Annotated in this window: 42 protein-coding genes (1 of these 42 running past the window's edge); 24 read left to right on the forward strand and 18 right to left on the reverse strand. The window is 58.6% G+C overall.

The window, feature by feature from the left end; translation table 11 throughout:
* Nucleotides 1-197: 197 nt before the first annotated feature.
* Nucleotides 198-1,124: a ribonuclease Z gene (locus J3U88_RS31280; protein ID WP_207862960.1), complete on the forward strand. Its 927-nt coding sequence runs from the start codon at nt 198-200 to the stop codon at nt 1,122-1,124.
* 366 nt (nt 1,125-1,490) lie between these two features.
* On the opposite strand, the gene J3U88_RS31285 is transcribed toward J3U88_RS31280, so the two are convergent.
* Nucleotides 1,491-2,252, reverse strand: a complete 762-nt coding sequence (locus tag J3U88_RS31285) for a hypothetical protein (protein ID WP_207862961.1) — start codon at nt 2,250-2,252, stop codon at nt 1,491-1,493.
* A gap of 655 nt (nt 2,253-2,907) precedes the next feature.
* On the opposite strand from J3U88_RS31285, the gene J3U88_RS31290 reads away from it, so the two are divergent.
* Entirely contained in the window at nt 2,908-4,923 is a 2,016-nt protein-coding gene (locus tag J3U88_RS31290) for an FHA domain-containing protein (protein ID WP_207862962.1), read from the forward strand.
* Here the strand turns inward: J3U88_RS31290 and J3U88_RS31295 are convergent.
* The 8 genes from J3U88_RS31295 to J3U88_RS31330 all read right to left on the reverse strand — a co-directional run bounded on the left by J3U88_RS31295 (nt 4,916) and on the right by J3U88_RS31330 (nt 14,594).
* Nucleotides 4,916-5,893 carry an AAA family ATPase gene (locus tag J3U88_RS31295; RefSeq protein WP_207862963.1) on the reverse strand — a complete coding sequence of 326 codons (978 nt, stop codon included), beginning with the start codon at nt 5,891-5,893 and terminating at the stop codon, nt 4,916-4,918. The two genes, J3U88_RS31290 and J3U88_RS31295, sit on opposite strands and share 8 nt — an antisense overlap.
* The gene (locus J3U88_RS31300) at nt 5,890-8,787 is read right to left on the reverse strand and encodes a non-ribosomal peptide synthetase (protein ID WP_207862964.1); all 2,898 of its coding nucleotides are present in this window, start codon (nt 8,785-8,787) and stop codon (nt 5,890-5,892) included. Before J3U88_RS31300 ends, J3U88_RS31295 begins: the two co-directional genes overlap by 4 nt.
* Nucleotides 8,784-9,650: a hypothetical protein gene (locus J3U88_RS31305; protein WP_207862965.1), complete on the reverse strand. Its 867-nt coding sequence runs from the start codon at nt 9,648-9,650 to the stop codon at nt 8,784-8,786. Before J3U88_RS31305 ends, J3U88_RS31300 begins: the two co-directional genes overlap by 4 nt.
* Nucleotides 9,647-10,426, reverse strand: a complete 780-nt coding sequence (locus tag J3U88_RS31310; RefSeq protein WP_207862966.1) for a class I SAM-dependent methyltransferase — start codon at nt 10,424-10,426, stop codon at nt 9,647-9,649. Before J3U88_RS31310 ends, J3U88_RS31305 begins: the two co-directional genes overlap by 4 nt.
* The gene (asnB, locus tag J3U88_RS31315) at nt 10,426-12,321 is read right to left on the reverse strand and encodes an asparagine synthase (glutamine-hydrolyzing) (protein WP_207862967.1); all 1,896 of its coding nucleotides are present in this window, start codon (nt 12,319-12,321) and stop codon (nt 10,426-10,428) included. Before asnB ends, J3U88_RS31310 begins: the two co-directional genes overlap by 1 nt.
* Nucleotides 12,322-12,333: 12 nt before the next feature.
* A complete protein-coding gene (locus J3U88_RS31320; protein ID WP_207862968.1) occupies nt 12,334-13,314 on the reverse strand; it encodes an alcohol dehydrogenase catalytic domain-containing protein in 981 nt (326 codons plus the stop codon).
* A gap of 145 nt (nt 13,315-13,459) precedes the next feature.
* The gene (locus J3U88_RS31325; protein WP_207862969.1) at nt 13,460-14,083 is read right to left on the reverse strand and encodes a low molecular weight phosphatase family protein; all 624 of its coding nucleotides are present in this window, start codon (nt 14,081-14,083) and stop codon (nt 13,460-13,462) included.
* 136 nt (nt 14,084-14,219) lie between these two features.
* Nucleotides 14,220-14,594: a hypothetical protein gene (locus J3U88_RS31330; protein ID WP_207862970.1), complete on the reverse strand. Its 375-nt coding sequence runs from the start codon at nt 14,592-14,594 to the stop codon at nt 14,220-14,222.
* A gap of 156 nt (nt 14,595-14,750) precedes the next feature.
* Between J3U88_RS31330 and J3U88_RS31335 the strand changes: the two genes are divergently transcribed.
* Nucleotides 14,751-15,341: a uracil-DNA glycosylase family protein gene (locus tag J3U88_RS31335; RefSeq protein WP_207862971.1), complete on the forward strand. Its 591-nt coding sequence runs from the start codon at nt 14,751-14,753 to the stop codon at nt 15,339-15,341.
* Nucleotides 15,342-15,933: 592 nt separating this feature from the next.
* On the opposite strand, the gene J3U88_RS31340 is transcribed toward J3U88_RS31335, so the two are convergent.
* From J3U88_RS31340 to J3U88_RS31360, 5 genes are all read right to left on the reverse strand, one after another.
* Nucleotides 15,934-17,448 (reverse strand): right-handed parallel beta-helix repeat-containing protein, encoded by a 1,515-nt coding sequence (locus J3U88_RS31340; protein ID WP_207862972.1) that lies wholly within the window; start codon nt 17,446-17,448, stop codon nt 15,934-15,936.
* Between the two features lie 94 nt (nt 17,449-17,542).
* Complete coding sequence (locus J3U88_RS31345; RefSeq protein WP_207862973.1) at nt 17,543-18,460, reverse strand: LysR family transcriptional regulator; 918 nt, start codon at nt 18,458-18,460, stop codon at nt 17,543-17,545.
* 134 nt (nt 18,461-18,594) lie between these two features.
* On the reverse strand, nt 18,595-22,131 hold the full coding sequence (locus J3U88_RS31350) for a M48 family metallopeptidase (RefSeq protein ID WP_207862974.1): 3,537 nt from the start codon (nt 22,129-22,131) through the stop codon (nt 18,595-18,597).
* A gap of 476 nt (nt 22,132-22,607) precedes the next feature.
* A complete protein-coding gene (locus J3U88_RS31355; RefSeq protein WP_207862975.1) occupies nt 22,608-23,219 on the reverse strand; it encodes a PH domain-containing protein in 612 nt (203 codons plus the stop codon).
* Between the two features lie 298 nt (nt 23,220-23,517).
* On the reverse strand, nt 23,518-24,966 hold the full coding sequence (locus J3U88_RS31360; RefSeq protein WP_207862976.1) for a sodium:solute symporter family protein: 1,449 nt from the start codon (nt 24,964-24,966) through the stop codon (nt 23,518-23,520).
* 473 nt (nt 24,967-25,439) lie between these two features.
* Between J3U88_RS31360 and J3U88_RS31365 the strand changes: the two genes are divergently transcribed.
* Entirely contained in the window at nt 25,440-25,673 is a 234-nt protein-coding gene (locus J3U88_RS31365) for a hypothetical protein (protein ID WP_207862977.1), read from the forward strand.
* A gap of 260 nt (nt 25,674-25,933) precedes the next feature.
* Entirely contained in the window at nt 25,934-27,043 is a 1,110-nt protein-coding gene (locus tag J3U88_RS31370) for a C10 family peptidase (protein WP_207862978.1), read from the forward strand.
* An 85-nt stretch (nt 27,044-27,128) separates the two neighbouring features.
* Here J3U88_RS31370 and J3U88_RS31375 read toward each other — a convergent pair whose 3' ends face one another.
* The gene (locus tag J3U88_RS31375; protein WP_207862979.1) at nt 27,129-34,703 is read right to left on the reverse strand and encodes a condensation domain-containing protein; all 7,575 of its coding nucleotides are present in this window, start codon (nt 34,701-34,703) and stop codon (nt 27,129-27,131) included.
* A 170-nt stretch (nt 34,704-34,873) separates the two neighbouring features.
* Here J3U88_RS31375 and J3U88_RS31380 point away from each other — a divergent pair, with 170 nt between their 5' ends.
* The 5 genes from J3U88_RS31380 to rfaE1 all read left to right on the forward strand — a co-directional run bounded on the left by J3U88_RS31380 (nt 34,874) and on the right by rfaE1 (nt 37,875).
* A complete protein-coding gene (locus J3U88_RS31380; protein ID WP_207862980.1) occupies nt 34,874-35,212 on the forward strand; it encodes a hypothetical protein in 339 nt (112 codons plus the stop codon).
* A gap of 288 nt (nt 35,213-35,500) precedes the next feature.
* Nucleotides 35,501-35,830, forward strand: coding sequence for a twin-arginine translocase TatA/TatE family subunit (locus tag J3U88_RS34845; protein ID WP_207862981.1), 330 nt, complete (start codon nt 35,501-35,503; stop codon nt 35,828-35,830).
* A 1-nt stretch (nt 35,831) separates the two neighbouring features.
* The gene (gene tatC, locus J3U88_RS31390) at nt 35,832-36,644 is read left to right on the forward strand and encodes a twin-arginine translocase subunit TatC (RefSeq protein WP_207862982.1); all 813 of its coding nucleotides are present in this window, start codon (nt 35,832-35,834) and stop codon (nt 36,642-36,644) included.
* Nucleotides 36,645-36,659: 15 nt separating this feature from the next.
* Nucleotides 36,660-36,863, forward strand: coding sequence for a hypothetical protein (locus J3U88_RS31395; protein ID WP_207862983.1), 204 nt, complete (start codon nt 36,660-36,662; stop codon nt 36,861-36,863).
* A gap of 4 nt (nt 36,864-36,867) precedes the next feature.
* Complete coding sequence (gene rfaE1 / locus J3U88_RS31400; RefSeq protein ID WP_207862984.1) at nt 36,868-37,875, forward strand: D-glycero-beta-D-manno-heptose-7-phosphate kinase; 1,008 nt, start codon at nt 36,868-36,870, stop codon at nt 37,873-37,875.
* Between the two features lie 117 nt (nt 37,876-37,992).
* On the opposite strand, the gene J3U88_RS31405 is transcribed toward rfaE1, so the two are convergent.
* Complete coding sequence (locus tag J3U88_RS31405; RefSeq protein ID WP_207862985.1) at nt 37,993-38,457, reverse strand: hotdog fold domain-containing protein; 465 nt, start codon at nt 38,455-38,457, stop codon at nt 37,993-37,995.
* Between the two features lie 369 nt (nt 38,458-38,826).
* Between J3U88_RS31405 and J3U88_RS31410 the strand changes: the two genes are divergently transcribed.
* Nucleotides 38,827-39,108: a hypothetical protein gene (locus J3U88_RS31410; RefSeq protein WP_207862986.1), complete on the forward strand. Its 282-nt coding sequence runs from the start codon at nt 38,827-38,829 to the stop codon at nt 39,106-39,108.
* 767 nt (nt 39,109-39,875) lie between these two features.
* Complete coding sequence (locus J3U88_RS31415) at nt 39,876-42,311, forward strand: pre-peptidase C-terminal domain-containing protein (RefSeq protein WP_207862987.1); 2,436 nt, start codon at nt 39,876-39,878, stop codon at nt 42,309-42,311.
* 711 nt (nt 42,312-43,022) lie between these two features.
* On the opposite strand, the gene J3U88_RS31420 is transcribed toward J3U88_RS31415, so the two are convergent.
* On the reverse strand, nt 43,023-44,288 hold the full coding sequence (locus J3U88_RS31420; protein ID WP_207862988.1) for an MDR family MFS transporter: 1,266 nt from the start codon (nt 44,286-44,288) through the stop codon (nt 43,023-43,025).
* A gap of 622 nt (nt 44,289-44,910) precedes the next feature.
* On the opposite strand from J3U88_RS31420, the gene J3U88_RS31425 reads away from it, so the two are divergent.
* From J3U88_RS31425 to J3U88_RS31465, 9 genes are all read left to right on the forward strand, one after another.
* Entirely contained in the window at nt 44,911-46,305 is a 1,395-nt protein-coding gene (locus J3U88_RS31425) for a hypothetical protein (protein WP_207862989.1), read from the forward strand.
* Between the two features lie 61 nt (nt 46,306-46,366).
* Complete coding sequence (locus J3U88_RS31430) at nt 46,367-47,416, forward strand: ARPP-2 domain-containing protein (protein ID WP_207862990.1); 1,050 nt, start codon at nt 46,367-46,369, stop codon at nt 47,414-47,416.
* 919 nt (nt 47,417-48,335) lie between these two features.
* Entirely contained in the window at nt 48,336-48,779 is a 444-nt protein-coding gene (locus tag J3U88_RS31435) for a tellurite resistance TerB family protein (protein WP_207862991.1), read from the forward strand.
* A 254-nt stretch (nt 48,780-49,033) separates the two neighbouring features.
* On the forward strand, nt 49,034-49,435 hold the full coding sequence (locus J3U88_RS31440; RefSeq protein ID WP_207862992.1) for a hypothetical protein: 402 nt from the start codon (nt 49,034-49,036) through the stop codon (nt 49,433-49,435).
* A 52-nt stretch (nt 49,436-49,487) separates the two neighbouring features.
* Nucleotides 49,488-49,991, forward strand: coding sequence for a hypothetical protein (locus J3U88_RS31445; protein ID WP_207862993.1), 504 nt, complete (start codon nt 49,488-49,490; stop codon nt 49,989-49,991).
* A gap of 6 nt (nt 49,992-49,997) precedes the next feature.
* The gene (locus J3U88_RS31450) at nt 49,998-50,588 is read left to right on the forward strand and encodes a COG4648 family protein (protein ID WP_207862994.1); all 591 of its coding nucleotides are present in this window, start codon (nt 49,998-50,000) and stop codon (nt 50,586-50,588) included.
* Nucleotides 50,589-50,685: 97 nt separating this feature from the next.
* Complete coding sequence (locus J3U88_RS31455) at nt 50,686-51,363, forward strand: outer membrane lipoprotein carrier protein LolA (RefSeq protein ID WP_207862995.1); 678 nt, start codon at nt 50,686-50,688, stop codon at nt 51,361-51,363.
* The gene (locus J3U88_RS31460; RefSeq protein ID WP_207862996.1) at nt 51,360-53,753 is read left to right on the forward strand and encodes an MMPL family transporter; all 2,394 of its coding nucleotides are present in this window, start codon (nt 51,360-51,362) and stop codon (nt 53,751-53,753) included. The genes J3U88_RS31455 and J3U88_RS31460 overlap by 4 nt, the downstream gene beginning before the upstream one ends.
* The gene (locus tag J3U88_RS31465) at nt 53,753-54,346 is read left to right on the forward strand and encodes a DUF3261 domain-containing protein (RefSeq protein ID WP_207862997.1); all 594 of its coding nucleotides are present in this window, start codon (nt 53,753-53,755) and stop codon (nt 54,344-54,346) included. Before J3U88_RS31460 ends, J3U88_RS31465 begins: the two co-directional genes overlap by 1 nt.
* Before the next feature lie 47 nt (nt 54,347-54,393).
* Here the strand turns inward: J3U88_RS31465 and J3U88_RS31470 are convergent, their stop codons facing one another.
* Complete coding sequence (locus J3U88_RS31470) at nt 54,394-54,609, reverse strand: addiction module protein (protein ID WP_207862998.1); 216 nt, start codon at nt 54,607-54,609, stop codon at nt 54,394-54,396.
* 443 nt (nt 54,610-55,052) lie between these two features.
* Between J3U88_RS31470 and J3U88_RS31475 the strand changes: the two genes are divergently transcribed.
* The 3 genes in view from J3U88_RS31475 to J3U88_RS31485 are tightly spaced (at most 12 nt apart) and all read left to right on the forward strand, a layout consistent with a single transcriptional unit that may run on beyond the window.
* Nucleotides 55,053-55,445, forward strand: a complete 393-nt coding sequence (locus tag J3U88_RS31475) for a type IV pilin protein (protein WP_207862999.1) — start codon at nt 55,053-55,055, stop codon at nt 55,443-55,445.
* Nucleotides 55,442-56,830 carry a GspE/PulE family protein gene (locus J3U88_RS31480; protein ID WP_207863000.1) on the forward strand — a complete coding sequence of 463 codons (1,389 nt, stop codon included), beginning with the start codon at nt 55,442-55,444 and terminating at the stop codon, nt 56,828-56,830. Before J3U88_RS31475 ends, J3U88_RS31480 begins: the two co-directional genes overlap by 4 nt.
* Before the next feature lie 12 nt (nt 56,831-56,842).
* Nucleotides 56,843-57,671 carry the 5' portion of a type II secretion system protein GspD gene (locus tag J3U88_RS31485; RefSeq protein ID WP_207863001.1) on the forward strand. It continues 1,388 nt past the right edge of the window, so 829 of the gene's 2,217 nt are visible here — the first part of the coding sequence; the start codon lies at nt 56,843-56,845; its stop codon lies beyond the right edge, outside the window.

Here is a 57,671-nt window from a genome sequence, read left to right on the forward strand (position 1 = left end):
CCGGGGGTTTCCGCTAAGCTTCTGAGCATTAAACACATTAGCTTCAAAATCGAGCGGCTGGGACATCACATCACGCTATTTTTGGTTTCCGAGATGCGAGGTGCCCCGCTACACATAAGAGGTTTAGTCAAAACTGCCGCGAGTTATCGCGCTTCTTAGGTTAAAGTTTGCAGGCTGATGCGTTTGAGGAGGATGTTATGTCGGATCGTTTTTTTGTGGCCCTGGGTACCTCCAGTCAGGTGCCGACGCGACGACGCAACCACAACGGTTATTTGGTGCGCTGGAACGCCCACGGCTTCCTCTTCGACCCCGGCGAAGGCACCCAACGTCAGATGACGACCTTCGGTTTGGCCGCCTCGGAAGTGACCCATATCTTTATTACCCACTTCCACGGGGACCATTGTTTGGGGTTGCCCGGCATCATCCAGCGGTTGTCGCTCGACGGCGCCCGCCACGAGGTCAAGGTGTATTTTCCGGCGAGCGGCCAAAAGTACTTCGATAACCTGCTCAACGCCTCGATCTTCCATAATCGCGCCCATATCAAACCGGTCCCGATCACGGAGGGCGGCGTCATCGAACGGGGTGAAGGACTGGTGATTGAGGCCTATCCTTTGGAACACGGCGTCGACACCTACGGCTTCCGTTTCGTGGAGCCGGATAAAGTCACCATGGTGCCGGAGCGGTTAAAGGCCCATGGTTTGCGCGGTCCGCAAATCGGGGAGCTCAAACGCAACGGCTTTTTGGAAACGGAGCAAGGCCGCATCAACCTGGCGGATGTGAGCGTGGGTGGCTCGGGACAAAGTTTCGCCTTTGTGATGGATACCCGTGTGTGCGATAACGCGGTGCGTTTGGCCCAAGGCGTGGACGTGCTGATCTGCGAATCAACCTACCAGGACAGCGAAACCGAAGACGCCTACCAAAATTACCACCTAACCGCGCGACAGGCGGCGGGGATCGCGGCCAAAGCCGGCGCCGCCCAACTGGTGCTCACCCACTTCTCCCAGCGCTACCACGACCTCACCCCGTTCGAAACCCAGGCCCGCGAGGTCCATCCCGAGGTGGTCGCGGTACAGGACGGCCAACGGGTGGCTTTCCCAAAAATGAAACGGGCGATTGAGGGGTAAATGCGCCGGCGTTCGTCGGCCGGCTTTAGCCCGTATTTCTCACAAGGATTCGTCGCGAGAAGCAGAAAGCCTTGTGAGTACGAAGATTACGACGGAGAGACGGCACAGGGGTCCGACCTTTTGCGGGTCCGACCATTCGGGGTCCGACCTTTCGCGGGTCCGACCATTCGGGGTCCGACCATTCGGGGTCCGACCTTTCGCGGGTCCGACCATTCGGGGTCCGACCATTCGGGGTCCGACCTTTCGGGGTCCGACCATTCGGCGTAGCAGCTGAGGCGAAGGCGGCTCGACCGAGTAATGCGGAAGGCCGCCCCCTCGCAATCGCATGGGTTGCCCCGTAGCAGAATTCCTTGTGAGAAATGCGTGCTAGCCCAGCGAAACGGCGATGCCGGAATGGTGGTAGCGTTCCTCGAGCATGCGGCGATGTTCCGTCGACAACAGCTCGCGTTCGATTAATTGGTGCCAGGCTTGATGAATGCGGGCCGCATCAAACGAAAAGAGATGCCACAAATCGTTTTCGGGGATGTTGGCCAGGTAATCGATCACGATGATCGTTAACGCGCGCGGCCCCACTTCCAAGCGCCACACCCCTGGCAAAAGCGCCTGAAACGAGCCCTCGGGGAGCAGGGCCTGGTCGGCCTTGGCGGCGACCGCAAACAGCCCCATCGACACCGAACGCGCGGGCTGTTCCCATAAATCGCGGCCCTTCAGGTAGTCGTTGCCGTTGGCGGTGAGCTCGTGGAGTAAATCGCCCTTCAGTTCCGGCTCAAACATAAACAGGTTGTGGCGGCCGAGATGTTCGAAGCCGTCGGGGCGTCGGTCCCAGCGTTGCGGCGTTTGGCAAACGCTGAAGACCGCGCGGAGCGAACGCGGTTTCATTAAGAATGAAGTCAGGGATTGAGCAGCTGGGTTGCCGTCGAGCAGGGGGAGGCCGAGCGCCAGGTCGTCGGCCGCTTGGTCGTCCTCGGGTTCCGCTGCATCCAAGGGGCGCAAGGATTGGGCGCGCGGTGAATACAGGTAATCAATTTGGGTAAGGAAGCCGTGGACGGCCAAATAATCGGCGAGGATGCTGCCGAATACGTATTGCCAGGTGAGGTGAGGAGGAAGGGAATGGTTGTGTCCTGCCATGGTGTGACTCGCCGCGGTAAGGTTCTCGGTGACCACACTTTAGCCGATTCCCCAGGGTGATACTAGATCGAGATCATGGGGTTGGTGCGCCCCGTCACCCCGGGGCGTCGGCAAGGTGGTTTTGCGCACCCCGATGTTTGCTGTTGCGTGCCTTCATCATTTCGCCGAGAATAAGCCGTCTGCTGTTGTGTGTGTTTTTACGGGTGCAAGAGGTTCTCGACAAACGATCATTGTTTCCATCATTTGGGACAAAGGGAATTCTTGAGGCGCTCGCTTTTTTTCGCGTTCTGAAAAACCATGGTTCTTCTAAAAATGCAATTCTTATGCCTAAGAGGCGCGATGAGAGCGAGTGATTTTGGCTAAAGATCTGGAGCGAAATGACTTGGAAAAAGCGGACCGAGGTCGCGCACGACGCGCACCTATCGGGTGCGATGAGCATTTTTACATGTCGTTGCAGCCCAGAGGTTTAGCCAAAATCACCGCGAATCAGCGCTTCTTAGGTTATAACCGGCTAGGGGAAATCCCGGCGGCCCAACCGCTTGCTTTGATAATCTCCGGCGGTGGCTGATTCGGGGCTACCGTTTTGCGCCGGCTCGTGTAACATATCAACTTGAAACGCGCCGGATACGGCTTTCGGGTGAGGTAACAGGGAACAATGACAAAACTGGTTCAGGTGGTTTCCGGCCCACTCGAGGGCATTTCAAGTGTGATCGGGGAGGGGGAACCACTCTCGTTGGGCCGCAGTAGCCACAACCACATGGTTTTGGCGTACGATCCCTGGATTTCAAGCTCCCACGGCGTGCTGAAGCTGATCGGCGACAACGCCCATTACATGGACATGAACTCCTCCAACGGCTCCTTCGTCGCCGGCAAAAAAATCGCCGCCAACAAATACGTGGCCGTGAAGGATTTTCTCGTACTTGGTTCCACCGTGCTGCGTATCTCAAACGGGTCCAAGTGGCTCCAGGGAAGACCCCATCGCCTTGAGAGTACCGACCTGCGCGGCCTGGCCCAGCATCCGTTGATTAAATTGGCGGCCGAACAGGCCTTGTTCCGGCAATCACCCATCATCGGCACCATTCATCTTTTTTTGGCCTTGTTGGACAGTGATCGACCCGAGATTGTGCGTTTCTTAAAGTCGTTAAATTTTGACGTCGCGAAGCTGCGCCATCGCATTGAGAAACTCCTCATTTTCGAAGGGAAAAACCGTTGGATTAACGATTTCCTGGTTTACCAATACAAAATAAATAAGAACAGCGACACCCTGGTGACGCCGATGGTGCAGGACCTGATGGAACGCATCATGCGCATGGGTGAATCCGAATGGTTGCCGCATCTGAAGGTGATCCTCAGCGAAAACTTTAATCTGTTGTTCCCATTGATGGGCATCGACGACGAGGACGATCAGGAAGACGATCCCCTCGAGCTAACCGACAAAGTCACGCTCAATCCCTTTGATTCGGAACACAAAGAAATCATTTTGCCCGCGCGGTTTTGGCGCCATTTTGATGTGGCCTTGCACAAGTCGCGGGTGGTCATGATCACCGGCCGCCGCGGTTCCGGGAAAACCACCATTCTCAAACAGTGTTTCCACGCCTTGCCCAAGGTCGATATTGCGCTGTTTAAAAGTGGCGAGAAACGCATCTACGACCCCCGTTTATTTTCCTTGTTCAACAGCATGGAGGCCTTCGAGGGTTACTATCAGCAAATTGAGGCCGACCTCCACGGCGAAAAAACCATCGGCATCGATCACTTCGACCAGCTTTTAAAATTGATGGAAAGCGTCGGCATGGAAGTCGATCCCTTGATGACCTTAATCAAGCAACGGCCGGCGCCGACCATTTTGGCCTTGCACAGTAAGTTGCTTCCACCGCTCCAACATCTTTTCCAAAACATCACCTTAATTCATTTGGACGACTATCTGGGCAAGGTCAAACGCGACATCCTCTACAACCTCATCGAAATTTTTGAACGCGACACCAAGTATCGTCTTGACGATGAGGCGCGCAAGTTTTTACGCAACCAGCTCCTGCGGCGCAGTAACTTCATGGCCGTGGAGTCCTTTTTCGATTTCTGCCGCATTCGCCTCGAAAATCTCAGTTTCCTTTATTCAGAACTGAACTTAGCCGCGCAGCGGGGACGACGGACGATTTCGGTGCTGTTTTTCCAAGAGATGTTGGACGAATGGGAAAACGCCCGCTTTGGCGCGGAGCTGAATGTCACCCAAAGCGTCGATGTCAACGCCACCGGCAAACACCGTGCCGTGACCGAACGTTTCCCGTCCTACCGCAATGGGGAAGGTGGCCTGGTGCTGCGACTGGAGCGCGCGATGCGCAAGTTCCTCGAAAAACATTTCACCAAGGTGATGGTGACCACGACCTTTGACAGCATGAAAGAGTTGGAAGGCAGTGACCGTGAGTACGCGGTCAAGGAACGCATCCGCCTGCTGCTGGAGTGCATTGACGAGGCATTCGTGCATTGGCACCGCGGCTACAGCAAAGACATGAGCCCGGACAGCATCGCCAACTCGGTGGCGATTGAAGACGACGCCGAGGTGCTTTGGTCCGAGTACAGTTACCGTTTCCAGATGATGGACGAGGCGTTCCTCTCCGAGAAATTTTTCGACGAATTCGGCCGCGTCTTCCTGCACCGCCTCCAGGAGATCAATTAAAGAACCGCGCCAGTGCCGCGCTTGCCGCGCGGACCCGCGCCGGGTGCGAACCTTTTATTTCCACGAAAGGCAAACCTTGGCGGATGAGGAGGTCGCGGCAGCTTTGGTGGAACTGCTGCCGTTGCTCCGGCAGATAGCGCACGGGGTCGGCTTCGTAGGGAATGTCGGGGTCGGTGAGGAAGTAAAGGTCGGCCCGGTTCTCTTCGGCCCAGTCTGATATGTCGGGATCACAGCGCTGAAACAAGGCCTGGCTCCAAAGGGTGGTGGCCCAGAGGTCGGTATCGCTGAAGAGGTAGCGGCGCGCCGCGGCGGCCCGTGTTTCCGTTAACGCAAGATGGCCGGCGGCGATGGTGCGCATATCCGCGTAGCGGCAGGTGCCGCCCCGGGGTTCGAGGTACAGCCGCGCGTATTCCGGGACCCAGGCCGTGTTGAAGTGTTCGGCCAAGGCGCGGCACAGCGTGGTTTTACCGGTGGATTCCGCGCCGAAGATGCATATGCGTTTGAGGTAATGGGGTTTGCAGACATCGGCGAGGTTGTCCCAGTGTTGCGCCGGATCGGCACGGATTTGGGTGGCGCTGATGGGCGTGATGCCACGCGCGAGATCGTAGGGAATAAAGGCCGCGCCCAGTTCTTGCGCCAATCGGAAGCCGTAGGGCTCTGAGGCGAAGACCCAATCGATGTCGGTTTGGAGGACGTCGCACAAGGCCTCGCGCCATAGTCGCCAAAATTCGGGGTGCTCCTCCGGTTGTTGCGGCATGGCGCGGTGCAAGTGGCGCACCTCGGCGAAGGGGGCCAAGTCCTGCATCCATTTGAAGCGGAGAAAACCGTCGATGGGCTCATCCGGCATGGTGCCGACCACCACGAAAAGTTGTTCACAAAAGTTGCCGGCGAATTGGATGAGGTTTTGGTGGCCCCGGTGCGGTGGCATGAACTTGCCGAGCACCAGGCCTTTGCCCGAGCGTGGTGTCATTTTGAGGCCTCCTTGATATGAGGCACGATGCGTTGGTAAAGCGGTAGTAGCAAGCTTTCGGCGTCCCAGCGGATGCTGCCCGGCAGCCGGCTAAGCGTGGATTCAACCGCGTAATCCAGGCCGGTGCTGCAGAACAAGTGGTTTTCATGGTTGGGCCGTGCCTCGGCTAATTCGCGCAGAAGCGCGTCCGCGACAAGATGTTTTGGGTCGGCCGGGCTTTGGTTATCGCAACCACGCGGAAGGCTCCTATCCCGTTTTGCACGGTTCCCGTCGATCCCCTCAGAAATCCTGGCCAAGTATTCGCGTTTGGTGACGGCTTCGAATCGGTGGCCCCGTACTTTGAGAAACCGCACGAGTTGGGCCGCGGTGAGGGGTGTGTGGTTGGCAAGGTGGAGGATTTTTTCAAAACCTTCTGGTTGGGTTAAGCATGATCGGATAAGAAAGGTGGCCGCCGCGGTTGGCGTGAGGTCGAAGGCGAGATCGGGTAGGGGATCGGGGATCACGCCGAAGCGGATTAAGCCGGCCATGAGGCGACAGACCAAGTGGCTTGCATCGCCGGCGTCGAGCATGCCGAGGCGAAGATTGTGCACCGACGCGCCGGCGGCTAGGGCAACTGCTTCGCTCGCCCACTTGGTGGCCGCGTAGGCATTGGCAAATCTTGTTTCGTTGGCAAAAGCGTGATCCCGCGAGACACGGCCCTGTAACCCAGGTGTTGCGGTGAACAGGGCCAGCGTGCTTGCGTGAACGAGGCGCGCACCCGCGACAGCGCAGAACGCGGTGATCTGTTTGGTGCCTTCCACATGGTTTCGCCAAAGGGTTTCGTCGTCGAGGCTTTGGTGGGGTAGCGCGCCCAGGTGCACGACGGCCGTAACCCGTTCGGTCAGATCTTGATAGCTCACCTGGTCAAGGCCGAGGTAGGCTTGGGTGTAGTCGCCCTGAACCCGGGTGACCCGTTGGTCTGTCGGTCCGGCCGGGCGGCGGTGCTGGAGCAGCAGCAAATCGGCTTGGGTATGACGCAGCAGATCGGGAACCAGATGGGTGCCGAGTCGCCCGCTCGCGCCCGTGATCAGCCAGGCCGGTGCGCGATGGGTGCGGGGGGCGGCGTGATGAGGAACTGCTTGTCGGGGCAGTCTAGTGCGAAGCTGAGCCACGCTTAAACCGCCTGTCCGACGCGTGGGCTGGGTCAAGGCCGCCGCCAAACGTCGCGGGGTTGGATGTTCGTAAAGGGTTCGCAGCGGGAGGTGGGTTCCGCTCCTCGCCGCCTCGGCCTGAAGCCGCAAGGCGAGTAGGCTGCTACCACCTGTATTAAAGAAATGGGTGTCCGGTCCGATATCCTTCCGGTCCAAGACCAGACCCCACCAAGTGATCCACCGGTCGGTCGCGGTCATTGCATCTTTTGTGGGCGTTGATTCGGCCTTGGGTTCCCGGCAACGCCGGCGAAGTTTGTTGAAATCGGGTTTGCCGGTGGTGGTTCGGGGCAGATCGGCATGTTGAACGTACTTGATCGGCACCATCCATTCCGGCAAGTGATCGCGTAGCAGGCGTCGCAGGTTTTCACCGTCCAGGCGCTGCTCGGCCACAAACACCGCGCTTAAATGATCCCATTCATCCGCAAAAACCACGGCTTCGCGAACCTCGGCGAGATTCATTAAGGCTCGTTCGATCTCTTCCGGGGCGATCAGGCGCCCGCCCAATTTAAACTGGCGATCCAGGCGCCCAAGGAACACAAAACGCCCGTCTTTCTCGCGGCGAACGCGGTCCCCGGTGCGGTACCAGCGGGTTTGGTCTATGCAACGAAAACGTTGCGTCGTTTGGGTTTCATCACCTAAGTAACCAAGGGAAAGTTGATTTCCGCTAATCCATAGCTCGCCGGGTGTGCCCGCGGCGACCGGTGCCGCGTTTTCGTTGCAAACGCGGTAGCGAAGGTGTTGCAAGGGGCGACCGATGGATCCGGGCAGGACCTGATCCGGCTTAATATGCTCAAGGCTGGTGCAAATGGTGGCTTCGGTGGGGCCGTAAACCACCACCAAACGACACAGCGAAGCCCAGCGCCGCACCACGGATTCGCTGCAGGTCGCGCCGCCGTAAATGACCGTTTCCAGACATGCCGGTGCCGCCGCGGGATCCAGGTAAGGCAGGATGGCGGGTGGCAGATCGGCATGGGTTACAGCGCGTTTGTCGATCAGGGTCAGCAGTTCCCCATCGCGGGGTAGGGCGTCGGCGGGTTCCATCACCAGGGCCGCGCCCGCCAGCAGGGTGGCGCCGAGATCGGAAAGGGCGGCATCGAAACAAAGCGGCAGGTAGGCGAGCGCGCGAGAATCGGGTTTCAGGCGAAAGGCGTCGATTTGGGCACGTAGCATGGGAACCAAACCGTCGTGGGGCACAAGCACGCCCTTGGGCCGGCCGGTGCTGCCCGAGGTGAATACGGTGTAGGCAAGGCGCGTGTGACGCGCGGGCGCGGTGGTGACCGCTTGGGACAACGCGTTAAGGTCAAGCGGGGTTTCGGTTTGGTTGTCCACGGTGATGCAAAGGTAGGGCGGCGTGTCGCGACAGCTGAGCACGATTTTGGGTGAGGTTGGCTGTTCCTTCTGCAGGGTTTCCAACATGGCGGCGCGGCGCGTTTCCGGTTGAGCGCGGTCAATTGGGGAAAAGGCGGTGTCGGCCAGCCAAGCGCCCAGCACCGCAACCGGCCAAGCCGGACTATGGGTGACCAACAGAGGAAGGGTTTGGCCGGGGACCGCGCCGTGATCCTGGAGCACCTTGCTCAGGCCGGCCGCCGCGCGCCACAAACCGGCGTGGTTGAGCAGGGTTTGCCCACGCCATAGAAGCGCGGGTCGGCGGCCGTTTTGCTTTACCACCGCCGCGTAGGCGTCACAAAAATGGGGTTCGCTCATGGCCTCGGCACCTCGGTTAGGTCTTGGAACGCAAGGTGGTCGACAAAGGTGGAACCACGCGAACGGTCGTCCACATTGGGCGCGCCGATGCCGGCCGCGTGATCGCCGCCGTGGACGGTGCGAAAGTCGATGCTGAACCGGGTTCGCCCCTGATCGTGACCGAGGGTGCGGTGTAGGTGGGCACCCGCGAACACAATCACATCGCCGGGTTGGGCCACCACCGGGACCACCACCCCCGGGTTAATTTCTTGCTGGAGCCTGGGATAGGCCTTGGGTTGATCGGCCTTTTGATTTTGCCAGCCGATTTTTTTGTCCCAGTTCTCGGCGACCCAGGATCCGTACGTGAAAATTTCCGAGTTGTTGGCGACCGGGGTGCGGAAGTATTCGGGGTAAAACGCAAAGGATTCCGCCGCGACCGTTGGATGCAGCGCCAGCCACCACGTGAGTTGGCCGTGGGGGTTGGCGTACCAGGTATCGCGGTGGGGGTAATAAACGGGCGCCGCCTTGGGGAGGCGGTAACCGCCGTCGGTGACCACGCGCAGGCGCATCGGGTCGAAATGGTGTTCGGTTGGATCGAAGCCCTGCTCGCGCATCAGGGCCGCCGCCATCTGGTGGAAGCGGGTTTCGCTGTAGAACCGACGGCGCAACACACCGATTTCTTGGTAAAAGCGGTCGTTGTCCATGGTGAATTGGGCGTGTCGGGGATCCGTCCCGGCGAAATGTTCCTCAATTTCCCCAAAAATCTGTTTCGCGACAGCGCGTGTCGCCGGCGTCGCATCGAAGTGGAATATGGCGCCCTCATACAGGGCGCGCCGCGCTTGCGTCTGATCCTCGGGGAATTGTTTCAAATAGGCCGTGCTCATGACGCCCTCCCCACCGCGAGGCAGCGCGCGTGGTGCCCTTCTAGCGGGGTGCCGTCCGGCGCACCGAAGAGCTGGACCTCGCAAAAACCCGCCGCCTCCATGTGTTCCCGCAACTCGTGGGGCAGGTACAGCCGCACGCTGGTGTCAACGCTTCGGCGGCGGCCGTCCGGCGCCAGGATCGTCCAGGTCTGACGCAAGGCGCCGTGGTGATGGTCGATGGTGCATTCGCGCACCACCAGCCATTCGCCGTCTTCTAACTGTTTGCGCCGGGTGAGTACCGCTTGGAATCGGCCCAGCAAATGAATCATGTTGGGGAATTCCACCGCGAAACGGGCGCCGGGGAGCAGGGCGTCACGCGCCGCCTCAAGCATGGCGAGATGATCGGCGGCGTCCAGGCCGTTGCCGAAACTGGTGCCCCAATTGTAGCCGGCCGCGTGGCGTTGGGGCGGCCGGTAGGAACGCGCGTCAGCCGCGACAAAAGTCGCCTTCAGATCATCGGTTTTGGCCTTGGCGTTGGCGCTTGCCGCGTATTCGGCCGCCTGATCAACCCCGTGAACGGTAAAACCGCGACGGGCCAGGGCTAAGGCCTGGGTGCCCGTGCCGCAACACTGGTCAAACAGCGAAGCACCGGGTTGGACCGCCAGCAAACGCGCCAAACAATCCGTTTCCCGTTGTAATTGCTCGGGTTCGCGTTCGAGGAACAGCGCCGCGACGGTGCCGTCGTAAAGGGTTTGCCACCAGGCCTCGCTGTTGGTTGGGTTGGCTGTATTCGTCATCAGGGCGCCTCCGGTCGGTGGTGTTTCTGCAGCGCGTGGAGCGACAGCATGGTGAGCAACAGGGGATCGTAACTTTTGCGGGTGCGCGGGTCCCAGGTGGGCGCCGCGTCGAGCAAGGCCCGCACCGCCTTGGGTTCGAAACAGGGAATTTGGGCAAAGGTCGCGTCGCGCAGGCGGTCCTGCCACGGTTCCCGGCTTCCGTTCAGGAGCGGCGGCGCCACAAAAGGGTGCTTGCGGCGCGCCGTAATTGCGGTGGGTAAGATGGGGTGCATCAGTGCACGAAGGATGTGTTTCTCTTCCAGCGCCGGGTTCCGTTTGGGATCGTGGTGAATTTTGAGATCCAGTGGGAGATCGCGGGCGACGCGCCACAGGTGGGTATCCAGGAACGGGGGACGCCCTTCGATGCCGAAGGCGGCCTCGCAGCCGTCGCCCAAGGTTTTGAGGATGTACTGGGGCAGGGCGCTTTGGGTCCATAGGCGCGCCGCCCGTTCAACCGGATCCCGTCCCTCGCCGCCTCGTGGATCCGGCAGCTTGGTGAGAAAGCGAGCCAGGGAGCCGTCTTCCGCGCCGTAGGGAGGACGGAGCAAAGGTTGGACGCGTTTGCCCATGCCCGCCTTCGCCTCCAACCAGGCCGGTACGAAACCAAGACGCTGTTGCGCCGCGTCCGTGTTGAGCCGTGCGCCGTGGGGCATCATCAGCCCGCGTGAGGCCTCGTTGCCGCCGAGCAGGGCCGGATCTAAGCCGCGCCGGCGGCAGTAATCCAGGCGCAGGTGTGGGTAGCCGAGCAGCACCTCGTCCGCGCCTTCGCCGCTGAGGGCGACTTTGAAGCCGGCCGCGCGAATGCGTTGGTTGAGCAGGTATTTGGCGGGAAGATGCCCGTTGACCGCCACGCCTTCGGTGGCGATCACCGCCGCTTCCAAATGGTCGAGCAGGTCCGCGTTGGAGAGATGGATGCGGTGCAAGGGGGCGCCAAAATGGTTGGCGCTGCGGTCGGCAAGCTGTTCTTCGTCGTAGTCCTGCTCCTCGAAGGAAACCGTAAAGCAAGCAGGCGCTTCGCCCGCTTCCGCCGCCAGGGCCAGGATCGTGCTGGAATCGAGACCGCCGCTGAGATGGCAACAGACCGGGACCTCGCCGCGCAGGCGCAGGCTGACGCTTTCGCGCAGGCTTGCCGCAAAGCGTTCGACCTGCTCGCGACGGTCACGGGGGGCCGGTTCCGGCGCGGGCGCCTCCGGGTCCCACCAAGCGCGCACCTCGGTTTTACCGCGCTCGTGAACCAGCAGGTGCCCGGGCGGGACTTGGCGCACGCCTTCAAACAAGGTTTCCGCCGCGGCGGGGTACTGCCATAGCAGGGTTTGTTTCAAGCCTTCCGCGTCCCAGCGGATCGGTACGCCCATGGCGAACAAGGCTTTGGCATTGGATGCCAACGTCAGTGTGCCACCGGCTTCATGGACCAGCAGCGGTTTCACGCCGAAGGCGTCGCGGCCCGCGATAAGCCGTTGTTCCCGGTCGTCCCAAAGCACAAAGGCGAACTCGCCGCGCAGATGGTGGACCGCGTCGAGGCCGTGGCGGGCGTAACGGTGCAGCAACAGTTCGCTGTCGCTGTTGGTGCGAAAACGGGTGCCTTCGCGGATGAGCGCGCGCCGTTGCGCCGCGTGATCGTAAAACTCGCCGTTGACTACCGCCCAGAGCCCGCGTTCCGGCAGATGCAGCGGTTGCCGACCGTCCGCGATGCCGACAATGGCCAGGCGGGTGTGGCCCAGGGCGACACGGCCGTCGGCCAGAATGCGTTCGCCGCGTTCGTCAGGGCCCCGTGCGGCCAGAATATTTAGGGCCGAGGCGAGGTCGCCGGGTCGGAAGCCGCCCTTTGCTCGAAAACCTGCAATGAGTCCACACATGCTGCCGCCTGTTCATTCGGGTAGGGTGGGGTCGATGAATACCTTGCGTTTCTCGCCACCTGAGGCGGCTGCAAAAGCGGATTCAAAACGTTGCAGCGAAAAGGCCGGCCCGAGTAGGGGTTCCAGCGGGAAGCTGAGATCGGCGGTGAGTTCCGCGGCGCGTGCAAACGAGCCGTAACGGCAGGCTTTCAGCGTCAATGATTTGGCAACCACCGCGGCGACATCCACGGCCACGGGCGCATTGTGCCGCGTCTTCAACACCAAACAGCCGCCTGGCCGCAACACGCGCACCAGTTGCGCCGCCAAATCAGCGTCGAGCCCGCTCTCCACCGCGATATCGAATCGGTTGGTGGGGAGCCCGGCCAGATCGGGGGCGGCGCGGCATTCGAGGTTGCGGTAACCCGCGCGCTGCAACAGGGTGTTGGTGAGGCCGATGATGCGGTTGCGGCCGACCAACAAAATGCGGCTGTCGCGCTGGAGTGGTGCATCAAACACACCCAAGGCCGCCGCGAGCGGTTCAAAATACGCGCGCCGCAGGGGATCACCCGCGCCGGGGCAAGCCACCAGTTGGGCCGCCGGCAAGACCACGTAATCGGCGAAACACCCGTCGCGGTCCAAACCCAAAAACCTGGGGCGTAAGCAGTTTTGCGCTTCGCCGGCGCGGCAGGCACGACAGGTTGCGCAGGTGGTCAGGGGATTAATCGCCACCCGGGTGTTTACCGCAATCGGTTTGTCCGGGCCGGTCGCAAGCACCACCCCGGCCGCTTCATGGCCCAACACGCGCCCCGCGTCCACGTGGATCGCGCCCTCGGCCGCGGCCAAGTCGGTGCGACACAGGGCGGCGGCCTCGATTTTCACCAGCGCTTCGCCCGCTCCGGGTGGGGCCAGTTTACGGGTTTCCAGGTGGAGGCCGTCGGCGCGGCGTACAATCACCCGTTGTTGATCGATGGGCGTGGGTAAGCTGGGGATCAGGCGCTCAAGCGAAACCGTCATAAAGACCTCCTCGGCGTTGCTGTTAAACATTGTGTTATTTTGACACTAAGTTGTCAAGCCGGAATTCGCAGCTTAACCCTAAGACCTTTGATGTCTTGGGTTAGGTCGAAAAAGAGGTGGGTTGGGTCGCAGAAAAACTTCGGCGCTAGCGGCGTGCTTTGTCGAACAAAAAAAGCATTTCGCGGGCGATTTGGTCGGCGCGTTCCCGATAGATTTCAGGTTCCCGACCGCTTCCATCCGAGACCTTGGGATCCTGATAGGGGAGCGAAAAGCGGTGTTCCGCGCCGGAAACAATCGGACAACCCGCGTCCGCCTCGGTGCAGGTCATCACCGCGGTAAAACCCGCGCGCGGGTTGGGTTCGTCCTGATAGCGCTTGGAAAAGGCCGCGGCGGCCGGTTCGGCCGGGTCAAAAACCACGCGGTAGCGGGGGTTGGCGCCGTCGCTTTCGCGGGTGACCACAAAACCCTGATCGGTTAAGGCTTGCACCGCGTTGGGGTTAAACGCGGTGGCCTCGGTGCCCCCGGAAAAGGTCCACACACCGGGAACCCCATGGTAATGGGCGGCGGCATGAGCCCAAACCTGGCTTAAATGGCTGCGGCGCGAGTTGTGGGTACAGATGAAAATCATGCGAACGGGGTCGCCCGCGGCCTGTTTGGCGCCAACCATCTCGGCGATGGGCGTTAACAAAGCAACGCGGTCCTCGGGGAGCGGCGTGGCAACATTTTGGGCGATCAGCGCTTGGATTGTGGCTTGAAGTGACGGAAACACGAGGCCTACCTCCGGGTGGGGGTGATGGGGTTGTTTGAACCCAGGCAGCATAACCCAAGCCCGTCAGGGAAAACAGGTTAAAACCGAAGGTCCTCGCAAATGAACGCCGTCCGATGTGGCTTAGACGCGTCGTAGATTACTTTTTGGATGATCGCAGGCTTTCCCATAGAACAATCCCAAAAATGATCAAGCCGAGCACGAAAAGGATCGGTGCGACAATCATCCTAACCGTTTCGGGTATCTTTTCAAGACTGCTGGTGTCTGCTTGGCCGTGTTGTATATATACACGGAGTGGGAGCAACAAAAGCCCGACAAGCAGGGTGCCGCCAAAATAAACCCAACAGCCGGCGCAACCACCGTCGAGCAGGGCGCGCATACGCGGCCATTCTTTTTTTACCGGCGGCGACGCCTTGCCGGGGCCACGTGAAGGTGTGTTGTTTTCAAGCGAAGGATCGGCCTCGGGAGGCGCAAAAGGGGAGGGGTTTTCGGGCTCAGGATCATGGATTGTCATAGGATGTGTATACCTTTGGATGTGAAAATAAAGAAGCGAAACAAAGGGGAGCCAAAATAAAAAGAAATACAGGTCAATATGACCCAGCCTGTTTTATCACTATAATCGACCAAAGAGAAGGCCCCATCCCACTTTGACCGCATGCGAGTTACACCCGTGACCGACCACCCCTTGCTCCAAGAAATCAAAAACTGCCGTCTGTGCGCCGCGCACCTGCCGATGGGACCGCGACCCGTGTTGCAGGTGGACCCGGCCGCGCGCATCCTCATCGCGGGCCAGGCACCGGGCCGCCGCGTCCACGAAAGCGGCGTCCCCTTCGACGATCCCAGCGGCGACCGCTTACGCGCCTGGCTGGGCGTCGACCGCAACACCTTTTACGATCCACGCTGTTTCGCCATTGTCCCGATGGGATTCTGTTACCCCGGCACCGGCAAAAGCGGCGACCTGCCACCGCGCCCCGAATGCGCCGAGGCCTGGCGCGCACCCGTCCTGGCCTTACTCGCCAACGTACAACTCACCCTCATCCTTGGTACCTACGCCCTCAAATACCACACCGGCCAAACCGGCCCCCTCACGGCCCAAGTCAAGAACTGGCGCCAATCCTGGCCGCACCGCCTGGTGCTGCCCCACCCCAGCCCCCGCAACAACCGCTGGCTCAAACAAAACCCCTGGTTCGAAGCCGAGGTCGTTCCCCATTTGCAATCCGCCGTGTCTGAATTACGCATCAACCAAGCGAAATTGAATTAAGTTGGTCAATCTGAGTTAATCGTGATCGTTACCGTGCGGCCCGCGGCAATAGCGCCTGTGAAAAGATGCCCCCGAACCGCATCGTTCAGTGATCGGGGTTGTGTTTGGTTGAGGCAGTGGACCGTCTTCTGAAAAAGAACAAAAAAGCGACAACGGGCAAGACGAACAACATGGGGAAGCCGAATGTATCCAAGCCAACCGCGAACTGGTAAACAAAGCCGCTTGTTTCCTTCGTTTGATCAAGGTGGGTCATTACCAAAATAGAGAGGCTAAGGAAAATGAGGTTTCCGATAAAAAAAACCAGACCCCCGGCGAGGCAACCTTTGCCTAGGTTGCGTGCCGTCTCCGAGTCGCTCGTGGGTTTGGATGATTCCCCTGACGACACCAGGTCAGGCGGTGTGTTTTCCGAAGCGGTGCCACGGTTGGCCCGCGGTTCGTTACTCTGTGGTTTTTCGGGCAGATAATCTTGGTCTTTCATAAAGGGTCACGGGCCTTTTCGATTCATGTTCCTCTCGCTAGGGCGCGCCGGCCGCCGCATCAGGGCCACCGGAAATCGCACTTTTGTTCCGGGCTGATCCGCTGCTTCATCCGCTTACGGGCATGGGCAGGTGGCGTTGAGCAGGCTGACCAGTTCGAGTACCGTGCGCAGGCCGGTCTCGCCGCAGAGCGTGGTGCCGAATTCGCGCCAGGCCGTGCAGGTGGGGTAGAAGCAGCCGGGCAGGCTTTCGAATTCGTCCGCGCCGATGTCGATGCTTTGTTCCGCGATGCGGGCCTCACCGTCGATGTCCGTTTCGCCGAGCAATTCACCGTAAACCGTGTCGCCCGCGTCAATCGCCGCCGAGCCGAAATCCAAGTGGAAATTGAAGTTGGCCGGGTCAACCAAACCCGCCGGGCGTGACAACCCATTGGTTCCTTGGCCCGTACCCTGTTGGAAGCCGGACAGACCCTCAAAAACCTGGCCGACCCAGGTGAAGGTCGCCGCCGAACGTGCCGGCGCGTCCCACAGGTTGTTAGTGACCGCGTTGCCTTGGTTGCCACCTTCCGAGTACAACCACACGCCTTGGGTTCCCGCCGCCACCAGGTTGTTGGCAATCACGTTGGCCGAGGCCCATTGAATCCAAAACTCGCCGGTTCCTTCGCCGAGGGTGTCGTTTTCGAACAGCGTGTTGTTGAGGAAGTAACAGTTCTGCACGCGGCCCACGCTCTGATCGTAGCCGCCAAACACGATGCCGACCTTCTGGTTGCGGTACACCCAGTTGTTGCGCACCACGATGCCACTCGCCACCAAACCCGCGTTCTCCGCGCCGATCTCAATGCCCAAATCACAGTCGGTGACGCGGTTGTGTTCGATGATGATGTCGCGACCGCCGTCGACGTAAATCCCCGCCGCGTAACCGCCGCCGTAGTTCGAATTGGCGCGCGCGACCGTGTTGCGCGCGCACAAGCCGTTGCGCGCCACCAAGTCCTGGTTTGGGTTGATGCTCGTTTCGCCGCCGATAAAATCAATGCCGATGTTGTTCACGTCGCGCACGATGTTGTCGACCACCTGAAATCCGTCGACGTTGCCGTTCAGGACCAAGGCCTCGCTGCGCGCCGGGTCGCAGTCGTAAATGTGGTTGCCGCTGATGACAATGTCGCGGATCGCCTCGGCCTCGGTACCGTACACGGTGATACCCATCGCGTCGTTGCCACGCAAGTTGTGAATGCGGTTGTTGCGGATTTGGACCCCTTGCCCGGAACCCAAGACGCGCACCCCGGAGCCGTCGTTAATGTTGCTTAAATTACGGATTTCAAAACCATCAATGCTCACGAAGGAACGGTTTTCCATCAGCACCATGGTGCCGCCGTTAAAATCTGAACCGTCGAGGATCGGCGCTTGACCGTCGCCCGGGATCAGTTCGATGCGCGCCTGGGCTGTGCCGCTACGCGGAAATACCAGTTGCTCACGGTATTCGCCACTTGCTACCACGACCCGGTCCCCGGGCTGTGCGTCGTTTAAGGCGCTCTGAATCGTGGCGTAAGCTGCGCCGGCTGGGGCCACCAGTAAATCGGCGGCGTGGCACCAGGCACCGAGCATCAGGCAGATTGCAAGCATACGAACGGTCATGGTTTCACCTTTCTATAAAAATACGTCTCAATTTTTATACGCGGACAATCCGCATTCGCCTCATGGGAAAAGGCCGGCCCAACCAAGCCTCGGGTTAGAGGTCCACCTTGAGCATGGCGCTGCCGACCCGTTTGTGAATGAAATTCAAGAATGCGCGCACCACGGGGCGAATCAGCCGCCGGGTCGGCAACACAATGGAAACCGACTCGCGGGCAACATACCAATCGGGGAGGACCCGTTTCAATTCGCCGGTATAAACACCGGGGTGGCCGGCAAAGGTCGGCAATACCGCCAAACCCAGCTCGTTATGAACCGCGCTGATCAGGGTCTGGGTGTCGGTGGAAACAATCAATTCGCGCACGCCCACTTCCATGGCGACCTCGCGTGGGCCGTTGAGCCGCAATATGTCGGCGTGGTGGTCGTCGTTGGAGAACTGCATCACCGGCAGCCCTACCAGTTCGCTGGGATGGCGGAAATCGGCGCAGTAACTCCAGGTCCCCCGCGCGGCCGTGTAAATGCCTGTTTCCAGCGTGCCCAAGTATTCGCTGGTTAAGGATTCCCGGTGGGTGGCGCCGATTTGCAAGGCGATGTCGTAACCCTCTTCCTCCAAATCGATGGCGCGGTTGGTGAGGTTGGTAAACAGGATACATTCCGGGTTGTCGGCCATAAATTCCGGCACCAATTTGCTGAACACAGCTTGGCCAAGCAACACCGGCGCGGTGATGCGCAAATGACCGGAAGAAGGGCCCGCCAAGTGTTTGAGTTGGGCCTCCGCGCCTTCCAACTCCTCGGCGATGCGGCGCGCGAATTCGAAAATCAGCTCGCCCTCGCGGGTCGGTAGCAAGCGACGTCCTTTGCGGGTAAATAATTGAGCGCCCGCCTTTTTCTCAATCGCGCGGATACGACGGCCGACAGAAGCCGCGGTGCGATCCAATTTCTCGGCCGCGGCGGCCAAGGTCCCGCCCCGCATAACCTCGATATAAACATGAATATCGGCAAAGTCTTCGAACATCCCGGCCCCCGACATAAATCCAAACAGGTTTTGGCAAGACAACATGTTCCAATCTAGCAGAATCCGACCCTTCCCGCGGCGGTGATTGTGAATTCACGACAACCGCCGCGCGACAAATCGGGCTAGGCCGGCCGCTAACGCGATGCTCGTCGAACGGGTGGCTCACCTTCGCGATGCATGCCGTCGGCTTCTTGCAGCAATTTGAGCAAGTACATCCCGGCCAAGCCGTTCTCGTTGTCGGCGTCGTAGGCGGTGATCAGTTCCTCTTTGGTCTCGTGCATGACCACGGTTTGATCGCCGTCCGGGCCGTAACGCACCTTGTGCAACGGAATCTTGAAACCGTTTTTACCGGAAACGGTGACGCCCTCGCGGTTGATGGAAATTTTTCCACTCCACGTCCAATCACCGCCTTCAGCGATTTGGTTGAAGGCATTGCGGGCCACGGCCCTGGCCCCGCCGTGCACGATGTGGTTGATAAATTGATCCTCCACGGCGTTGTATTTGAACTTCAAGCGTTTGTGCCTATCTCGCAGCCATACGGTCGTGAATTGCGGGTCGCTGTCGCTGTAGGTGTATCTTAGCCCGATCAATTCGTCAAAATTGACGGTTTTGGTTCCCCATAAACCGCTGATCCGAACCCCATTTTCATGGGCGTGCACCTTGGAACGGAACCGGAGCCGGAAGGTCGCAAAGCTCAGCGCGGCATATGCCGCCGCACATGCCGCGAAGGCGGGTAGGCTTACCGCGAGGTTGTCGCCCTTGGCAACACTCGAGAGGAAGGCCATGGTCGCGAAGAAGGCGGTGGCACTGCCGATCATACTGAAAATGAAGCCGTAGCCGGTGCGACGTCGCTCGCTGTGCAGGTAATCGCCGAGCGCGGAGGTTTGTCCCTCAAAGGTTGCCTTGTCGATCCCGATCCACCACAGGGTCATCGCCTCGGGAGCATGGTGCGGCAGGGTGAGGGCGGGGGCGATGCGGCCGCTTTGATGGAACACGATGGAATCGCCGTTCCAGCTTGGTTTGGCCAAGGTATCCCAGGGGAGAGGTTCACTTTGCCTCGGCAGTTGCAAACCGTATTGGTCCGCTTTCCAGCCTTGGCCGGCCGCGGTTCCCCCGTTGTCGATCTGTTTGACCCAGGTATCCGCGCGCCAAATGCCCAAGCGTTGGATCATTTCTTCGGCGAGCACCCCGCTTTGGCCGGCCTCGCGAAAATGGCTGATATGAATGGTTTCGTTTGCCGACCGGATGTCCATGGTCCACCAGATACCGAACTCTTCTTCGTCGTTGGCCACGACCTCCTTGCGCATTTTGAGTTCTTGCACGTCTTGGAAGCGAATGGCGGTACTTTGCTCGCCCACGGTGAATTGCACCGTTTCCTCGTCCATCACCCAGTGACCCAGGCCGCGGCGAGCGATGCGGTATTGCAGGATGGGCAGGGTCACGGCCGTGATAAAAGGCATGGCCAAGACAAGGAGGGCGAGCCAATTAACCAGGCCCAGATCAAGGATGAGCAGTCCGAAAGCAAGGGGGAACCCAAGCACCGCCGTCCAGGTCATGATGATGCGGTCCCGTGTGGGGAACAGCGCGCGCAACGGCGGCTTTTTGGTTTGAAGCTGCATGCGTTTGCGGTGGTTTTTCAGTTGCTCGGGCGCGCCCAAGTCCGTCAGTTTCACCGTGGCCAAGTCTGTTTCGGCGACCAGTTCGGTCCACAGTGGATCCACTTCCTGCTCGCGGGCACCGGTGACCAGATCATTTAATATGATGGTCCTGCCGTCCTTGGTCGCGGTAAAGGGGTCCCCTGGTTTGGTTTGAAGGGTCCAGCCTCGTTCCGTCAAAGCAACCGCCAAGCCGGCACGGAAGGGGGTGAAAAAGAGGTCGCCCATTTCCTGTTGGGTGTAATCGCTCAGGTCGATGCCCCAATCTGAGACATGGGGTTCCGGGTCGCGGAAGAGTTTGGGCAGATCGCCCAGGCACAAACCTTCCAAACGCGCCTGATGGTGGTGCAGTAAATCCTTCCAATAAGGCAGGTAAAAGCGGTCGATCACCTCGTTCCATTCGAAGCGCGGGAAATCGGCAAAACCGACTTCCGGGTTAAAGGAGGCGTAGGTCGCTTCTTCCAGTGCTTCAAGATCGCCGAGCAGGGTCACGGCACGTTCTGTTTCCGGCGGGATGGCCGGATCCTCGAAACGGGCCACGTTTTTGATGCGGTAGCCGGTGGGGGGGTGGCTGTCGAAGGGATGGGCGTCGGTATGAAATTGAGAGAAGTCGGTGGTGGTCTCAAGCAGCTTTTGGGTGGCCTCGCTTTCAAGGAACCCTTGGAACCCTTGCGCGAGGGGGACCCGCATGCCCTCGTCCAAAATCGGGTCGACCTCGGTTTTGAAATATTGGTTGAACGCGATTGAGACCCCCATGATTTTGTGGAAGCCGTTCATAACGGCGGTCGGCCCCATCACTTTTGCGGCCAGGGCGTCCGCATTGTATTCCTGGCGACGCGACACGATTTTACTTTGCGCAATAAAGTGATTGGCAAACCAAATGAAGAGTTTGTTGCCCGTTTGTTCTTCATCTTCCTCGATGCGGTTGAGCATGCGACCAATCGCCTCACGGATGCGGTAAATGAGGGGACCGCGTTGGGTGTCGCCCCCGTGGAAGTGGCCGAATTCATGGGCCAAGACGGCCTTGAACTCGGAGATGGTAAAGGCCTGCATCAGGGGCCAGCCGATGCCCATGATGCGTTTGCCGCCGAACCCCAACAACCCACCGCGTTGGGCGACAAAGGCATTCACATCGGGGACGGCATAAACATGATCGGGTTCTTTTTGGCCGGTTTTGGTGGCAATTTCGCGAATGACGGCAAACAAGCGGGGATATTCTTCCTCGGTGAGTTCCGGCCAGGGAGGGTCGAATCGGTCGAAGCGTGGCGCGATGGCCCAAAGTAGGCCGGCCCCGACGCCCATGGGGACAATGGCGAATTTGAGCAGGGCAATACTGCCCCAGACAACCATGCCGATGCCGAACGCGATTAAGGCGACACCGATGGTGGCCGAGGCGGCGTAAAAAAGCGCCCCGAGCGCGAGGAGATAAAAGACACGGCCCTTAAGGGATGCGTGAAAGGCTTCTTCTTGCCAGGAATCGTCGGCGTCGTAATCGTCGGCCCGTTCCTGGGCCAACACCTTCTTGGCGGCCTCGGAGCGGGGTGGGGGTTCCATGTACTGCATGCGTTCGGCCAGTTCTACCGAGGCACCCATGTCGCGGGCGGCGCGCGGATGCATGCGCAACAGACGAATCAGCGCTTCTTCCTCGTCGATGTCGAGCTCGCCCAAGGCTTGGTAGGCCTTGATCACGCTGGGATCGGGATCGACGTCCAGATCCATCATCCATTGTTTGACATTGACCGTGGCCACTTGGTTGAGGTCGCACAGGCAGCGACCGCAGGCGTACTCATTCTTCTTGCAGGTCTTGCCGCAATAGCCACATGCCCGTTTGGGAAGGCGTGCCGGCGCGACCCGTTCATTGTAAAAACGTTCGCCCATATCGATGGACCAATCCGGTTTGGGGAGTCGGCCCAAACTTTTAAAGGATTTTTCGCAATGGGGGCAATCGAGTGTGGCGGGATTGGTTTCCGCGTAGGTTGCCGGTTTTTTGCAGTGGGGGCAATTGAGCACAATCATGGGGATTTCCTCGTAGGCCTGAAAAAATGACTTTATCAACCATGGTTTGGCTTTGGTTCCGAGCGGGATTGTTTGTTGCTAGATCAATCGGAATGAGAGCCTTACCACTTAACGTGTTTTTCAGAGGGAAATCCGGTAAACCTTTTTTGGAAAAAGATAGCGTGAGGATGGGCGATTGCGGGTTGGGTGGATGGTGGTGACCGGGTGTGTTTGCCTAGGTGGCTTGGGTTGGTGTTCGGAATTTCTTAGGATGCTGGGATGAAATGAGGATAGGCGGGGGTGAGCGTTTCCCTTGTGTGATGGATCGCGCATGCGGATGGTGCCGTAGTTCCGGCGATCCTGATTCAAATTAATTTTGGACCCAGCCCAACGAAGCGACGGCATCATCCGCGGCGGCACCCAGCCAAAGAGGGGAACAACCAAAATCGCCGGCAGATTGAACGAGCCACGCAAAGGCCCGTTCAACCCGATCCTCGTTAGTTGTTGATGTACTTTTCGAAGACGTCGCCGAAATCTTTGCGTTTGTATTCGGTGTAGGCTTTTTTCTTCCACGCGAACGCGTACTCGTTGAGCGCGGAAACCGTTTCAATTTTAAGGCTGTCGCCAAACCCGCTTTTGACCGTGCCCAGGGTGGTGTTCAGTGATTCTTCCGCGAAGGCATGCATGTCGCGGTTGGTTTCCTGAATAGAGGCAATGCGGTACAGCGCTTTGTAGAGGTCTTTTACTTGGTCGATTTGCGATTTGATGATGTCGATGGAAAAATGCTCGCCGCCGATGCTGAATTTGAGTTCCACATCTAAGTCAACGGTGCCGGCGGTTTCGAGCCAAACCTTGGCGATGGTGTAATCGTGAAAACTGTAGCGTTTCAGCGCGCGTTTTTTGCTCAGCGCGGAGTCGCCGTCCAAGTGCAGCAGGGACAGGTTGGTAAAGCAATATTCGTCCGCCTTGGACTTGATCAGGAAGTAGATCTTTTCACCGTCTTCCTTGAGGATGAAATCGTCGGATTCGACCTTGTCGTAATCCGAGGGGGGGACGACCTTGCCGATATCGCTTAAACCTAACGCTTCAGATGCCAACTTCTTAAACATGTCATGTCCTCCAATGGTGTTAACCCAAAACGCGCGCCGACTCGGCGGGTCCGCGACCTGGCGTTCCATCTTTTTGTGGCTCGGGTGACTCGCGGGTTGCGGATTTTGTTCCCGGCGGGAACCATTCGCGCTTAACCAGAAGATAACCCTGGCCATAGGGCGTGCCGGCGAAAAAAAGGTGCAACGCTTTGGGGTGATGTTCGCACAATTGTAGCGCGAAATGGGCGGTCCTTTGGTTGGCGGGGCGTGAGGAACGGGGCGCGTCGCAGCCGACGCGCCCCTCGTGAGCCAACGCGGCCTAGGCCTCGGTTTGGCGTTCGGGTTTGGCGGTGGCCAAACTCACGCCGACCAAACACAGCATCGAGGTGAAAATGGCGGGTAATACCGCGTCGCAGTTTTGGTAAATCGCGGCCGGTACCAAGTCCTGAACAAATCCCGCTTCTTTCCACAGCAGGGTGACCACGGTGCCCGCGGTAATCGAAGCAACCGCACCCGCGCCGGTCGCGCGTTTCCAGAAAAAGGCCGCCACCAACGACGGCGTGATCGCCGCGCCGTAAATGGTATAAGCGTAGAGCGCCTTGTCAAAGAAGGTCGCGCTTTGGGCGAAACCCAGCGAAACCACGTAGGCCACAATCCCCAATGCCAGAACGAGCAAGCGGCTCAGCAAGACGATTTTGCGGTCGTCCGCGTCCGGGTTGATGTACTGCAGGTAGACGTCGCGCATCAGCGTGGTGGAGGGGACCAGCAGGAAGGAGTCCGCCGTACTGATGATGATGCCGACCATGGTGGTGAGCATGATCGCGCCCAGGAAAGTCGGCAAGTAGCGGTGCGAGGCGTAAATCAAGACGTGGCGTCCGTTTTCCGCGTTTTCGATCATGGAGGAACTGATCCAAGCGGAACTGATGATCGCCCCTTCAATAAAGATCACGGCCACCACCAAAAACATGGTGGCGGTTTTGGCGCCTTTGCTGCTTGTCGCGGCTGAAAAGCGTTGGTACATGTTGGCGTCACCCATGGCCAGCAGGAACGGGGGCAACATGAAATTAATGAAATCAAAGGTAGAGTAAACACCCCAAATCTGCATGTGGCTTTCGCGACCGGTGGCGGCAAAGGCTTCTTCCATCCCGCTCCAACCGCCCGCGGTATGCCACAGAATCGGCAGGGCGATCATAAAAGAAAGCGTCATGATGACACCGTTGGCCACGTCGGTGTAGGCGACACTGACCAGGCCGGCCAACATGGTGTAGAGGATGATCACGGTTACCGCGATCAGGGTGCAGACTTCCAGCGAGAGCATGCTTTGGCCCGCGTCGTCGGTGAGTACCGTGTGGAGCACCGCGCCGCCGGCGTTGTACTGGTAGGACACGATCACCATGTAGGCGGCAACCAGGGCGATCACGCTCAACACGCGTGCGGTTTGCCCATAACGGTCGCCGATGATTTCGGGAACGGTGAATTTCTCAATGCCGCGTACCTTATCGGCGATTTGGGTGAGCACGGCGACGCCGCACACCCCGCCCAAGGGCAGCAGCAGGCCGGCCAGGCCGATTTCGTAGGCTTTGCCCGCGTTGCCGAGAATGGAACCGGTGCCGACCCAGGTGGCCAACATGGTGCCGACCAATACCCAGGGTGAAAGGCTGCGTCCGGCCACGGCGAAATCACTTTGGGTCTTGATTTTTCGGGACTTAACCACGCCCATGGCAATCAAGATGCCGAGATACAACATGATCGTAACGAGATAAACCATAGAGAACCCTTCTTAAGATAAAAAAATGCTGGGACGAGACCTTAAACCTAAGAAGCGCGATAACGCGCGGTGATTTTAGCGAAACCTCTGGGCTGCAACGGCCTGTGAAAATGCTCAGGGCCAACGGATGCGGTCGGGCGCGACCCCGGCTCGTTTTTCCCAAGCCATTTCGCTTCAGATCTTTAGCCAAAATCAATCGCTTTAGCGCCACTTCGGTTAAAACCCAGGGGGCGGTGTCGCCCGGTAAAGCGGGAAACCATTCAATTGATCCGCAAATCATAACACCAGGAAAAAACGACGGCATAGAAACTTGCTCTTGATATATTACAAAAATATCAAAAGGAGCGCCACATAATGAACAACCGTTTCACGGTGCCAAAAAGGTGGAATTTTGGGGAAGGGGTTCTGTTCCCCGCCGCGGCGACGATGGTTAAGAAAAAGCGCTGTTGCAACATTTGATTGGAGGCATTCCCATGCTCAAAAAACTGCATTATGTTCTTAGTCATCCCTACACCCAGTTGGTGGTGGGGGTGGTTTTGTTGATTTCCGGGGTGGCCGAGACCTTTGAAACGGTGGAAGAAGATTTGGATCGCCTCAGACTGCGCGATCACCACGGCATCCTGCTCTACAGCCTGATTCACACCCTGCGTGCCTTTACCGAAATCGTCGAAGGGGCGACGCTGATCAAGGACAACACCGAGGGATAGGCCGTCGCCACCAAAGCCGTATGCTAGGGGACGGCCCGCCGGATCAAGCTGTCCGGCCCGGTAAATGGTTTGTCCCACGAAAACGCAAGAGTGTTGCCAAAGCGTAACATTGAAATGGCGTCGCCATGACGTAGAATGCCGTTCCACTCGTGGCGCTTGTGGGTGGTTTTCCCGCTGCGCTCGCGGATGTTTTTTCCCGCGCCACGTGCGGGTGTTTTTCCCGCGAATCACACGGCGATGCGGGTGAGGAGCTTTTTACCATGCGTTTTTCGTTTGTTCTTTTGGTCTTATCTTTGATCGGGTCGGCCGCAACCGCCGCGGTACCGCCTATGATTCAATCCCAATGGGGTCAAGGCGCCCCCTACAATCGCGCCACGCCCACGCTCAACGGTGAACCCACCTATCCCGGCTGCACCACCCTGGCCCTGGCCCAATTGCTCAATTACTACCGCTATCGCGATCATGGCGTCAAAGAAGTGGTTTACGCGCAGGACAATGACAGCCTGCAACCCAATCAAACCGAGGTGGACCTGACCGCGGTGCGTTTCGACTGGGCCAACATGCCCAACAGCCTCGACGGCGCGAGCAATCGCGAAAAAGACACGGTGGCGACCTTTTTGTACTGGGTCGGCGTCGCACTAAACGTTCAGTTCGATTTGGGTGACGGCAGCCCCGCCAGTGGCAAACAGCTCGAAAACGCGGTTCGTTACGCTTTTGGTTACAACAACATTTCCCGCCGCAAAATGTACGTCGCCCTGCGTGCCACCGGCGACGGCTTTAAACTGTATTCCGATGCGGAATGGTACCAAATGGTGATTGATGAACTGGACCAGGGCCGCCCCGTTCTGCACATGGCACGCAACCAAAACGGCGACGGCCACGCCTTCCTGATCGACGGCTACAACGCCGGTGGATTGGTCCACGTGAACTGGGGTTGGGCCGGCCACGCCAACGGGTACTACGATTTGTTTCATCTGCAACCACGCGGTTCCGAGAGTGTTTGGAACGAGGAAGCAATGATTTACATCGGCCTCGAACCGGAAGCCGGTTTTGCGGCGGCCATGGCGCCCCCGGTTGAACCCGGCGACAGCACCGCGATCACCGAACGCGGCACGGTTGCCGCGGGTGAATGGCTTTACTACGGCCCGTTTACGACCGCGGCGGGCTTGGAGGTGACCATGGCGGGTGACGGCGACGCCGATCTCTACGTACGCCGCGAGACGCGTCCCACGTCCGAAGATTTCGATTGCCGGCCCTATGAAGAAACCAGCAACGAACACTGTGGCATGGACGCGGCCGGCACCTATTACATCGGTGTCAACGGTTATGAAACGTCCTCGAATTTCACGCTTCAGATCGTGATCCGTTAGACGCGCTACGAAGGGACACTGAAAAACGCTCGGCATGCCGCATCGGCACACCGGGCGTTTTTTGTTGGTCACCCATTAGGGCTTATTAATCGCGTGGCACCATGCCGGTTAATTTTTCCAAATCGACGGCCCCGTTTTTCTCCCGTGGGAATTGCGGTACCAGATGGTATTCGCGCGGCACCATAAACGGCGGTAGCTCCGCGCTCAGCAAGGCTTTTACTTCCGGCAACAAACGGCGGCTGTATTTGTTGTGCAGCGGATCGTTGCTGAACTGCTTGACCTCCGCGACCGCCGCCGGACGCGGTGCATCCCAGGCAATGGGGCGTGCCACGGCATGGGCACGGCGAAACAGCACGCTGAACAAACCGGCCTCGCGGCTTTCCGCGATGCTCAACTTGGCACCGTGCTCGTTGCTGGCCTGGCGAACCACCTCGGGATCCAGGCCGACCACCTCGCGACGCGCCAAATCGCGCTGCAATTTTTCCACGGTCATATACGGTCGCGCTTTTTCAATCAGCCGCAAACGCTCCCGCGCCTCGTGAATGCCGGCGTGGCGCAAACCGCGAATCATCACCAAATCCCCCTGACGCATGGTCAACGCGCGGGTCAACATGGCCGTGTCGCTGTAGGGCGGCAAATGCTCGAAATGCAGGTTCTCCTGCGATTCCGGGTGCATGCCGAAATGCAGGATCACGTCGTAGCTAAACACGTTGATCTGGTTGGCCATCCCACCGCGTTTCAGCAAGATTTGAACGTGCTCCAGCGGTTGCAGCTTCTCCTGCAAATCGAAGAAGTAGTAGGGGTGAAGCAACAGGTTCTCTTCACGCGCGGTTTGGTCCTTAATGCGCGCGCGCAACTCCTCGACGGTGGTGTCGGGATCAGCCAAACGCATTTGCTGCATGGCGTGGTATGCCTCCAACAAGCGCAAATCGCGAATGCCGTCGAAGAAAATAAAACCACCCGGCCGCAGCACGCGACCCGCGTGTTCAATTACGTTGGCCAGAAATTCCAGGCTGGGGTAGAAGTGCACCTGGGACGGAAAAATCACCGCGTCATAGTAACCCGCGTCCAAGCCGTCCCACTGATTAACCGCGCGTGCCTCAAGCTGCACATGGGCCAGCTCAGGTTGGGTGTTCTGCACCGCGCGCGCCTGTTTTAGGGAATCAGGGCTGTCCTCGCAGGCATGGTAGACCTCGCAATGGGGTGCCACCCGCGCCATCAAAGAACCCATGCCGCAACCCATTTCCAAGACGCGTTTGGGCTTTAAGGCGCGGATTCGGTGGGCCGCCTGCTCCAGCGATTCGCGCCATTCCGGCACCGTGATCGCACCTTTGCCGACGTAGCGCGACCATTCGCGCAAGCTGCCCAGGGTCGCCTGCTTACGGGCCTCTCCCGGCTGCGCTTCCCAATGGGCCAAGGCCTCTTGTTCCATCGCGGGCCGATCCGGCTCAACAAACGCGGTTAATACGGCGCCGCCGTGACGGTCGTACTGCGGCAGCACCGCCGCGTCTTTAATGCCTTGGTGGTACCGCAGATGGGCCTCGATTTGACTGAGATCCACGCGGCGGTTGTCCACCTTAATTTGTCGTTTGGTGGAGCCCAGCAGCGCAATCACATTAGATTGACCCGCCGGGCCGGGTACGAAACGGGCGCGTTCATAGGTACGGAACAAACGTTGCCCCGCCTGCTTAGAGAACGGGTGGGGCACAAAGCGTTCGGCGGTGCGTTCGGCGTCGTCCCAGTAGCCCAAGGCCAAACCGACGCCGCCCAGGTACAACTCACCGGGTACCCCCGCGGGAACGGGTCGGAAATGGGCGTCGAGGATGTAGGCTTCCATGCGGTCGATGGGTTCGCCGACCAGGGGAACCCGTCGCGGACGACAGGTCCAGGCCAAGGTTTCGATGCCGCACTCGGCCGGGCCGTATAGGTTGAGCAGCGTGGTTTTTCCCGCCGAGAAGCGGTGGAAGAAGCGGTCCTGCAGCGGCATCGACAGCGATTGACCGCTGGTCATCACGCAACGCAACGAATCGAGGCGCGCGTCTTGTACCTCGTCCAGCAAATGGCTCAACAGGGAAGGGTAGACGTGTAAGTGGGTAACCTGGTGTTGGTGAATCGTGCGCGCCAGGTTTTTGCTGCGCCCCTGTACCGCCTCTTCCGGGATGACCAGAATCGCGCCGCTGTTGAGCGGGGCCAGAATCTCCCAAAAACAACTGTCGTGGGCGAGGCTCGAACGCCACAGGCTGATGTTGGTGCTGTCCATGGGAACAAAGCGGTGGAACCATTCCAGGTAATTCATTAAGCCGCGCCGGCTCACAACCGTCACGCGCGGTTTCTCCGGTTCGCCGGGATGAAACACCGCATAGGCGGGAAAATCGATGTCCACCTCGGGTACCGTCCACGCCTCGCCCTTGAATTCGGACTGGCTCCACTTGGTATCCAGCTCAACCGCCATGCAAAAACGGGCACAAGATGCCAGCGGCAACGCGGTTTGGGCCAACGAGGCCTGGGTCAACAGCACCTTGGGTTTGACCGCTTGCATGTAGCGGGTCAGGTGTTTGATGGGTAACTCGGCGTCGAGCGGCGCCACGGACGCCCCCATTTTCAAGGTTGCCAGCACCGCGATTACGGCCTCGGGCGAAGGTTCAAAGAAACAGGCCACCCAATCACCGGGCATCACACCTTGTTGGGTCAGCCATTGGGCCAACTGGTCGGCGCGGCGGTGCAGCAGCCGGTAACTCATATTAAAAGTGCCGCGAATCATCGCGGTCTGGTGTTCGACCCAGTGTTCATTGGCGAACCAACGCGAGGTTTGGTCGTTGTTACCCGCGTCCAGCGCCTGTTCGCGCCGGGTTTGGCGCAAGACGTCGGCCCATTCGCGTCGGCCCAGCAGGGGTAGGGTTGAAATCGGTCGTTGCGGTGTGCGCGCGGCGGCACGCAGCAGGGTCGTCCAGTGACGGCTCATGCGGGCCAGCGTCGTTTCTTTGAACAGTTCGCGTGCAAAAATGAAATCGCACACCAGGTGGTCTTCTTTGAGTTCGAATTCCAGACCGATTTCGCAACACACCCGTTCGGGAATCAAGTCCAACCATTCCTGGGTCAGGTGGCGGTTCACCGGGTTGGGTAACTCGCGGGTGAAGATTTGCTGGATGGTGACGCGCGGAACCACGGTTGAGCCCCGGGGTTCGATGTTCTGCAGGGCCTCGGGATCGTCGCGGTGCGTGTAGGCTTGCAGCACCGCTTCTTGGAGCCGCTGCACCAAGTCCACAAACGACGGATCGCCGGCCAAATCACAGGCGACCCACAGGTAACGCGCGAAGGGGCCGACCGTTTGTTCGCAGGTGGCTTGGTCGCGGTTTTCGTGGGGAATGGCGATTTGGAACACGCTTTGGCCGCTGTAGCGACCCAGCAAGGTGGCGAAGCCGCTGAACAGCACGCTGTACAGGTCGGTTTTTTGGTGGTTGACCAGGGTTAACAGCGAGCTGGTGGTTTCCTGGTCCAAATGGAAGCGCCAGCGACCACCGCGGTAGTTGGGGTTGGCCGGGCGCGAACCGTCAATGGGCAGGCGCGGATGGGTGCAGGTCACCTCTTGATCGTGATGGGGGCTGGGGTCGAGGCTCTGGTGGGCGCGTCGGATTTTGGGTTTGTTGGTCTGCTGCCAATAGGCGAAATCGGTGTATTGGCAGGTGAGCGGCGTGAGCGGTGCCGGCAGTTCCTCGTCGAAGCAACGGTAGAGCTGCATGGTTTCTTGGAAGATGAGTTCCAGCGAGGAGCGGTCGCCCGCCAGCGGGTGCAGGCTCAGGTAAAACACCCAATCGTCGGTGCGCAGGCGAATCAGGCCGGCGCGCATCAGCGGGTCGTGCTCCAAATCGATCGGCAGCGCGAACAGGTTGCGGAAGTGGGCGCGGGTCGCCTCGCCGCGCAAGGTGACCGAATGGTGGGAAAAGTCGATCAGTTCCATGTTCGCATTGCGGGGATCGGCGATGGTTTGGTAGGCGTCGGGGCCGACCTCGCTCACGCGGATACGCAAGGCATGGTGGCGTTGCCAAATGTCGTCGACCGCCTGGGCCAAGGCCTGTTGGTTGAGGGTGCCGCGCAGGCGAACCGCCGCAAACAGCGGATAACGCGCGAAGGCCAAGCCGTGGCGATAGGCGCGCCACAGGTAACGCTGCTGGTAGGAGAGTGGCGCGGGTTGGTTGTGTTGGATGATATCAATCGGCGGCAGGCGCAGGTGGCCTTTGCTGCGCAGCATGCTGATGTGGCCCGCCAAATCGCGCAGGCGCGGTAGTTCGAACAGCCGCGGCAGGGGCACCTCGACGCGGAAGCAGTGTTGGATGCGCGCCAAAACCTTGGCCGCCAGCAGCGAATGGCCGCCCATCTCAAAGAAATGATCGCCGCGGCCGATGTGGGAGAGGCCCAGCAGCGAACCCCAAATCGCCGCCAGCAGCGATTCCACCGGCGTGTTGGGCGGTTGGTAACTGCTGAGGTGCGGGTCCAGCAAACGCTGGGTGCGGGTTGCATCCCGTTCCAGCGCGACGCGGTCGATTTTGCCCGTGGCCAGCAGGGGCAGCGCCGTGCGGTATTCGTAGCGGGTGGGCAGGTGGTAGGCCGGTAACTGAGCGGCCAGAAAGGCGCGGATTTCGCTGGGGCCTGCTTCGCCCACGATGAAGGCGATGAGTTCGGTTTGTGAACCTTTGCCGCGGATCGCGACCACCGCCGCCACCTGGATCTGGGGGTGTTCGATCAGCAGCGTTTCAATCGTTCCGGTTTCGATGCGGTAGCCGCGTACCCAAATTTGGTTGGAGGCGCGACCCAGGTATTCGAGGTTGCCGGGTGAGCCGTCGGGACGCGGTTTAAAGCGGGCTAAATCGCCCGTGCGGAACAAACGCCCGCCGCGCGTGCCGCCGAAGGGATCGGGTTGCATCAGTTCGGCGGTTTTCATCGGTTGGTTGGTGAAAAATTCGGCCGTCATGCGGCCCCCGACGCACAATTCGCCGGGCACGCCTGTCGGCACCGGTTGTCCCTGTTGGTCGAGTACCGCCACCCAGCAGGAACCGCGCGGATGACCGATGGGGATGCGCGTGGGCGCCGCGGATTCAAACCAGGTCGAGGGTACTTCAAAGGCCGTGGTGCAAATGCCCAACTCACTGGGCCCGTAACTGTTAATCAAGCGGGCGCGGTGTTTGAGCGGCGTTTCCGCCCACAGTTCGAGAATTTCGGGGGCCAGGGTTTCGCTGCCGCTGAGCACCACGCGCAGGTGTTGTAGGCGGGCGTGACCTTGGTCGCGTACCAGGCTGTCGAGCCAGTTTTGCAGCAGGTTCGGCGGTGCGATCAAGTGGGTGACCGCGTGGACCCCGATCAAGTGGGTCAACCAATCGCCGTCCTGGTGGATTTCGGCGGCAACCACCACCGCGACGCCCGCCGCCAGCGGGGCCAAAATCTGTTCAATGCCCATGTCTTGGGCCAGCGGGCTGAGCAGCAGCATGCGGTCGCCGGGTTGGAAGCGGAACAAGCCGAGTACGCCTTTAAGGTGATTGTGAATCAATTGATGGCTGAGCAGCAAGCCGCGCGGGTTGCCCTCGTTGTCGGTGGTGTAGGCCAGCAGGGCGCCTTGATCGGGACGCGGCAGCGGCAGGTCGACCACGTCACCGTCGTCTTCCGCCAGCACCTCGTCCAGTTGATCGTAAAAAATTTGCAGCACGCGATGGCGCGGCAGGCGGGTTTCCAGGCGGCGTTCCACCAGAATGACGCGAATTTGGGCGTCGTGAATCTGCCAGCTCAGGCGGGTAGGTGAGTGGTTGGGGTTGAGCGGGACCAAAACCCCGCCGGCACGCATCACCGCCAGCCAAGTGACCGGCACGTAATCGTGGTCCTCCAGGAAGAAGGAGACCCGGTCGCCGGGTTGCAATCCTTGGGCGCGTAGGTAGAGTGCGAGGCGGTTGGCCGTGGCCAGCAGTTTGCCGCGCGTCATGTTGCCGCGGTCACTGAGGATCGCCGGCACCTCGGGGCGTTGTCGGGCCTGTTGTTCAAATTGGGTCCAGAACAGACCCGCCTCGTGTTCCATTTCGGGGCGAGGACGGCCCGCCGAGAGCAGTGCGTGGTGCTCGCGTGCGTTGAGCCAACCCAGGTCGCACAGAGCCTTTTTGTTGTCGGCCGTGATCGCCGCCACCAGGGTAATGAAATGGTTGATCCAGCGCTGGATCGTGGTGGCGTCGAACAGTTCTGTATTGTAGTGGAACGAGCCGTGCAAGCTGCCGTCCACCAAACTCTCCCACATCACCAGCGAGAGATCGAGTTTGTTGGCCTGGAGCTCGTATTCGTTGAGGGTGCCGTTGATGTTGGCGAAGGACAGCTCCTCGCTGGGCATGTTGCGCAGCGAAAACATGACCTGAATCAGCGGATGGTGGCTGAGATCGCGCTCCGGCTGAACTACTTCGACAATTTTCTCGAAGGGAATTTCGCCGTGTTCGAAGGCCTGCATTGAGGTTTCGCGTACCTTTTGAAGAAAAGCCAAAAAGGTAAAATGCTGATGGGGATGCAGGCGCAGGGGTAAGGTGTTGACGAAGGGTCCGATCAGGCCTTGCCATTCCTCCGTGCCGCGGTTGACCACCGGCAGACCGATCACCAAGTCGTCGGTTCGACACAGGCGCGACAGCAAGGTTGCCCAGGCCGCCAGCAGGACCGTGAACACGCTGGTCCCGGTCCGCTTGGCCAAGCCTTCCAGGTTGCTGCTTTGGAGCATGTCCAACGCGAAGGAGACTTGGCTGCCGTGGTACTGCAGGCGCGGGGTGCGGGCACGGTCGAAGGGCAGGTCGAGAATCGGCGGGGCGCCCGCGAGGTGGCGTTCCCAAAAAGCCAGGCTCATGGCCGCCTCGTCTTCCAGTTGGTAGGCCCGTTGGCGGCTGCTGAAATCAGAGTACTGGCTGCCGAAGAGGGGCGGGCGCTCCGGTTGGCTGTCATGGAAAGCCGCGTAGCGTTCACCCAGCTCGCGACAGAACAGGTGCAGCGATTCTTGATCGCCGACCAGTTGGTGCATCGTCATGAGTAAGGTGTAGTGATCTTCCGAGTTTCTGATCAAAAACAGGCGTAGCAGCGGCAAACGCGTTAAATCAAAGGGGACATGGGCCTGGGTGGCCGCCAGGTCGCTAAGCTGCGCTTTTTGCACCTCGCGTTCGAAATTACGCCAGTCCAGCCGGTCGAGGGTCAGCGAGGCATGGGCATGAATTTGTTGATGGGGAACGCCGTGACGGACCGGAAAGGTCGTCCGCAAAATTTCGTGGCGGTCGACAATGCCCGCAACCGCGCGCTCAAGCGTCGCCACCGACAGCGGTCCCCACAGGTCAACCGTGGCCTGAAGTCGGTTGGCCTGGTTGTCCGGTTGGAGCTGTTCAAGGAACCAAACGCGTTGTTGCGCAAAAGATAGCGAAGGCGCGTAATCCTCCAGTACCTTTTCTTTTTTGGTGAGAAAGGTTTTCAATTCTTCGGCGACCGCCTCGATCTTCGTTTGCAGGGAGGAATTGAGCGACCCGTTCGGTGCGTGGGTTTGCAACCTTCCTTCCTCTAACCAGATTTTCACGCCTCGGGCGTTGAGTTCAAGTAGAAGATTGCGAATTTCGCGAGTTTCGGTTCCCGACCATGAGCCGAACGGTTCTTGTGGGGTCATGAAGAACACCTTTATCTTGAATCATGATGTGTACCGACGTTTGATCGAAGCGCGGGGAAACACGGTACAGGGCGCCGGTTGGTTCGGCTGGACGCAATCAGAAGCGGGTGGAAACAGACAGCGCTATCACGTGCCGTTCCGGGAGAACCGGAACCAGGGTGATTCGGTGGGTGAAAGGTGTCGTGGCAGGGCAAAGAAGCCATAAATCTAAAAACGTCATTGAAGCAGAACCACGGGGCGCGGTGCTGCTCGTGGTTCTTTCGCCCAGAGCGGGAACATGGGCGAAATCCCAAGCACCGTTGATCGGAAAAGCAATCCTTCACACGGCAACTGGGCTAAACCCTCGATCTAAGCGGGAAAAAGAACCAGACATTATTCCAGAAGGTAAAGAGAACCCTTCAGGAGAAAAGGATGAGGTGTGGTATCCATCACGGAAAAGTACGGATGGCAAAACTTTCTCACAGTTGGCAAAAGGTGTCAAGAATCCGACTTTGACTGGTTTGGCGTAAAAATGTGGCCCAGATTATGGTGAAAAAATTAAAAGGTCCGTAATTAGTGGCGGATAAGTATGGCATGTTTTGTGACAGGAGTACTTCTTAACAGCATCCTTTTTTTTGGGCCGTCGCTCTGTGAGCCGGCCCACCTTTTGGGGGTTTTGCCGGCCGGCGGCATGAGTACCCCCCCCGGCAATGCCCTTCGTCGCGGACTTTTCCCACCCTTTTTCGTTCATTCCTTCTTTGTGAACCGGGTTTTGGGGTAAAATCCGGTGCTTTGCCATTTGTCCTTGAGGAGCGTCCATGTTCGGCCCAGTTGGTTTACAAGAAATTATCGTCATTCTGTTGGTTGCCTTTCTCGTTTTCGGCCCCAAGCGGTTGCCTGAAATCGGCCGTTCCCTCGGGCGCGGCTTGCGCGAATTCAAGAAGAACACCACCGGTTTGGTTGATTCCATTAGCGACGAACTGGATAAACCCGTTCCGCGCGCCAACCAGGCCAACCCGGTCCCGCCTCAAGCACCGCCCACCCCGGCACCGACCCCGCAAAAGCTGGTCAACAACCCGGTCACCCCGCAACCCAGCGACCAGGTAGAAGAAGTCGTCATCAATCTCGACGAGGAACAAAAGAAATAACATGACCGATCCCAATGAAATGGGGTTCTTCGACCACCTGGAAGAGCTTCGCAACCGCCTCATCAAAAGTGTCGGCCTCTGGTTGATCGTTTTCGTCATTTGTTTCATCTACGCCAAGCCGATCTTCGCCTGGCTGGCCGAACCCTTGGTGGAAATCTCCAAGTCCGAGCACCTGTTCGCCGCGACCCGCTTCGAGGAACCCTTCCTCGCCAACATGCGCGCCGCCTTCTGGACCAGCTTGATCCTCTCCAGCCTGATTTTTTTCTACCACTTCTGGGGCTTTGTGGCGCCCGCGCTCACCAAAGAAGAAAAGTGGTTCGCCATTCCCTTCATCATCTTTATGGCGCTGTTTTTTATCGCCGGCTGCTGGTTCAGCTTCGAATACGTGTTTCCCTACGCGCTCAGTTATTTAATGGAGTGGAACGCGGGCGAACTCAACGCCTTCACCCGCTCCAGTTACCTCCACATGCTGTTCCTCTTCGTGATGGGCATGGGTGTTTCCTTCGAACTGCCCCTGGTCCTGCTGTTCCTGGCCAAGGTCGGTCTTGTCACCAGCGGCTTTTTGCTGGACAAGTTTCGCTACGCGGTGGTGATCATCTTCATCGCCGCCGCGATTATCACCCCGACACCCGACCCCTTCATGCAAACCTTCCTCGCCGCGCCGATCCTGCTGCTGTACCTGCTGGGTACGGGCCTGGCCTGGCTGGTCCAAAAGAAGGACGAGGAAGAATTTGAGGCGATGGTGCAGGGCGCCGACGGCGATTCAGCCGAGGATCAGGACGGGACGCCGATCTCCGAAGATTGGCAAAAATAACCCCACGAGGCCTTTTTGATGGACGTCAACGAATTGGTGCCGCTCCTGCGCGCACCCGGCTGCGGCGAGAAGCTGCGCCTCCAAGAACAACGGTTGGTTTGCGAAACCTGCGGGTTCGCCTTCGAAACCGACCCCCACGGCATCCACGTTTTGTTGCCGGGGCAAGCGGCCGAATGCACGGCCGCTGAACAAAGCCGTAAAACCAACCGCGAAGGATAAGGAAATGGAAGATTTAACCGCGCTCAACAAAACCATCGACCGCTTTGGCCAGGCCCGCATTGTGGTCGTCGGCGACATGATGCTGGACCGCTTCATTTGGGGCAAGGTCTCGCGAATTTCACCCGAGGCGCCCGTGCCGGTGGTACAGGTCACCGAGGAGTCGGCCCACCTGGGCGGCGCGGCCAACGTTGTGTGTAACCTGGAGGAATTGGGTTGCAGCAGCGTGCCCGTGGGTTTGGTGGGCACCGACGCCACCGCCGCTACTTTCCGCGGCTTGTTGGGCCAACGCGGCGTGGATCTGTCCGGCATTGTGGCAGACGATGCCTTTACCTCAATTCAAAAAACGCGCATCATCGCCCAGCGCCAGCAGGTGTGCCGGGTCGACCGTGAGGGCGAAAACGTCTTTACCGAGGCCCAACACGAGAAAGTGCGCGCCAGCTTGTTTGCGCAATTGGCTGCCGCCGACGCGGTGATTGTCAGCGATTACGGCAAAGGCTCAATTACGCGCCCGTTGTTGGAAGAACTGACCGCCAAAGCCGGCACCAAAATCATCAGCGTGGATCCCAAGGAAAACAACTACGACCATTACCACGATGTGACCATTTTGACGCCCAACCGCAACGAGGCCGAGGGCATGGCCGGCGTGCGTATCAAAGATGCGGAGAGCTTGCGGCAGGCGGCGGCATCGATTTTCGGCAAGCTGTCGTGCCGGTTGTTGCTGATCACCTTGGGCGAGCACGGCATGGCCTTGTTCCACGCGCCGGACGACATGGTGCACATCCCAACGCAGGCGCGCGAGGTTTTTGACGTGAGCGGGGCGGGGGACACCGTCATCGCAACCTGGACCTTGGCGCGCGCGGTCGGCGCCACGCCGCGCCAGGCCGCCGTGTTGGCCAATGCCGCCGCCGGCGTGGTGGTGGAAAAGCTGGGCACGGCCACGCTGAACCGCGACGAGTTACGCGGCGCCCTGAAGCGCTGGAACCAAAGCGACAACCGCAAACCTTTTGTGTAGGGACCGCGCGTTCCTCTGCCAAAGCCCAAGAAAATCCCATCCACCAGCTGGATGATTTTGCCCCACTTGCTACCGAGCCAGGAAAAACCACCTGAGGGCGCGGGTGTCTGGAGCGGACTAGCGCTTGGGGCCGATGCGCCAGGTGGCTTTGGCCTTGGAGACCACGTCGCCCGCTTCGTCGGTGAGGATCGATTCGATGATCATTTCACGGTCGGCCGTGATGCGCGTAATTTTTTCGCATTCGCAGGTGGCCGTGAGCGTGCCGCGCGCTTTTTTGGTGTATTCGATGGAGAGGCCGGTGATGATGGCGCGGGCGTCGGGTGGGAGTTGGGCCGTCATGGCCAGGCCGGTGACAAATTCGGCCAGGTTCATTTGGGCCAAGGCGTGGATTGAGCGCAGGTGGTTGCGCACCGCGCGGCGGTCACGGATTTGGGCGCGCGCGTAACCGGGGCGAATCTCTTGGACGCGGGGTTTCACCGAGCCGGTGTAGGGCACCTTGATGCCAATCATTTTGCTGAACAGCCACTTGCCCGCGGGTACCTTTTGCATTTTTGTCCACAGGTCCAAAATTTGATTGGCCATCCCGCGCCTCCCTTACTAGAATTCAATTCTACGGCATTATGCCGTATGCCGGGCCGCGGCGGCAAGGGGAGATTTGAGTTGGAATCCAGGGGTCTTGTGATGCCTGTCACGGAAAAATCCAGGTTTGGGGCCCGCGCTTAGGTCCGCAATCAAAGACGAAAAACGGTTATATGCACTTAATTTGAGAGATTCTTGTGAAAAAAAGCGGTGCAACCTTTGAGAAATCGCCTATATTAAGGAGCATCTCCCTTTTGAGTCAATTTGCCCGTGGTTTATGCGTTGTCCGAGTTTTGCGGGCGCGCCAACATCAACCATTACCCGTCGTTTTCCAGTGGTGCGACCGCTGGGCGACCGCGTGCGAGGTGTAGCATGAGTGAAGTTTCCGACGTCACATTCAGTTTAAGGGACCAAGCATTTCTTAAAGAACTGGGCATCAGTTGCATGGCGCCCGGCCTTGAATTTATGTTGCGAGAACACGAAGCAGTTAAAAACGCCGAACCCGAACTCAACAAACGCGCCGAGGGTTACCAAAGCCTCGATCTGGACCAAGCCACCCTGCAGGCCCTTAGCGAGGAAACGGGTGAAACAGTTGAAGAAATCCGCAATCGTCTGTCTTTAATCCGCGATTTGAAAGACCCGCGGCGAGGCTAGTTTGAATGGGGCCGGTTTTCCATTCTTTGGAAGGCTGGTTCCGGTTTTGCCGCGTTGTTCTCGCTTTTTTTACAGGATAGGGAGATCGGAGGATGCGACCGGGCATGGTTGCCCTTGGTCGCCGCGCCTTCGGCCGGACGGCCGGTTCCCGACCCGGATAAAGCCGCCGCTTCGTTGGATGTTTGTTGCGGATGGGTTGATTCAGTTTGTTTCAGGTTAAACCCTTTTCGTCAGGTGTTTCACTGATTCTGTTTTTGTGCTGGGAACCTTAACTTTATGTAATGCCGCGCTCTTTTTTTTTCGGGAGCCGCGGCTTATTTTGTTTTTGTGGATGTGTCTTTGGTGACCGCCATTTTGCAGATCAACCATGTGGGCACCTTGACGGCGTGCAGCCGCTGCCTGGGCGGAAGCCCGCTTTTGAAGGTTCAAGGTCGGGGTAAGGGATGGGTTGGATCATCCCGCGATGGGTTGAATGTGACCAATGTAACGTCCGTGTAAAGTAATTTAGCGATCTTTGTTTACAAAAGAAACACTTGTGATATATCATTTCCATGCTAGCAACCCCCCGTGCCTGGTATCCGGCATTCTGCTGCCTGTTTCCCCAACCGGCTCGCCCATCTGAGCCGCTTATTCGCTGACCTTTCGATTCATCAGCTTTCTATCAAATCGGCGTGCTCTCGGCCGTTGCGGTACCCATCTTGCCGTTTCGGTCTCGGTCTGCCCGCGTTAGGCGGGGTGCGCCTTCTTGTTTTCTTAGAGGAGAGAACATGTTTTCCTTTTGTTTTAAACGGCTTATCTTTGCCGTCCTGCTTGCTTCCAGCTTGGTTTTGTTCGCACAAAGCCCTGTTTTGCTCAACAACGATCAACCCATTACCGGGCTTTCCGCCGCCCAAAACCAAACCCTGCGTTATGCGATTGATGTGCCTGCCGGGGCACAAAATCTGGAAGTCGCCATCAGCGGTGGCTCAGGCGATGCCGATCTTTACCTGCGCTTTGGTCAAGCACCCACCACCGAGGTTTATGACTGTCGGCCCTGGGCCAACGGCAACACCGAAAGCTGCACCGAGGCGGCACCCCAAACCGGTCGCTATTACATTAATATTGTTGGCTACAATAGCTTTAACGGCCTTTCCTTGGTAGCCCGCTACGAGGGCGCCGTCTCATCCGGTTTGCAAAACGGCGTGCCGGTTACCGGTCTGGCCGCGGCGCAGGGTGAAGAACAGGTTTTTTACCTGGATGTACCCGCCAACGCCGCAAACCTCAAGGTCGCCTTAAGTGGCGGCAGCGGTGACGCGGACCTTTACCTGCGCTACAACGAGGCGCCCACCACCACCACCTACGATTGCCGCCCCTGGCGAACAGGTAACACTGAATCATGTGAAGAGGCTTCGCCCAATCAGGGTCGCTATTACGTGATGGTACGGGCGTACAACAGCTACCAAGGCGTTCAGTTGTTGGCGAGCTTCGAAGCCGACGGCGGCCCCGGCGGCTGTGAACCCACCAGCGACAACGCGATTAGTCTGACCATGCTCGGCAACGGCCAAGTCAACGAGTTGACCTACAGTTCGTGGATCCGGTCCGGCGGTGATGTGGCCGTCGATTACGTGATGGAAATCTGCCAACAACCCCAGTACGGCGTGGTCAGCGTCCGCGGCGAACCCATCGTGCTCAGCAACGGTTTCGACCAGGCCTTTGATTTCTCCTACACCCATCTGGGTCCCCGCGCGAGCAACGACGATCAATTCGCGGTGCGCATCAGTTCCAACGGCAACACCACCGTCGCCGTGTTTGACCTGCGTCTCAACAACCCCACCGTGGAACACCCCGTACAGCCGAGTTGTGCCGACATCGACGTCGACAACGACGGTGACGGCATCCCCGATTGCGCCGAACAGCCGGGCCGTACTTTTTATGGGATGCCCCTTTATGATTGGGGTGCGCGCCAAAACCAAACCGACATCTTTATTGAAGTGGATTACATGGCCGTTCACACCTTGCGCGATTACGACGGCAACGTGATGACCGACAGCGACGGCAATCCATTGCAGGACCACGGCACCCAACCCTTGCGCGAAAGTCTGGATCGTGTCGTTGAACTCTTTGCGGCGCGCGGTTACGCGGTTCATTTCGATATCGGTGACTTGTACGACCAAGCACCGGGCTTGGATCCCGCCGATTACGATTTGGGTGGCGGTCAAGCGGTGCCGTTCCAAGAGTACGTCCACCTCAACCGCTGGACCGACACCTACAACGGCCGCGAAATCAATGTTCCCGGCATGACCGAAGACTTTATGCCGCAATACTTTGAGAACAATCCCGAACGTTTGCGTGCCTTTTATTACCTACTGGTCGCCAATTCCCAGGGGGGTTCCAACCGGGGTTCTTCCGGCCAGGCGCCCGATTTGATGGATTACTGGTTTTACTTGTCCATGGGTGGTTCCCGCTGGCGGATGGACGATGACACGCCCGAAAATCGCAACATGTTGATCAACGCCCATGCCTCGACCATCGTTCACGAGTTGGGCCACGTGATTGGCTTTGCCCACGGCGGTGACCCTGAAATCCCTTACGATCAAAGCCAGAACCTGAACTTCAAACCGAACTACATCAGCAGCATGAACTACCTGTTCCAATTGCAGGGTGTGCCGCGTGATTACAGCAACTACACGTTGTTGGACAACATTCTCGACCGTTACCAGTTCGAGCGTGGCCGTCAAGGCGTTGAGCTTTGTACGGATTTGCTGCGGGAGCGCCGTCCCGATAACAACAGCTGGGGTCGTTTGGTGAATGGGATTTTTAGTGATCCATCGCAATTTCACATCGACTACTCGGATGGTGACAAGGCGCCCATCGATGAAAACGCCGTTTCCGAGAGCGGCACCTTGGGTGGTCTGGATTACGACTGTGACGGTTCGGTTAGCGGCGCTAACGGTCGTTTTGATGTCAACTTCAGCAACACCTACGATGTACTGCACGATTACGACGATTGGGGCAACCTAACCCTTTACTACCGATACCTGAACTACCGCAACGGCAAGTACTTGATCTCCCCGAACCGCGATGCGGAGCGCGCGCGTTCGCCGGGTGAAGTAATCAACCAATTGGACTTGTCGGCCCGCAAAGACGACAAGCCGGTAGGTGTTCAGGAGTGGGTACCGCCGATGTCGTTCTTTGAGGCGATCCACGCCCAGCAAAAACGTTAATTCTCCAGGACCGTGCTTTTGGCCGGGCTCCCTATTCTCCGGGGGGCTCGGTCATTTTTTATTTAGGATGGTTAGGGGATGTTTCGGATCGCGGATTGGCTGCTCGGCTCTTTTGCGACCAACCTTCAGTTGGTCGGGCGTGTTCCCGCCGCGGATGAAGCCGTAACTTCGGTTGTTTGAAGATGACCTCTGCACTTCGTTGCTTTTTGATCTCACGACGTGCCATGAAGAGGCGCTAGAACCTATGCCCAGACCCGTGCAGCGCAAGTGGCGCTAAAAAATGGGTGGGGCCCGACCGAGCTTGCTCGGTTGGGCGGGCCCGATTTTTTAGCGGAGCGGTCCTTGACTCGGGTGGTGACGCGCTAAGCTCAATGCAGGCCGGCGGGGCGAACGCTTCACTCACATCAGTTTTTCCGTCGGCCGTGGCAATTGCCGGCGCGTCGGCCCCACCCGTGTCAAGGATGCGCGGTGGCGTTCCTAAACAGCCGCGTCGTCATCGCCAAGCGCTTCTACCCAGCCCGTGGTGGTGGGGTTCCCAAACAGCCGCGTCATCATCGCCTTTCTTATCCGGTGCTGACTACGTCGGTCCCGTGTCTCGAGCCTTCATCAAATTACCGCTGCCGGTAAAACCCAAACGTGGATCCAAAAAAAACGGCACCATCCGCAAACAATAGCCGTGGATGATGCCGTTTCAAGTTCAAGTTTCAGGTTTTAGTGGCAGGAGGCCTCCGCGGGGAGCGGTTCCGCCGCGGCTGCGCTGGGTTGTTCCTTGCCGTTCCAGTGTTTGGCTAGGTAGACGGCGGCAACCCAAATGATCACACCTACCAAGCCGACACCGATCCAAAACGCAACCGGGGTAACCCGTTTCTGGATCCACAGCCCAATAGGGGGACCGAGCAGGAGGCCTACCGAGGCCGAGGCCGCGTACACGCCCATGTACTCACCAGTTCGGTTACCCGCCCGCGCCGCCGCGATGGTGTTGGAAAAGGGCAGCGAAAGCATTTCACCGGAAGTGAACACGATGGTGCACACGCTTATCCACAGGAAGGAACCATCGATCACCATCATGGCCAGACCCAGGCTGAACAGGAAGGCGCCGACCCCGAACAAACGGATGTGGTTAAAGCGTTCGATGGTGTGGACCAACGGCATTTCAAACAGCAGGATGACCAGGGAGCTGATGGAAAAGATGTACCCGATGTCGCGTTCGGAAAACATCAGGTCGGTTTTGAGGTACAGCGGCAACGTGCTGAAGAATTGGAAGATGATCACGAAAAACAGCGTGACCAAAACCATAAACGCCATGAAGGGGCCGTCGCGGAAAGGGGCGCGGCCGAGTTCCGCGGCGCTTGCAGCAGCGTCTTTTGCCGATTTGGATGTGGGTGCGTGGTCGAAGAAGAAGTGGACCATCACCATAAAGGCCAAGGCGGCAAAGATACAGGTCAAACCGTCGACCAAAAAGATCAGGTTGTAATCGGCCTCGGCGAGATGGCCGCCGACCGCGGGGCCGATGCCCATGCCGAGTGTGCCCGCCAATCGCAGCATGGTGAAGGAGCGGGTGCGGTTCTCGTCCGTGGTGCTTTCGGCAACGGCCGTCATGATCGCGGGTCGGAAGGCGTCGGCCAAGAGGCTGATCACAAAACAACCCGCGGCAAGCACGGCAAAACCTTCGAGGAAAAGGAAGCCGATAAAGCCGAGGCCCGCGCCCAGCAGGGTAAGCGTAATGACGCGGATGGCGCCGAAGCGGGCCGTCAGTTGGCCGCCCAGGTAGGAGCCGGAGACCGAGCCGAACCCGAAGGCGAGGAGCATCAAGGCCGCCTGGTCCTCATTGAGACCGCGGCTTTGGGTGAGAAATAAGGTCAGGAAGGGGAGCACCATGGTGCCGGCGCGGTTAACGAGAAGAACAAGCGCCAGAATCCAAACGGCTCGTGAAACGCCGCGATAGGTATCGCGGTACCATATTAAAAGTGCTTTCAATTCTCACCCCCAATCGCGAACAAAGGGTTCGCGGGAGAACAAATGCTGTGGTTGTGGTTGGTTCAAGAAGGTGAGTCGGCAAACCATCGTGAAACCGTATTTTAAACGACAAGATGACGCCTATCTACCCTCAAAAATTTGTAAAAAAGATCCGAAGAAACCCAGTTTCTTGGATGGTCGGGCTAGAGCAAGGTGCGCGCCGGCTCGCGGGAACCGGCTCAGGACATTGGGGCGCAAAGGCTCAGCGAAAGGGCGTGTGGCGAGGGTGGAAAATATTTCCAGTTAGGCTATCTAGAATTATCTCGATATATCGTATCTAATACCACAGGGTCCCCTCTGACAATGGCTGTCGGCATGCCGACATTTTTGTCTGGTATGTTTTTGTTGTATTTGAACTTTTTAGGACACGGCTAATAGCTTGAAAAAGGAGGGTTAACCCTATCTTCTCTACGTGGCTTAGGTTAAAACCCGCAACATGGCAAAGTTGGCACCGCCTATGCAAAAGCCTCTAGCGCCGGATGTGGGACTTCCACCGCGACTTCCGAACTTAGGCTTGTTACCCTTCCGTGGCGCGTCGCGGCCTTTCGCCCCATCCGGTTTTCAACGTTTTGCGGGGGTTGCCATGAACCATTCAGACCAAACAGCACGTGAAGACGTCGCCCTGTTTTTGAATGCCTGTATGGCCGCTACCCACGTCGCCGACGCCCTTGTGTTTTTGCACCGTTACGTTTGCACCCATTACCGTGCCCTCTACGCCCGCGTTTTGGCTTTGCCTATCAACGATACCAACCGCTTGTTGATTGTCGCTCAATTGTTGCGCCATGGTCGCGGGATCAACGCACGCCAACGCGCTCTGGAGCATACCCTGATCACCCGCACCCTCCAAGAAGTCCAGGTCAACCGTGTTTACCGTTGCTTTTATGATCTGTGCCGTGCCGGCGTGAACAACCGCCGTACCCGCGCGGTCATGCGTGCCTTTCTTTTGGCGCGGCCGGATTTGGCGTTTCACGCGGTGAAATACCGTTCCAAATTGAAGCGCATCATCACCCACAACCACATCAAGGTCAGCGCGGAAATTTACGATTACCTGTGTCGCGGCGCCCAGGGCCGTCCCCGTTGGGAAACGCCGCTGTTCGAACGGGTTCGTTTGGTTCATTTCGAACGCGCCGCCATCTATGATTTACCGCTGGCTATTGCCGAAACCCTTGCCGCACAATACGGCATCCCGCGCCGTCGTTTTTTGGAACACATGAAGGACCGTTTGACCGCCAAGGAAAAAATCCGCCTCAACAACAGCATGACCCGCGAGAAGGTGCGTCACCAGGACCATCTCCTCAAGGCGCCGTTGATGCAAGCCGCCAACGCCGCGCTGGCGATCCCCGCCGCCGAACGCTTGGCCGACCGCGACCGTTGGGAGTCGATCCTGAGCCATGCCGCCAAACGCTTGGCCGCGAGGCTACAACGTCGCTTCGGTAAGGTGGCCCTGGTCATCGACAACAGCGATTCCAGTTTCCGCCTTCGCGACGCCGCCAACCGTTCCCTTGCGGTGGGTTTATCCCTGGCTTACGTGTTGCCCCATGTCGCCGAGCAGGTTCGCTTGTTCTGGACCCGTCCCGTCAGCGAACCCATGGCCGCCGAACCGCTCGGTTTAACCAATCTCGCGATTCCCGTGATTGACGCCCTTCAGAGCGATGCCGATACGGTACTTATCGTTTCCGACGGGGACGAAAACGTGCATCGCGGTGGCGCGGACCTGGCCGTTCGGGTTGCCCGTTGCGCGGCCGCACCGGGTCGTTCCATCCAGGTTTTCCACCTTAACCCGACTTATGACGATGCCGCGCTGCAACCCAAAGCCCTGGGGCCGCACATCACCACCTTGGGTTTGCGCGATCCGCGTTACTTTGATTTTGGCCTGGAATGTGCCTTTTTCCAAAAGGGGCGTCGTTCGATCCAGGACCTCATTCGTTACCTCGATCAGGTCGCGGCCCGTTGGTCCGATTTTGAGCAAAGCGCTTAACCCCCATGCGGGTTAAGCCATCGCCGCCACCCAACCCATCCCACGCGAGAAGGAACAGTCAATGAAAGCCAAAAAAGCATGGTTCGATTACCACCAACCCACCTTGCAAGGCGTCCACGTGGCCGGTAGCCAGGATTGGGGTTTGTTTCGGGTGGCCGCGTTGGTACGTGATCAAGCGCTGGGCGCGGGCGCCATGGTGCGTACCGGCAAAAAAATGACCGGCCCCTTCATCCGTCCCCACGGCATGATCTTCAACAACGACGAAGGTTGGTGGCAACGGCTGACCACCGAACTGTATGCCGATCCCTGCCGGGTGCCGGATCAATTGGTCGGCATCGTGCGTTTTGACGACGCCGCCCGCCACGCCCTGTTCCACAGCTACCGTCGTTACAACGAGGAACCGTTGCTCGGCAAGTCCCAGCGTCTGCAAAAAGAAGTGACCCCGCCCAACCCATACCATCGCGGTGAAAAAGCGATGATCCAGTTGGTGGAACACTTCGAATTGGTGGAAAACCAAATCGGGGCGATGTTGTTCATGAACGACCGCCTTTACGCCACGCTGATTCTGCCGGACCCCGTGTCCTATCGCCAAATCCACCCCATGTTGGTGATCCATGTGTTTGGTGAAAGTTATCGGTGGCAGGGGATTGGCGATGAAATCCCGGAAGAGCGGCTCGCGATCAAGGCCGAGGATGTCGCCGATTTGGCCCAACTCAAAAGCATGTTGCAGGCTGAGGAACGGGAAAACAACGCCTTGCTGGATTTGTACCGCCAAATGGATACTGCTGATTGGCACTTCCGTCCCGCGCAAGCTGTCAAGAAACCGGAAGGCTTGCGTCTGGAGGCCGCGTTGTTTATCACCCAACCCGCGCCGACCGAGGATGCGTTTGTCGGTGAGTGGATCGTGGACGGCGAGGGCAACACCTGCTACTTCAAAAGCACCTTGATGGACAAATTCTGCCGCCGCCAAGTCCCGCTACTGACCAAGATTGAAAAGGCCGGTTGGCGGCGCAAGACCCTGCTCCAGATGGAGGCGTGGACCGAGGCCGACCTGGCCAAGCAATGCAAACTGGCCGGATGCTGCCACCTACTAAGGGACGGCTACCTCTAAAATAAGCCGGCCGGGGGAGCCAGGTGCCTTATTGGCCGCGGTTGGTAATTGTTATTTCTCAGGTACCATGAACGGGCCGGGGGCAAACCCAAAATCGTTTCCCGGCATGTTGTCCCCTGGGGATCAACAGCATCCTTGACCAATCGGCTTATGGCGCTGATTGGGGCTTACGCCGACGAGGAATTACTGGAATTGCGAAACAGGAGCCTCGTCGGCCAACTTGATGATAGCGCCAACGCCGATTCCTCAAGGACCACTCCAGGAAAAATAGGTCCCTCCCACCGCTGCTTCGCCGCGGCGGGCCCCTCCCATTTTTCCTTCCGTTTGCTTCGGTAGCATGCGGGCGGTTTTCCGCCTCTGCTGGAACCCTGGATAAGGACACTCGGCGAGAGAGGCCTGCTTCTTCCCGAAGCGAATGGCTTAAAACGCCAAAATCGGCCCCCCAGCCAATCCAGTCAAAAACCAGACCAATGAAGCAACGGCATCATCCGCGGCGTTACCCTTCAAAAAGGGGAGGCACGCAAAACCGCCATCCTCAACATCGCAATATCCTGCTAAAAAAGACGAAGCAACCCCATCACCCAAGGCACATCCCCGCAAAAAAGGGCCCCACCTCCAATTGCCCACCTAGCCAATCGCCCACCCAAATCCACGACACGAAAACAAGCGTGCCACCCAACCATCCTCGCCCGGAATTACCCTTTTGTGAACCGGTTCGCGCCCAACCCGCTTGTGTCCCCATCCACAACCGCATCCCGCGACATGGAGATACCCGTTATCCGCAAATCCTCGTCCACGGGAAGGTGATCCAAGCCGTTTATCCACAACCTTTTGCGGCGAGAAAACAGGATGCGGGTGAAGAATGTCGCCGAGCGGTTTATAATCGGGGCATGCTTAACACATTCAGGAAGGAGCCATTATGGTTGAGAGTTTTGTGAATGAATTGTCCGGGCGCCAAAAGCGTTGGTTCGCCCACGCGATCGGCGGCATGATTTCCGCCGACGGCAAGGTTGCCGAGGGCGAGAAAGAATACCTGCGCGAGGCGATTTCGTTTTTAGACGACACCAAAGACGTCACCGACATCCTGCACGAGGTAGACAAGGGCGATTTGCCCGAGCTCAAACCTTTGGCCGTCGGTCGTGAGCTGGGTTTCCACATGTTGTCGACCTTGGTGGTGATCGCCAACGCCGACCGTGAGTTGAGCCAGTCGGAACAAGACTACCTGCGCAAAATCGGGACCTTGCTGGAGTTTCCCGCCGACTTTGTCGAAGACGTGGTTAAGTGGGCGCAAACCTTGGTAAAGGCCGCCGCGGAAGAACACCGTTTGGCGCAACGTGCGATGTCCCTTTCCATGAACAGCTAACCCTTTTTTGGATCGGTGGTGGGAGGCGGCGTCGGCTTCCTCCCATAATCGGTGCAGGTAACCTTGTAAAGCGCTCAAAAGTAAAGGTATAAAAACTTATCCCGTATTGATAAAAAATTAATTCTGGTGCTTCTGGTGCAACGCGACGCACGGGTAAAAAGTGAGTATGCGTTAATTTTGGCAACTTTGACACCCATTTTTACGTTTTTCAGCTAAAATGGCCGCCACTACCCACACAGCCACTGGAGCATCATATGGTTAGAACCAAGGTCTTATGGGCCTTTTTGCTTGTATTTCTACCGGCGACCGCGTTCGCACAACGCATCCAGCCGATTCTAGAACCCACCATTCGCGTCAATGCCGATGTTTCTCCGGTTGACGTAAAGAAGGTGCTGGAACTGACTTTAATGGCCCGGGGTTGGCGTATTGTTTCGCTTAAAGATGACAAGATAACCGCCCGGTATCAGGTCCGTTCGGCTACTTCCGACATTGAAATTAGCTACGATGCGGAACAAATCAGCATCAAATACCTGCGCAGCAATAACCTTAAGTTCAAACGCAAGCGCGACGGCGCTAAAATGATTCATCGCGATTACAACGACTGGATCAACGCCATCCATAGCGATGTCGAACACGCACTCAGTCAGTGGCGCTGATGACGGCGCCGTGGCTGTCGCGTACGAACCCTTTTGATGTGAGGTGAATCCCATGCGAGTCCTAATCTGTTTGCTGCTGAGCACACCCTTTTTCTGTCTTCCGTCCCAGGCCGGCGATGTCGATACCATCGTGGTCCCGGAGAAGGCGCCTTTTGCCAAAGGCCTGATTGTTCGCGGCAAAACCAAAACTGAATGTCGCTTGGAAGAGCGTGTCGCCGACGACATCATGCGCCGGGTTGGTAATGTCTACGCCAATGTGGTCACCGAGAAGCCCAAAAAAGGCGCCTACCACGTGTTAACCGTGGAGATTTCCGACGTGTTCGGCGCGGGCGGCGGCGGTTGGAGCGGCCCCAAACATTTGGAACTCAAGGGCAAGCTGGTCGACCACAAGGGCAAGATGATTGGTTCGTTTCGTGGACGGCGCACCTCGGCCGCCGGCTTCACCGCGCTCAAGGGTACCTGTTCCATGTTGCAAAAATGTTCCAAGGCCTTGGGTAAAGACGTCACCCTTTGGTTGGGCGATCCCAAACCCAACTCCTTCCTCGGCGCCGAATAACGCGGCTTGTCCTCTTTATTAAACGCATCCTGGGCGGCCTGGCCGGTTAAAATCGCCGCCGTCCTGGTTTCCTTGGCTTATCCTTTCGCGGTTTATTGGGGCCTACAACACTGGGGTGCACGAGGTTTGGTGCTGGTGCTCTGTGTCCCACTGCTTCTGCGCCTATTGTGGCGGCGCAAGGGCGACGGCGCCTTATTGCCCGCGCTGTCCATGGCCGTGATCGTGGCCGTCGTTTGGTTGACCGGCTGGAGCGGCGCCGTCCTGTACCAACCGGTGGCCGTCAACGCCGTGTTGTTTTCGACGTTTTGGGTGAGCTTGCGACGACCGCCCAGCATGATCGAACGTTTTGCCAGGCTACAGGAGCCGGATTTACCACCGGAAGCTGTGGTTTATTGCGCCAAGGTGACCCGCGTCTGGTGCGGCTTTTTTGTGCTCAACGGCGTGCTTTCTCTTTTTACCGCACTTTACGGCGACCTTGCCCTGTGGACCCTCTATAATGGCCTGATTAGTTACGGTCTTATCGGGTTGTTGTTTGGGGTGGAATGGTTGGTGCGTTTGCGTTTTAAACGCCGCCTGAAGCAAGAACCAAATTCCTAATACGGTGCCGGCACGAAATCGGCTTTAACCATTGCCCGCGCGAAAGGCGTCACATCGATAAGACAGGTTCCGAGGGAACCGGAAAGAAGGTTGCGACTTGAAAACATTTCGTTTTGCGATGGTTTGGGTCGGGCTCATGTCCGCCCTGACCGGGGTGCCCTTGGCCGCCCAAGCACCCGCCGATCTACTGCAGCACCCGGTTGCCGTCGAACACCCCGGCTTAACCAAGATTTCCCAACAGCTCCAAGAGACGCCGGTGGTACGGGCCCGTTTTGAGCAAGAGAAAAAAATCAAAGCCCTGCGTCGGCCACTGCGTTCTTCCGGTCGTTTTTTGTTTGCGCGCGACCACGGTCTTTATTGGCACACCCTGCAACCCTTCGACACCCAACTCGTCATCAACGAGGCGGGCATGGTTCAAAAGGAAAACGGCGCGGTGACGCTGGACATCAGCGTGGAGGACCGGCCCATTATCCACAGCTTCACCAAAGTCTTTATGGCGCTGTTCGCCGGCGACAAAGAGCAGCTCGCCAAAACCTTCGATCTTTTCCTGGTGGAAGAGGAGGGCGAATGGTGGCTCGGCTTGAAACCCAAGCGGCGCATCCTCAAAAAGGTCATGGACCACATCCGCCTTAAAGGCGACCTCCATTTAGAAGAGATTCATTTCATAGAAAAAAGTGGCGATCAAACCATCATGAAACTCACCGGTGTTTCGGTGGACCCACCACAATTAAGCGATGATGAGCGCGATTTATTGCATGTGTCCGGTGGTGAATGAGGCAGCTATTCCTTTTTCGGGTTTGGTTGGGTTCCTGCCTGCTGGTCGCGGTTACGGCGGCGTGGCTGGTGCTGCGCGCGCCCTGGCTGGAAACCGATCTGCTGGCGCTGTTGCCGCCCACCGAACAAGACCCGGTGGTCGAGGAAGCGTTGCGAGGCTACGCCGACCATCTCAGTCGCAAATGGGTGGTGGTGGTTGTCCATGAGGACCAGGCCCAGGCCGCGGCCGCGGGCCGTTTGGCGTTTGAACGCTTAAGCGCTTCGCCGCTGTTTACCCATATCGACGGGCGCATCGATGAATCGCGTGAACGCGCCTTTTACGATCTTTATTTCCCGTTCCGTTACGGCTTGCTCGATCCTCAGGCGCGCCATTGGCTGGCCTATGACCACCAAGGTCCCGAGCGCTTGCTCAGGCGCTCCGAGCGTGCTTTGTACAGCCCCGTCGCATCCGGCTGGAGCGCGCTTCTACCGCGCGATCCACTGCTGCTCATGCCGCAATTTTGGCAAAGCTTACCGCGTCCCACCGGCCGCTTTAGCCCCCATCAAGGCTTTCTTACCGCGCAATACGAGGGCCGTTGGCACATCCTCCTCAGCGCCACCCTGCGCGACGCCCCTTTTTCACCGCGGGTCCAGCGCGCCGTCGCCGAGCTCCGCGGGGATTTGCTGGAAGAGTTGGAAGCCGCTCATGCCGGGGTGACCCTGATCGAAACCGGTTTGGTACGTTACGCCGACGCCGGAACCCGTTCCGCCCAAGGCGAAATCTCCACCATCGGCCTGGGTTCGCTGATCGGGGTGATCCTGCTGGTTTTAGCCGTCTTCAAATCGGTTCGCCCGCTATTTTTGAGCCTGCTGCCCATTGGCATCGGCTTGCTGTTTGCCCTCACCGCCTGTTTGCTTGTCTTCGGCAAGGTTCATTTGCTAACCCTCGGGGTCGGCGCCGGGCTGATTGGCATTTGCATCGATTATTCCTTCCATTTCTTTACCGAGCAGGCCACCGCCGAGGCGCCCTGGACCCCCGCCGACGGCTTGGCTCACATCTTTCCCGGCATTACCCTGGGCATGATCACCAGCGTTTTGGGGTACACCGGTTTGTTGATGACCCCTTTTCCCGGCCTGCAACAAATGGCGGTATTTTCCGGGGCCGGCCTGGCCGCGGCCTACGCGACCGTGGTGTGTTGGTTCCCGATTCTGGCCGCCCCCGAGCCCCAAGCCCGCAATCCGCTGCTGCTGCAACTTTGTGGTGCCTACCTTTCTGTCTGGCCCTGGCTGCGTCGCCACCCGGTGGGGATTTTGGTTCTGTTGATTTGGGCCGCGACCGCGCTGTTGTTCTTGCGCCGCATTCCCGTCGACGACGACATTCGCAGCCTGCAACACCCCGCGCCCGAACTCAAACAACAGGAAGACCAGTTGCGCGCCTTAACCGGCGGCTTCGACGGCAACCGCTTTTTCATCGTAGAAGGGGAGAACGTCGCCGACACCCTCCACAACGAGGAACAACTGCTGATTCGCCTGCGCAATGCCTTTGCCGATACCCCCGATGTCTTCGTACAAGGGGTCAGCGACTTCGTGCCGTCCCCCTGGCTGCAACGCCGCAACCGCATGTTGCTGCGCGACAGCCTGTTGGGCGAGGACCACGCGCTTGAGGTCTATCTCAACCGCTTGGAATTCGAGCCCGAGGTGGCCCAAACCGCCAAAACCGAGCTCGCCGACGACCGCGTCTTAACCCTCGACGCCTGGTTGGCGAGCCCCGCCTCGGAAGCGCTGCGTCACCTCTGGCTCGGCCAAACCGAACGCGGTCAGGCCTCGGTGGTGTTCCTCAGCGGCGTTTCCGATATCGCGCTGTTGGAACACATCGAACGGGAATTTGCGGCCGTTTCGTTCGTCGACAAAGTCCGGGATACCAATAACTTATTCACCCGCTACCGCGTGCTGGCCGGCCAGTGGGTCATCGCCGGTTACCTGCTCATTTACCTGTTGCTGTGGTTCCGCTACGGCTTACACCGCGCCACGCTGATTCTGACGCCGCCGGTCCTTGCCGCGCTGTCGGTACTTCTCTTCTTTGCGCTGAGCGGGAAACCCTTAAACCTATTCGGCCTGCTTGCATTGCTTTTGGTGTTGGGGATCGGCGTGGATTACGCGTTATTTTTTGCAGAGACCGGCCGGGACCGCCGCGGCGAAGCCACCTTCATGGCGATTTGCCTGTCGGCTTGCACCACCATCCTGAGTTTCGGCCTGTTGGCGCTCAGTCAAACGCCCGTGCTCCACCTGTTCGGGCTCACCGTGTGGTTGGGGATCACCGTGGCCTTGGTGTTGTCCCCGGTCGCCGGCCGGAAAAACGCGGCCGCGGCGGCCGAGCCTGAACCATCCACTGAACCCGAGGAGAACCTTTAATGCGCAACATGCTCGCCTCACTCCTGTTGTTGTCGGCCCTCAACGCCTGTGTCTCCGCGCGTATCAAGTGGCCGCCGGTCCAACTGGAAGCGGGCGAAGAATTGCTGTGGTTCTCGGCCGTGGAGGGATTGCCGCGCGGTTCCGTGGTGCTCTCGACCGAAATTCAAAAGGGGCATCGCGATCCCTTCCGTTTCCAGGGCGTGTTTGAAAACAACGGCGATGCGGTTTCCCTGGTGGGTATGACCCCGCTGGGCACCCGCGCCTTCTCCCAAGAGTTCGACGAATACGGTAATCATTACGATGCGTTGCCGTTTTACCGCATGCCGATCAAAGCCGAGAAGCTGCTGTTTTATTGGCTGGTCGCCTCGATGCCGTTGGAAAACGTGCAGGCCAATCTCCAGGGCCTCAGGGTCAGCGAAACGCCCGACGGGGTCAGACAGGTGAAACGCGGACAACACCTGGTTGCAAGCATCCAGCGGCAGGGGAGCATCGCCAAGCCGCGCTTCGAAATCACCATCCCCCACCGGAAGGCCGCCAAAACCCGCCGCGTCCTGTTCCAAGTCCACCAACAAGACTTCGACAAGCAACCCTAACCACCCACGGCGCGCTTATGGGATAAATTTGCGGCCTATCCTGAAAATCACAAGGCTTCTAGAAGCCGCTTTTTCACCACGGCCCAGTCTTGACCTGAATCGGGCGCCTCAGACCCTTCTTTTTGCCGCCGTTCAAGCACTGTTTTGTGCCATTTTGGGATTGGGATGTATTTGGGAGATTCGGCAATGTGGTCCCAAAACGCTTGAACCACGCGGATCTGCTCCTCGATGGGTAACTTTTCGAATTCCGCAAGCAGCGACATGGCTCACCTCCTCTTCGCCCGCAATTCTCACAAGGATTTGTCGCGAGAAGTAGAAAGGAAACCGAATTCAAATCGTCAACCTGAAAATGAAAAATTGATAAATTTTAGCGATTGTTCTAAATGTTTCCCGCCGGGTTGACGTCTTTTTAAACCCTACCTGAAGGTCTGCTTTACGGGGTATGGATTTCGTGAATTACGGATGGCTGTGATCCCGGTGTGGGTCCGACGGCGCATGGATCAGGCGTAGGCTCTCATGCGGCGGGATTCATTGACCCGCCGCCGCCGATTTTGCGTTACAATCCTTTTGCGCGTTCGCGGAATGCGTTTTTTTCTCTTTTTGTTGACTTTATGCTTTTTTGTGACGATTTGGATCTTTGCGGCCGTTCCCGTGCCGTTCCGGCACCCGCGAATGGCGACCCGCTTTCGTTTTGGGAGTTATGTTGATGCGTGTTTCTCTGTTACGGCGTGCGTTCACGCTGACCGAACTTTTGGTGGTCATTATCCTGGTCGGCATTCTGGCCGCGCTCGCCATTCCCCGTTTTGGCAAAACCACCGACCAAGCCATGGAACTCGAGGCTACCCTCGCGCTTGAGAAAGTCTACCAACTCCAAAACATCTATTACCTTAAAAACAAACGTTATACCGTTGATCTCGACGCGCTTGGTTTTGAGCAAGAAGCGCTGATGGACGACCAGGGCAACGGCCGCGCGCGCTACCTAATTAAAGTAGAACGCGCCGATGATAACGGTTACCTCGCGAGCGCCATGCCCCAGCTTAAGGACCTCTCCGCCTTTGAGATGAACCAAACCGGTCAGGTCACCAAACGCACCCGATGAACGTTCGCCAACCCCACGAGGCCTTTTCGCCCGCATTTCTTCAGGACCAACGCCTGTTGCTTGAAGCCGACGAGGACGGCTGGCTGTGCCGTGCCGACCAAAAACTTTCCGCCGAGGTGGAGAGCCTGCTGCGCGTCGCCTGCCCCGGTCGCCTCACCGTGCACTACCTCGACAGCGCATCGTGGCACCGTTTTGCCGATACACCGCGCGAACGGGAGGCCGCCGATGATGACCAGGCCGAAATCGTCGCATGGGTCGGTGATTTGCTGCGCGAGGCGGTTCACCAAGGCGCCAGCGATATCCACCTGGAACCGCGCTTGGACTGTCTGCAGGTCCGTTTTCGCCTCGACGGCCGTTTGCAGGTGAAACGCACCTTTGGCTTGGAGTACCGCGACGCACTCAATTCGCGCATCAAAGTTTTGGCCGATTTGGATATTGCCGAAAAACGTCGCCCCCAGGACGGCAAGATCCAGATGAACGTGGCGGGGCGCGCCGTCGATTTTCGCGTCAGCACCATTCCCACCGGGAAAGGGGAGAAGGTCGTCATTCGCGTGCTGGATCAATCCCAGAGCCGCCCGTCCATCGCCGGCTTGGGCATGCCCGCCGCGGTGGAAACCGCCTTTGCCCAAAGCGTGCGTCGCCCACACGGGCTCGTGCTGGTGACCGGGCCGACCGGGTCCGGTAAAACCACCACGCTCTACGCCGCGCTTCAGGAAATCCGCGGCGACCACCTCAACATCACCACCATTGAGGATCCAATTGAATACCAAATCGACGGCATCAACCAAAGCCAGGTGCGGCCAGGGATTGGTTTTGGATTCAGTGAAGCGCTGCGGAGTTTTTTGCGTCAGGATCCCAATGTGATCATGGTCGGTGAAATTCGCGACGGCGAAACCGCCGACATGTCGATTCGCGCCTCCTTGACCGGCCACCTCGTTTTCTCCACGCTGCACACCAATTCCGCGCCCGGCGCGGTTCCGCGTTTGATCGATATCGGCGCCGAGGCCTATTTGGTCGCCTCCTCCTTGCAGTTGGTAATCGCCCAGCGGTTGGTGCGGCGCTTGTGCCCGCGCTGCTTGGCCGAGGATGATGCGGTAGCGAGCAAAAACGCGCGTTTTCCGGCCGAAGAAAAAGTAACCGGAACCTATTGGATTCCCCGTGGATGCCGAGAATGTAAGGAAACGGGATATCGCGGCCGCTTGGGCGTGTTCGAGGCCCTCACGGTTGATCGCCGCGTTCGCGAGGTGATTCACGACGGCAGCGGCGAACCCGCGTTGCAGGCGGCCGACGCCGCCTACCGGCCTATGTTGCACCATGGGCTGGCGCTGGCCGGCGCCCGAGAAACCAGCTTGGACGAGTTATTGCGCGAAGTTGTGATGCACTAGAAGGACCCCTCAATGACCTGCCTCCTGCTCCTTTGCTGCCTGTTCCAGGCACCCGAAACCGAAACGGTGTTTGCCTTCCTGCCGGAAGACCAGGACGAAACCTTCACCCTGGAAATCCGCAGCACCGGCAACGAACGCCGCTTCTCCGTGGTGGCCGAATCGCTGCGCAAAAATTTCGGGCTCAACCTGGTGGTGGAACGCGAGGCCGACGTGGTGATTAACGGCAACTTTACCGATGTCACCGTCAACGAATTTTTAACCTACGTGTGCCGCACTTACGATTTGAAATGGCGCCAAACCGGCGGCATCTTCCAGTTCTATAAAGAAAAGGTGCCGGCCTTTCAGCTCAGCGTTGAATACGCCTCGGCCGACGATACGCTCAGCATCGACGCCCGCGATGTGCCGCTCGAAACCTTGTTCCGGCGCATTGGCGAGGAAAGCGCGCAAAACTTCGTCTTCGACCGCAACAACGGCGCGCGTGTGACCGGCCTGATCCGCGCGCTCCCGCTGGAAACCGCGCTCAAAGCCTTGCTCAAACCCTACCAACTCAGCCTAAAGCAGGGCGACGGCTTCTTCGAAGTGGTCGCCGCCAACGCCGTGCCCGAGCCGACCCGCCCCGATCCGGCCCTCGCCAACCCGAACCAACCACCCAAACCCGCCGGGATGACTTTTGAAAACGACGTTTTTAACGGGCGCTTGGAAGCCGGTGGTTTGGGCGATGCGGTGCGCACCGTTTCCCGGCTGGCCCGCGCCTCGGTGAAGTATTTGGACACGCTGGAAGGTGGCGCGATTGCCATCAATTTTGACAACGATCCCTTCGAACGGGCCCTCGACAAATTGT

The sequence above is a fragment of the Acanthopleuribacter pedis genome (genome assembly GCF_017377855.1).
Lineage (GTDB): Bacteria > Acidobacteriota > Holophagae > Acanthopleuribacterales > Acanthopleuribacteraceae > Acanthopleuribacter > Acanthopleuribacter pedis.

What these genes read in the sequence shown, in the direction of transcription:
- J3U88_RS31280 (WP_207862960.1), top strand. Translation starts at nt 198, where the DNA reads ATGTCGGATCGTTTTTTTGTGGCCCTGGGTACCTCCAGTCAGGTGCCG.
- J3U88_RS31285 (WP_207862961.1), bottom strand. Translation starts at nt 2,252, where the DNA reads ATGGCAGGACACAACCATTCCCTTCCTCCTCACCTCACCTGGCAATAC.
- J3U88_RS31290 (WP_207862962.1), top strand. Translation starts at nt 2,908, where the DNA reads ATGACAAAACTGGTTCAGGTGGTTTCCGGCCCACTCGAGGGCATTTCA.
- J3U88_RS31295 (WP_207862963.1), bottom strand. Translation starts at nt 5,893, where the DNA reads ATGACACCACGCTCGGGCAAAGGCCTGGTGCTCGGCAAGTTCATGCCA.
- J3U88_RS31300 (WP_207862964.1), bottom strand. Translation starts at nt 8,787, where the DNA reads ATGAGCGAACCCCATTTTTGTGACGCCTACGCGGCGGTGGTAAAGCAA.
- J3U88_RS31305 (WP_207862965.1), bottom strand. Translation starts at nt 9,650, where the DNA reads ATGAGCACGGCCTATTTGAAACAATTCCCCGAGGATCAGACGCAAGCG.
- J3U88_RS31310 (WP_207862966.1), bottom strand. Translation starts at nt 10,426, where the DNA reads ATGACGAATACAGCCAACCCAACCAACAGCGAGGCCTGGTGGCAAACC.
- asnB (WP_207862967.1), bottom strand. Translation starts at nt 12,321, where the DNA reads ATGTGTGGACTCATTGCAGGTTTTCGAGCAAAGGGCGGCTTCCGACCC.
- J3U88_RS31320 (WP_207862968.1), bottom strand. Translation starts at nt 13,314, where the DNA reads ATGACGGTTTCGCTTGAGCGCCTGATCCCCAGCTTACCCACGCCCATC.
- J3U88_RS31330 (WP_207862970.1), bottom strand. Translation starts at nt 14,594, where the DNA reads ATGACAATCCATGATCCTGAGCCCGAAAACCCCTCCCCTTTTGCGCCT.
- J3U88_RS31340 (WP_207862972.1), bottom strand. Translation starts at nt 17,448, where the DNA reads ATGACCGTTCGTATGCTTGCAATCTGCCTGATGCTCGGTGCCTGGTGC.
- J3U88_RS31345 (WP_207862973.1), bottom strand. Translation starts at nt 18,460, where the DNA reads ATGTTCGAAGACTTTGCCGATATTCATGTTTATATCGAGGTTATGCGG.
- J3U88_RS31350 (WP_207862974.1), bottom strand. Translation starts at nt 22,131, where the DNA reads ATGATTGTGCTCAATTGCCCCCACTGCAAAAAACCGGCAACCTACGCG.
- J3U88_RS31355 (WP_207862975.1), bottom strand. Translation starts at nt 23,219, where the DNA reads ATGTTTAAGAAGTTGGCATCTGAAGCGTTAGGTTTAAGCGATATCGGC.
- J3U88_RS31360 (WP_207862976.1), bottom strand. Translation starts at nt 24,966, where the DNA reads ATGGTTTATCTCGTTACGATCATGTTGTATCTCGGCATCTTGATTGCC.
- J3U88_RS31365 (WP_207862977.1), top strand. Translation starts at nt 25,440, where the DNA reads ATGCTCAAAAAACTGCATTATGTTCTTAGTCATCCCTACACCCAGTTG.
- J3U88_RS31370 (WP_207862978.1), top strand. Translation starts at nt 25,934, where the DNA reads ATGCGTTTTTCGTTTGTTCTTTTGGTCTTATCTTTGATCGGGTCGGCC.
- J3U88_RS31375 (WP_207862979.1), bottom strand. Translation starts at nt 34,703, where the DNA reads ATGACCCCACAAGAACCGTTCGGCTCATGGTCGGGAACCGAAACTCGC.
- J3U88_RS34845 (WP_207862981.1), top strand. Translation starts at nt 35,501, where the DNA reads ATGTTCGGCCCAGTTGGTTTACAAGAAATTATCGTCATTCTGTTGGTT.
- tatC (WP_207862982.1), top strand. Translation starts at nt 35,832, where the DNA reads ATGACCGATCCCAATGAAATGGGGTTCTTCGACCACCTGGAAGAGCTT.
- rfaE1 (WP_207862984.1), top strand. Translation starts at nt 36,868, where the DNA reads ATGGAAGATTTAACCGCGCTCAACAAAACCATCGACCGCTTTGGCCAG.
- J3U88_RS31405 (WP_207862985.1), bottom strand. Translation starts at nt 38,457, where the DNA reads ATGGCCAATCAAATTTTGGACCTGTGGACAAAAATGCAAAAGGTACCC.
- J3U88_RS31410 (WP_207862986.1), top strand. Translation starts at nt 38,827, where the DNA reads ATGAGTGAAGTTTCCGACGTCACATTCAGTTTAAGGGACCAAGCATTT.
- J3U88_RS31415 (WP_207862987.1), top strand. Translation starts at nt 39,876, where the DNA reads ATGTTTTCCTTTTGTTTTAAACGGCTTATCTTTGCCGTCCTGCTTGCT.
- J3U88_RS31425 (WP_207862989.1), top strand. Translation starts at nt 44,911, where the DNA reads ATGAACCATTCAGACCAAACAGCACGTGAAGACGTCGCCCTGTTTTTG.
- J3U88_RS31430 (WP_207862990.1), top strand. Translation starts at nt 46,367, where the DNA reads ATGAAAGCCAAAAAAGCATGGTTCGATTACCACCAACCCACCTTGCAA.
- J3U88_RS31435 (WP_207862991.1), top strand. Translation starts at nt 48,336, where the DNA reads ATGGTTGAGAGTTTTGTGAATGAATTGTCCGGGCGCCAAAAGCGTTGG.
- J3U88_RS31440 (WP_207862992.1), top strand. Translation starts at nt 49,034, where the DNA reads ATGGTTAGAACCAAGGTCTTATGGGCCTTTTTGCTTGTATTTCTACCG.
- J3U88_RS31445 (WP_207862993.1), top strand. Translation starts at nt 49,488, where the DNA reads ATGCGAGTCCTAATCTGTTTGCTGCTGAGCACACCCTTTTTCTGTCTT.
- J3U88_RS31460 (WP_207862996.1), top strand. Translation starts at nt 51,360, where the DNA reads ATGAGGCAGCTATTCCTTTTTCGGGTTTGGTTGGGTTCCTGCCTGCTG.
- J3U88_RS31465 (WP_207862997.1), top strand. Translation starts at nt 53,753, where the DNA reads ATGCGCAACATGCTCGCCTCACTCCTGTTGTTGTCGGCCCTCAACGCC.
- J3U88_RS31470 (WP_207862998.1), bottom strand. Translation starts at nt 54,609, where the DNA reads ATGTCGCTGCTTGCGGAATTCGAAAAGTTACCCATCGAGGAGCAGATC.
- J3U88_RS31475 (WP_207862999.1), top strand. Translation starts at nt 55,053, where the DNA reads ATGCGTGTTTCTCTGTTACGGCGTGCGTTCACGCTGACCGAACTTTTG.
- J3U88_RS31480 (WP_207863000.1), top strand. Translation starts at nt 55,442, where the DNA reads ATGAACGTTCGCCAACCCCACGAGGCCTTTTCGCCCGCATTTCTTCAG.